At 39.6% G+C, this 50,985-nt stretch carries 38 protein-coding genes; 21 read left to right on the top strand and 17 right to left on the bottom strand.

What is annotated here, in order from left to right; translation table 11 throughout:
- Positions 1–182 precede the first annotated feature (182 nt).
- Both SGI74_00300 and SGI74_00295 read left to right on the top strand, forming a co-directional pair.
- A complete protein-coding gene (locus SGI74_00300; protein ID MDZ4675924.1) occupies positions 183–809 on the top strand; it encodes a hypothetical protein in 627 nt (208 codons plus the stop codon).
- 235 nt (positions 810–1,044) lie between these two features.
- Complete coding sequence (locus tag SGI74_00295; GenBank protein MDZ4675923.1) at positions 1,045–1,515, top strand: DUF4442 domain-containing protein; 471 nt, start codon at positions 1,045–1,047, stop codon at positions 1,513–1,515.
- An 88-nt stretch (positions 1,516–1,603) separates the two neighbouring features.
- Here SGI74_00295 and SGI74_00290 read toward each other — a convergent pair whose 3' ends face one another.
- On the bottom strand, positions 1,604–3,085 hold the full coding sequence (locus tag SGI74_00290; protein MDZ4675922.1) for a metallophosphoesterase: 1,482 nt from the start codon (positions 3,083–3,085) through the stop codon (positions 1,604–1,606).
- A gap of 128 nt (positions 3,086–3,213) precedes the next feature.
- On the opposite strand from SGI74_00290, the gene SGI74_00285 reads away from it, so the two are divergent.
- On the top strand, positions 3,214–3,693 hold the full coding sequence (locus SGI74_00285; GenBank protein ID MDZ4675921.1) for a peptidylprolyl isomerase: 480 nt from the start codon (positions 3,214–3,216) through the stop codon (positions 3,691–3,693).
- Positions 3,694–3,703: 10 nt separating this feature from the next.
- Here the strand turns inward: SGI74_00285 and SGI74_00280 are convergent, their stop codons facing one another.
- The gene (locus SGI74_00280; protein MDZ4675920.1) at positions 3,704–5,026 is read right to left on the bottom strand and encodes a trypsin-like peptidase domain-containing protein; all 1,323 of its coding nucleotides are present in this window, start codon (positions 5,024–5,026) and stop codon (positions 3,704–3,706) included.
- A 181-nt stretch (positions 5,027–5,207) separates the two neighbouring features.
- Here SGI74_00280 and SGI74_00275 point away from each other — a divergent pair, with 181 nt between their 5' ends.
- From SGI74_00275 to SGI74_00250, 6 genes are all read left to right on the top strand, one after another.
- The gene (locus SGI74_00275; GenBank protein ID MDZ4675919.1) at positions 5,208–6,392 is read left to right on the top strand and encodes a glycosyltransferase family 9 protein; all 1,185 of its coding nucleotides are present in this window, start codon (positions 5,208–5,210) and stop codon (positions 6,390–6,392) included.
- A 16-nt stretch (positions 6,393–6,408) separates the two neighbouring features.
- On the top strand, positions 6,409–7,161 hold the full coding sequence (locus SGI74_00270; GenBank protein MDZ4675918.1) for a hypothetical protein: 753 nt from the start codon (positions 6,409–6,411) through the stop codon (positions 7,159–7,161).
- A gap of 116 nt (positions 7,162–7,277) precedes the next feature.
- Positions 7,278–8,540 (top strand): hypothetical protein, encoded by a 1,263-nt coding sequence (locus SGI74_00265; protein ID MDZ4675917.1) that lies wholly within the window; start codon positions 7,278–7,280, stop codon positions 8,538–8,540.
- Positions 8,541–8,621: 81 nt separating this feature from the next.
- A complete protein-coding gene (locus SGI74_00260) occupies positions 8,622–9,182 on the top strand; it encodes a hypothetical protein (GenBank protein MDZ4675916.1) in 561 nt (186 codons plus the stop codon).
- A 100-nt stretch (positions 9,183–9,282) separates the two neighbouring features.
- On the top strand, positions 9,283–10,620 hold the full coding sequence (locus tag SGI74_00255; protein ID MDZ4675915.1) for an MBOAT family protein: 1,338 nt from the start codon (positions 9,283–9,285) through the stop codon (positions 10,618–10,620).
- Between the two features lie 125 nt (positions 10,621–10,745).
- A complete protein-coding gene (locus SGI74_00250) occupies positions 10,746–11,579 on the top strand; it encodes a hypothetical protein (protein MDZ4675914.1) in 834 nt (277 codons plus the stop codon).
- 17 nt (positions 11,580–11,596) lie between these two features.
- On the opposite strand, the gene SGI74_00245 is transcribed toward SGI74_00250, so the two are convergent.
- Positions 11,597–12,376, bottom strand: coding sequence for a glycosyltransferase family 2 protein (locus SGI74_00245; GenBank protein ID MDZ4675913.1), 780 nt, complete (start codon positions 12,374–12,376; stop codon positions 11,597–11,599).
- Positions 12,377–12,593: 217 nt separating this feature from the next.
- Between SGI74_00245 and speA the strand changes: the two genes are divergently transcribed.
- Complete coding sequence (speA, locus tag SGI74_00240; protein MDZ4675912.1) at positions 12,594–14,567, top strand: biosynthetic arginine decarboxylase; 1,974 nt, start codon at positions 12,594–12,596, stop codon at positions 14,565–14,567.
- Positions 14,568–14,629: 62 nt separating this feature from the next.
- Positions 14,630–15,820: a chromate efflux transporter gene (chrA, locus tag SGI74_00235; GenBank protein MDZ4675911.1), complete on the top strand. Its 1,191-nt coding sequence runs from the start codon at positions 14,630–14,632 to the stop codon at positions 15,818–15,820.
- Here chrA and SGI74_00230 read toward each other — a convergent pair.
- Positions 15,817–16,848, bottom strand: a complete 1,032-nt coding sequence (locus SGI74_00230) for an agmatinase family protein (protein MDZ4675910.1) — start codon at positions 16,846–16,848, stop codon at positions 15,817–15,819. The genes chrA and SGI74_00230 overlap by 4 nt on opposite strands.
- Before the next feature lie 88 nt (positions 16,849–16,936).
- Here SGI74_00230 and SGI74_00225 point away from each other — a divergent pair, with 88 nt between their 5' ends.
- Complete coding sequence (locus SGI74_00225) at positions 16,937–19,027, top strand: M3 family metallopeptidase (protein MDZ4675909.1); 2,091 nt, start codon at positions 16,937–16,939, stop codon at positions 19,025–19,027.
- A gap of 13 nt (positions 19,028–19,040) precedes the next feature.
- On the opposite strand, the gene SGI74_00220 is transcribed toward SGI74_00225, so the two are convergent.
- Both SGI74_00220 and SGI74_00215 read right to left on the bottom strand, forming a co-directional pair.
- A complete protein-coding gene (locus SGI74_00220; GenBank protein MDZ4675908.1) occupies positions 19,041–19,670 on the bottom strand; it encodes a methyltransferase domain-containing protein in 630 nt (209 codons plus the stop codon).
- A gap of 2 nt (positions 19,671–19,672) precedes the next feature.
- Positions 19,673–20,608, bottom strand: a complete 936-nt coding sequence (locus tag SGI74_00215; protein ID MDZ4675907.1) for a diguanylate cyclase — start codon at positions 20,606–20,608, stop codon at positions 19,673–19,675.
- A 50-nt stretch (positions 20,609–20,658) separates the two neighbouring features.
- Between SGI74_00215 and metH the strand changes: the two genes are divergently transcribed.
- On the top strand, positions 20,659–24,222 hold the full coding sequence (gene metH / locus SGI74_00210) for a methionine synthase (protein MDZ4675906.1): 3,564 nt from the start codon (positions 20,659–20,661) through the stop codon (positions 24,220–24,222).
- A gap of 32 nt (positions 24,223–24,254) precedes the next feature.
- Here metH and SGI74_00205 read toward each other — a convergent pair whose 3' ends face one another.
- Both SGI74_00205 and SGI74_00200 read right to left on the bottom strand, forming a co-directional pair.
- Complete coding sequence (locus tag SGI74_00205; protein ID MDZ4675905.1) at positions 24,255–24,698, bottom strand: hypothetical protein; 444 nt, start codon at positions 24,696–24,698, stop codon at positions 24,255–24,257.
- A 57-nt stretch (positions 24,699–24,755) separates the two neighbouring features.
- A complete protein-coding gene (locus SGI74_00200) occupies positions 24,756–25,436 on the bottom strand; it encodes a hypothetical protein (protein ID MDZ4675904.1) in 681 nt (226 codons plus the stop codon).
- A 214-nt stretch (positions 25,437–25,650) separates the two neighbouring features.
- Between SGI74_00200 and SGI74_00195 the strand changes: the two genes are divergently transcribed.
- Positions 25,651–27,867 carry an aconitate hydratase gene (locus SGI74_00195; protein ID MDZ4675903.1) on the top strand — a complete coding sequence of 739 codons (2,217 nt, stop codon included), beginning with the start codon at positions 25,651–25,653 and terminating at the stop codon, positions 27,865–27,867.
- Here SGI74_00195 and SGI74_00190 read toward each other — a convergent pair.
- Entirely contained in the window at positions 27,864–30,197 is a 2,334-nt protein-coding gene (locus tag SGI74_00190; GenBank protein MDZ4675902.1) for a hypothetical protein, read from the bottom strand. The two genes, SGI74_00195 and SGI74_00190, sit on opposite strands and share 4 nt — an antisense overlap.
- Positions 30,194–31,969, bottom strand: a complete 1,776-nt coding sequence (locus tag SGI74_00185) for a FecR domain-containing protein (protein ID MDZ4675901.1) — start codon at positions 31,967–31,969, stop codon at positions 30,194–30,196. The genes SGI74_00190 and SGI74_00185 overlap by 4 nt, the downstream gene beginning before the upstream one ends.
- Positions 31,970–32,081: 112 nt before the next feature.
- Between SGI74_00185 and SGI74_00180 the strand changes: the two genes are divergently transcribed.
- Positions 32,082–33,908, top strand: coding sequence for an adenylate/guanylate cyclase domain-containing protein (locus SGI74_00180; GenBank protein ID MDZ4675900.1), 1,827 nt, complete (start codon positions 32,082–32,084; stop codon positions 33,906–33,908).
- A gap of 3 nt (positions 33,909–33,911) precedes the next feature.
- Here SGI74_00180 and SGI74_00175 read toward each other — a convergent pair whose 3' ends face one another.
- Both SGI74_00175 and SGI74_00170 read right to left on the bottom strand, forming a co-directional pair.
- Positions 33,912–35,045: a hypothetical protein gene (locus SGI74_00175; protein ID MDZ4675899.1), complete on the bottom strand. Its 1,134-nt coding sequence runs from the start codon at positions 35,043–35,045 to the stop codon at positions 33,912–33,914.
- 5 nt (positions 35,046–35,050) lie between these two features.
- Positions 35,051–35,614, bottom strand: a complete 564-nt coding sequence (locus SGI74_00170) for a NifU family protein (protein ID MDZ4675898.1) — start codon at positions 35,612–35,614, stop codon at positions 35,051–35,053.
- A gap of 208 nt (positions 35,615–35,822) precedes the next feature.
- Here SGI74_00170 and SGI74_00165 point away from each other — a divergent pair, with 208 nt between their 5' ends.
- From SGI74_00165 to SGI74_00150, 4 genes are read left to right on the top strand one after another with little or no spacing between them, the layout of a single operon-like run.
- Positions 35,823–37,928, top strand: coding sequence for an ATP-binding protein (locus SGI74_00165; protein MDZ4675897.1), 2,106 nt, complete (start codon positions 35,823–35,825; stop codon positions 37,926–37,928).
- The gene (locus tag SGI74_00160; GenBank protein MDZ4675896.1) at positions 37,925–39,199 is read left to right on the top strand and encodes a hybrid sensor histidine kinase/response regulator; all 1,275 of its coding nucleotides are present in this window, start codon (positions 37,925–37,927) and stop codon (positions 39,197–39,199) included. Before SGI74_00165 ends, SGI74_00160 begins: the two co-directional genes overlap by 4 nt.
- Positions 39,196–40,032: a response regulator gene (locus SGI74_00155; protein ID MDZ4675895.1), complete on the top strand. Its 837-nt coding sequence runs from the start codon at positions 39,196–39,198 to the stop codon at positions 40,030–40,032. Before SGI74_00160 ends, SGI74_00155 begins: the two co-directional genes overlap by 4 nt.
- Positions 40,029–41,630, top strand: coding sequence for a hypothetical protein (locus SGI74_00150; protein MDZ4675894.1), 1,602 nt, complete (start codon positions 40,029–40,031; stop codon positions 41,628–41,630). The genes SGI74_00155 and SGI74_00150 overlap by 4 nt, the downstream gene beginning before the upstream one ends.
- Here the strand turns inward: SGI74_00150 and SGI74_00145 are convergent.
- The 4 genes from SGI74_00145 to SGI74_00130 form a co-directional block, all read right to left on the bottom strand.
- On the bottom strand, positions 41,566–43,803 hold the full coding sequence (locus tag SGI74_00145; protein ID MDZ4675893.1) for a hypothetical protein: 2,238 nt from the start codon (positions 43,801–43,803) through the stop codon (positions 41,566–41,568). The genes SGI74_00150 and SGI74_00145 overlap by 65 nt on opposite strands.
- A gap of 141 nt (positions 43,804–43,944) precedes the next feature.
- Positions 43,945–46,848: a hypothetical protein gene (locus SGI74_00140; protein MDZ4675892.1), complete on the bottom strand. Its 2,904-nt coding sequence runs from the start codon at positions 46,846–46,848 to the stop codon at positions 43,945–43,947.
- A 212-nt stretch (positions 46,849–47,060) separates the two neighbouring features.
- Positions 47,061–47,375: a Grx4 family monothiol glutaredoxin gene (gene grxD, locus SGI74_00135; protein MDZ4675891.1), complete on the bottom strand. Its 315-nt coding sequence runs from the start codon at positions 47,373–47,375 to the stop codon at positions 47,061–47,063.
- 3 nt (positions 47,376–47,378) lie between these two features.
- Positions 47,379–47,627, bottom strand: coding sequence for a BolA/IbaG family iron-sulfur metabolism protein (locus SGI74_00130; GenBank protein MDZ4675890.1), 249 nt, complete (start codon positions 47,625–47,627; stop codon positions 47,379–47,381).
- A gap of 102 nt (positions 47,628–47,729) precedes the next feature.
- On the opposite strand from SGI74_00130, the gene SGI74_00125 reads away from it, so the two are divergent.
- Together SGI74_00125 and SGI74_00120 are read left to right on the top strand one after the other, a co-directional pair.
- Positions 47,730–48,641, top strand: coding sequence for a metallophosphoesterase (locus tag SGI74_00125; GenBank protein MDZ4675889.1), 912 nt, complete (start codon positions 47,730–47,732; stop codon positions 48,639–48,641).
- On the top strand, positions 48,641–48,931 hold the full coding sequence (locus SGI74_00120; GenBank protein ID MDZ4675888.1) for a hypothetical protein: 291 nt from the start codon (positions 48,641–48,643) through the stop codon (positions 48,929–48,931). Before SGI74_00125 ends, SGI74_00120 begins: the two co-directional genes overlap by 1 nt.
- A gap of 2 nt (positions 48,932–48,933) precedes the next feature.
- Here the strand turns inward: SGI74_00120 and SGI74_00115 are convergent, their stop codons facing one another.
- Positions 48,934–50,217 carry a hypothetical protein gene (locus SGI74_00115; protein ID MDZ4675887.1) on the bottom strand — a complete coding sequence of 428 codons (1,284 nt, stop codon included), beginning with the start codon at positions 50,215–50,217 and terminating at the stop codon, positions 48,934–48,936.
- Positions 50,218–50,985: the final 768 nt, after the last annotated feature.

Here is a 50,985-nt window from a genome sequence, read left to right as displayed (position 1 = left end):
TTCAAATCACAATAAACTCAAAGCACTTCACACATTTGGTAAATCGACAATGGATCGCTATTTGGAGAGTTGACGGTCAATTGGGGGAATCATAGCATTTCATTGACAGCCACGGCATACTGTTTGCTCATTGGATTGTATTCACCACTCAATAATAAATAATTAATCTGAAGGTATTTTTTATGAAATTTTTACAATTTTTAACACCATTTATCGTCCTTTCTATGGGTTGCGGGCCAAAGTACTTAAGCGATCCCGTGCCTCCAAAAGATTCCAGTCAGGATTTTTGGAGTGTTGTTAATGGAAAGTATCAAAATGTCTCGGGAACACGCATCGAATTTGACCGAAACGCCAAGACTTTTAGTTACTACGCGCCTAGCACAAGTTTTGAACCGTACTTACTTAATCCTAAAAAGATGAAAACATTGGCAAATAAAAATGATCCAACTTGCGCTCATGTGGTCACAGGGAGTGTTCTAAAATACTCTCAAAGACCAAGCTGGTTTGGTAGTGGGACAAAAGAAACTTATTTAGAATTTGAGATAGACACTAAAGTAAGCAAAACTATTTATTACTCCAATGAACTTAAGAAAACAGATGAGCTTGCCCATACTTCATTGGGGCTCGCTAAGTTTGCTTGCGAGAGTATTTCTTATTCTATCTTACCAATAGGTTTTCATTCATTGACCCTGGCTTCATATAATTCAGATGTTATCGTTTTTAACGATGCAAAGATATATTATCGAGCTCCAAAGGATCAGACTCGCCAGGTTATTCAAGAAAATCTTATTTTCCACCGCGTTGAATGACTGTCAGATTGAACATCTAACACTAGTCTTTAGCTCCTTACCTGTTATGAATGGCAAGGGGAAATTGATTGATAAGGCCTGTGATTATTTTGAAGTCACTTCTGCTTCTTTCTCTTTTTTGAGTCTTTCTTGAAAACTTGATCTAATCGTGTAAGTGAACCATGTGATTAAATATTATCTTTTTTCGATAGCATAATTCAGTTAGTGTACTTAGGCCGTGGGAGGCTTGCAAATCATGAAACTTTTAAAAGAAACATTTATTTTAAGAACATTCGGTCTTTTAAAAATACCGATGATATTTTTCTTAAGACCTTCAGTTGTTGATGTTAGTGAGAAACGCATTGAAATCAAAATCCCACTTTCAAGGCGATCAAAAAATCACCTTAATGGAATGTATTTCGGAGCCCTGAGTGTGGGTGCTGATTGTGCTGGTGGAATTTTAGCTTTGCGTTTGATTCACAAAAGAAAAGAAAAAATTTCTTTGATTTTTAAAGACTTTAAAGCTGATTTTCTTAAGCGAGCCGAGGCGGATGTTCATTTTAGCTGCGAAGATGGTGATGCCATTACTGAATTGGTTGAAAGAGCCATTAAATCTGGTGAGCGTGAAAACCTAGCGGTAAATGTAACTGCAACTACACCAAAGAAAACGGGTAAAGAACCCATAGCTCGCTTTGTTTTGACTTTATCACTTAAGAAAAAAGCTTAAGAAGTGCGTACTGAATTCAAAATACGGCACTCAGCCATTTCCGCCTCTTTTAATACATTTTACTGCATTTGAACCTCGGTGAGACCGATTATATTATTGCAGACTTGAAAGTTTTTACTTCTTCATCTTTTGTGACTGTGTCGATGACTTTTATTAATACTGCGGCGTCGTCTTTCCATTCATGTAATTCAGAAATGCGTTGTCCTGATGTTCCTGGTTTGATCCATGCGAAACATTTTCTACCCATCGCCTTTGTACACTCTACATCTTCGTAAGCAGGTGACCAAGTTCCTGTGTTGATATACTCAATGCCTTCTGTCCATGTGTGACCTTCGTGATGAGTGTGACCATGAATGATTCGTTTTACCTTTGCAATGCGCGCACTGATGGGTGCCTTGATGAAAGTCATTTTTTGAACTTTAGCGACATCTGATTTGATCGCGCGAGAATAAAATATCAAGGCAGGCATAAATAACATCGCAGGAACAAAAAACCACCAAAGTGATGCGCGTGTAAAAACATTCATAAAAGTGAAAACTTGAAAACTACCAAAGAGAATTAAGACTAGAACAATGGCGCGATCAAGCCAAAGCTCACGCAAAATTCTCATGGGGTTGAAAATCGCCGGGTGAGCATGAAGCTCTCGAAGCCCTAAGAGTGTATGAACTTTTGAGTTTGAGCGATCAGCGATATCATTAATGCGCGATTCAATTGTGAGTGGGTCTGTCATGGCAGGAAGTAAACCTTCGCCGACTGAATACATCAATGTAACGATTGCGCCCCATAGCCAGGTAAAAACTAAAAATGGTTGAGTGCGAACCACATACTTATAAAAAAATACGAGATATTCTTTAAGTGAGTTTTTAATAAAACTACTATCGACGTGCGGGTTCATAAGCCCCATGCCATTGAGCATGTATTTGCCAGCGAGATTTCCAAATGGCAATCTTACAACAACAAACGGGCCTTTGCGAATCAGCGGGTTAATGGGATTAGAGCATAAGCAGTATGCGTCGTATTGATTTCCGTGTTCAATCAGCGTGTCTTGATTGCTGATATAGAACCATTCGCAAAAGCGGACATTGTTTTTTAAATTTTCAGGAAGATCTAATGCACTTCTGATTTCTTGTTGAACTGATGGCCAGTGAAGTTCCATATCGTGATTGCCTATGACAAAAACAGCGCGATGGCCTTTGAGCAAAAAATCGCGAAGTGCTTGAACCCAAATATGATGATCGCTTAAGATCACTTGAATTTTAAATTTAGATTTTGGTTCTTCCGCAGATAAACCCCTGAGCCGCTCTAGCCAATTCACTTTGGTTTCATATTTGGCTGGAATCTTCATGACAGAATCGAAATCAAAAATGTCGCCATTGAAAACCAACTCAATGGGTGAGGCGGCTTTTGCATCGATGTACTCTAAAAAGCGTTTAAAAGTTCGATCAACGAAGTATTTGGGCCGCTTAAAACGCTTCCAATAGGGGTTATAAGCATGAGGCGGTTCTGCATCAGCAAGGTGGATATCACTTAAAACAATTGTGTTTGATGCTTTTTTAAAGTCGACGCTCACATGTAAATTCTAGCATACGTTTCTGGGTTTTCTAACGGATATTGAATGATGCGTAGGGGTAACTGATTTTATTGTTGCTTGCTGCGATAAGGAGAAGTATTTTTTCTCTTTTAAATGAAAGGGACCATATGAAAACTCAAGTTGTTTCATTCCATTACACGCTTAAAGACAAAACTGGCCAGACCATCGAGGAGTCACAAAAAAGTGCACCAGTGATGTATCTTGAGGGGAGTGGGCAAATTATTCCTGGTCTAGAAGCAGCGATGAAACAACTTAAAGTCGGTGATAAGAAAGAAATTTTTGTCGTATCAGATCAAGCGTATGGTCCTCGTGATCCAAACCTCATTGTCACACTTCCTCATTCTCAATTGCCAAAGGGCGATAAGATTGAAGTGGGTCAACAATTTCGCGGCGAATCCGGCGATGGACATAATCAAATTTTTACAGTTGTTGAAGTAACTGGCACCGATGTGAAAATGGATGGCAATCACCCACTTTCCGGCCAAGATCTTACGTTTAATGTGGAGGTTCTTGAAAAGCGTGAAGCTACCGAAGAAGAATTGCAGCACGGTCACGCCCATGGAGCCGACGGTCACCATCATCACTAAATTTCAAAGCCTAACCTTGGCGCGATTGAAACATCACGCTCCAAGAATTTAGTGTTCCGACGTCATAGGCTTCGGTGTCAGACACGCTTAATTTCCATGGGCCATTTACTTTAATTTCAGAAAATTCTTTGGGTAGTTCATAGGTCTTTACAATGTTATCGATTGATCCACCCGCGCGATCACTTAGTTTGATAGTTTTGCCATCTGCGGCTTTCAAGGTAACGATGAGATCACCAATCCACGTGTGTGAAATATTAACTGATACAAAAACTTTTCTGCCATTGGGTGCACTTAAAACGTTAATAAGTGATGAAACTCCAGTAAGGTTTTTATCAGGAATATTCAAATTTGGTTTTGCTTCGTACTTATCTTGTTGACCAGGAGAAGGTGAGGGCTGGGGTTGTGGTGTTGGCGAAGGATTGGTTTGTTGCACAGGAAGATACGGTAAAACTTTTGAAATTTGTGTTACGTCTTCTCCGCGGCAACTACTATCGGTACATACTTTAGAAACTTGGCATGACCCTTGTGAAGCGAAATCTTGTTCTCCGCGTACAAGCACACCTTCGATGAGTCCGGTGTGAGCATTAAAAACTCCAGAGCCGGAATTTCCTCCGTATGTGTCTAGGTTAGCAACAAAGTATTCAGATGATACACTTCTAACTTTTGCACCAGCTGCTACTTTTGTGGGGAGGCCCACAGGATATCCGATGACTAAAATATCATCCCCTGAACCCACACCACCTTGAGCACGAACGGGTAAGGGTGGGTGATTGGCGACGGGGCGATCTAATTTTATGACCGCAAAATCAGCACCGCGGTCATTTCTTTCGGTATGAATAATCTGACCACAGCCATAAACTTCAGAAGTTGGAACTTGCGATGGATTCACCCCTTTTTGATAAACACCAAAACCAAATACAAATTTTGTATTTGTACAATCAGCGCTTGAAGAAATGCAGTGCCCAGCAGTGAGTACCAAGTCAGATCCTACAAGTGTGCCTGAACAAAATGCCGCTGTTGGTTGATCGCGGTATTTTTCACTCGGGCAAAGATTCATTGCTGAACCAAAATTTGAAGTCGATATAACTGTTGTGCCGTTATTATTTCGAAGTTTGCTTGATTGAATTAAAGCGACGGTTGAATTGGCTAAAGCTAACACCTCTTGATTTGTAACTTCATAGAGATCAAGGCGATCATCATTTCCGTAGATGACATCTTCTTTTACCGCGCCTGGATCTTTGGCGAGTTTTACTTCAAGATTTGGATTTTTATTTTGGCATCCTGCTAAAAACAAAAACGACGTTATTGCGATTACATAAATCCTTTTATGCATCATTCCCCCTTAGATCCCCCTTAGATTGTTCCCTAGGTTTGCATTGCACAAACCCATCCCCTGGTAATTAAGACCCATGTCTAGATGCTTTGGGTTAATGGTCTTGGCAAATTACTTTCAGTTCTAAGTTCCAGACTTTCGCTCTATGGGAGTTATTGATTCCTATTGCTACAATAAAGATATGGTCCAGACTGATTGTCGTCATTTTTCAGGTTATAAACCGTGCTCAAAAAACACAATATGTTCTGAGCATTGCAAATTAAAAGAAGTAGCAACACCTCGCATTCTTATTATTCACCTTGAAGCTTTGGGTGCTGTTTTAAGGGCTACAGTAATTCTGCGAGCAATTCATTCGCAGTGGCCAAAAGCGCACGTAACTTGGATCACTAATCCCTTGGCCTCAGCGTTATTAGAAAATAATCCGTATATCAATCGTCTCTTGAAAAATAATCATGAGGGAACTCTAGCGCTTTCAACATTGGCTTTTGATTACACATTTTGCGTAGATAAATCATTAGTGGCCGCAGGTTTAATGGAAATCCCGATTGATAGTGGTGAGAGAAGAGGTTTTGGTGTTGATCAGAAAACTGGTGCGATCATACCACTGAATTTGGACGCGCAAAAACTGTATGAAATCGGTTTGTCGAATTATGAAAAATTTTACGTAAATAAAAAATCAGAAGCTCAATTGATTATTGAATCGCTAGGCTTTAAATCTCATAGAGAAAAATATGTTTTTGAATTCACGCGCGATGAGAAGTTACTTAAAACCAAGGAGCGAGAAAGACTGGGCCTTATTCGCTCTAAAAAACCTATCATTGGTTTTAATACGGGATGTAGCCCCACGATTTCGTATAAAAAGTTAACTGTTGCAGGTTGGTGTAAACTTATAGAAATGATTTCGTTAAAATACCCGGGTTCACCACTTTTACTTTTAGGTGGTCCAGAAGATACTCAGCGCAATATTCAAATCGCGACCATACTAACTCAAGCTACTGTTATTGCGACACCCACGTTGTTGGGGCTTCGCCAGGGAATGATATATATAGATATGTGTGACGCTGTGATCACAGGTGATTCTTTGGGCATGCACATGGCCATTGCATTAAATAAATGGACCGTCGCTTGGTTTGGCCCCACTTGTGCCCATGAAATAGACTTTTATGATCGTGGGGCAGCGGTCGTAACTGAGGCCCCCTGTTCGCCATGTTGGAAGCGTAGTTGTGATAAAGAAGTCATGTGTTATGACCAAGTGAATTACGATAAAATCATAAGTGCACTCAGTGTAGGCCTTCGTAAATTAATAGACCAAGGTCTTGTTAAGTTTTCTCATGTTTCGTCGATAAATCAAATGTCATCACTATGAAATAGGAGAAAATACTATGTGGGAACAATTTAAAATTTTATTGCCATCAATCGTTGGTCACTGGGTCGTACTGGTTGTTTTAGCAACAGGTGGCTGGTTCTTGTTTACTAAGTTTTACAAGCACTTTGCATTCAAATGGGAATTGCCTGTATTGGTTGCAACGGTTGTACATTTGTTTATGACTGCAAACCTTTTTGTGAATCTCTACCAAAATGGTGTGATGTTCGCATATCAGCAAGCGGTTCAACAAGCTCAAGCACAAGCGCGCAATCAACAACAACCACAACAACAACAAAATGTTGATCCTGCAACTCAGATGAAAGCTAATTTCTTAACATCTGTTGAGAGCTTAGTTCAAGATCCTGCGCAAATTAATGATGAGAACAAAGCAAAACTTTTTGGTGCATTTAAAGAACTTTTCGCAGACAAAAAAGCTCGCGCTGAATATGCAAAAAGCATCTCAGATGTTTATCAATGTCAGCTCCATTTTTGGGAAGATGCTTTAGCTTCATTTAATGCTAAGCAACCCACCAAGAGTGATGCGCGTAAAGGTTGTGAGAAAAAATCAGGCGCATTCTTTGGTCGTGAGAAACTCATCACCCTTGAGTCATCTAAGAATAACGATCAAACAATTGCTGAACTTGCTGCACGCACAAAACGCGTTCCCGCTTCAGATGGCAAGCAAGTAGAAGTCACTGAAGGAATGGTTCGTGAAGCTCTTGATGCTCAAATCAAAGCTACCTATAATTTGAAGAAGATTTTCGAATAAGAATTACTGAATAATTTACATGAATGTTTAAAAAGAGGGTGGATGTCTAGACAAACACCCTCTTTCCTTTTATAAATCTATCTCTTACTTTTGTTTGTCGTAAGGGAGGGTTTATCATGTTTAATTTCGCAATTCTCATAGTGGTATTTGTTTTCATTTCAGGTTGTTCAGTCACCAAAAATATGGATGAAATGAATGACAAAATGAGCAAAATGCTCGATGAAATCAAAGAGACAAATAAGCAAACAAAAGAAATGAAGGTCGAAATGAACGGCCTTTCTGAAACCTCTGATTATCTTGCCAACAAAACAAATAGCCTCTTAGACGAATCTCGAAATCTTCGAAATCTCACTTCCGAAATGAATGTTACAACGGCAAGCCTACTTCAGATCACTGAAGAATTAGTGCCTAAAGTTCGACCTGCTATTTTATCACCAATTCGTGACGACGCATTTGCAAATCTTCATAAAGAAACAAGTGATCTCGTAGATACAAAGTTTATCTATGCATCAAAGTATTTTTTAGCACTTGAATTTCAACATTGGGACCATCGCTATGAGGGCACTGCAGCTCGTGAAAAATTCATTGACCAAGCGGTGAGTGAGTTTTTTGGTTATGTGAAAAGATTTGTTGTACATAGTCGACCCTTATTGCCGCTGTTTCCAAATAATAAGCATAATAACCTCTATGCGCTTGTAGCAACTCTTCATACAGTTCATGAAGATCAAGAGATTAATAAGGGGCCCAATAATCAAGCCCTTTTGAGTATGAAATCTATTATAGCTATGGGTCTTAGTGAGGTTGTAAAAACCCGTTCGAATGTGCCCAATATTTCTGAGAAATGTTATAAATTATTACGGGCAAAAAACTCTGAGCAGGTAAAGCAAGTTCAAGTAGAGTTTGAAAAAGCAAAAGTTATTGTACCTAAATTTGTCTGTCTCATTGGTGAAAATGAAGGTTTAGCTACATATTTACTTCAACTGCGATTTAATTTTCTTGTGGGTGTAGCTCTTGCCAATGCCACAAAGCTAAACCTTGAAGGTACAAATAATATTTTTGATACCCTTTGGACTGAAGCTGGCAATCTTATTAAAAAAGGCAATATGTGGCGGGCTGCTTGGAAACCCCATTTGCTTTCTCAAAAGTCTGTTTATGTACTCGCTTATTTATGTGAGGTTTTAGAAGAAGCCCTAAACACTCGCGATATACTCAGACAATTAGGAGTAGAGGTTACGTTTGGAGAGAATTTATTAGGTTCAAATATGCCTCTAGGTGTTCTTCAGAATATGGAATATCCTGATATTCCAGCTACTTACCAGATGGAGCACAGAGTACTCCTAGATCGTTATTACAAGCTCCTAAAAGCAGCTGGAAATTAATATAAATCAAATAAAAACAGTCACTTACATTCCTTAAGGTTTTCTCTCAACTAGCCGAAAGGTTAGTTGATGGAAAGGTATATGAAGAGCTTTTTACTCTTAATGGTGGTGTTAACTGTCGCTTGTTTTAAGAATCCAGGCGAAGAGAAGACCCCTGTTTTAGCGGAATCAGTTCCAATCGCTCCCTATTACAATTTGTTTTCTAAGTCAGCGCTCACCAATGAATCATGGCTTTGGGCTGAGGGTAAATGTTTTGGAAATAAGACCATCATTTTTACTTATGAAAGTCCGCTAACACCAAAAAACTCGATCGATGCCATATGCGCAAAAAACGGAATGGTTGCACTTAAATTACCAGTTGTTGAGGGTCATAAACCTCAAATGTTCAAAGTAGAAATGTATGCTCGGCTTGGTGCTAAAAAATCAAAGACACTCATGGTTAATGTTAATTATTTCCCGACACCTCCTGCAGTGCCTGGTTATGCGGTTTTAACTGGAGGCGGTCGTGTGAGTCATGCAACTGCTAATGTATCAATGACAACTCAAATTGGAGAATCCTGGACATACACAACAGTACCTACAGCAGCGGGGGTCAAACTTGCGCCGGGCCTAGATGGTGTTGTTGGCAGTTTTCCGTACTAGCTAGCTGAATTTTCTTCTGTTAAAAACAAAGTAGAGGAGCACTTCTTTGTTATTTAACAGCGTCATATTCATATTCGCTTTCTTGCCAGTGACCTACTTTGTGTACTGGCGACTTAAAACTAAAACCAGTCGTTATATTTGGCTCACAGCCACAGGTTATGTGTTCTACGGATGGTGGAATGCGAAGTTCTGTCTGCTTATGCTTTTTTCAACACTTGTAAGTTATATCGCCGGTCGAGCAATATTGTCTGCGAATACACAAATTCAAAAAAAACGAGCCATGCTCATTGCCGTTGTTATTGATTTAACACTCTTAGGGTTTTTCAAATATTATAATTTCTTTATCGATTCTGTAGCAGCGGTTTTTTCAGCTGCTGGTGCTCCGATTCCCATCACACATCTTAATATTATTTTACCAGTTGGAATTTCATTCTACACGTTTCACACCATGAGTTATGTGATTGATGCGTATCGTGGTGTTATTAAACCAACGAAAAACTTTTTTGAATTCTCATGTTACGTATCGCTTTTTTCTCAATTAGTGGCCGGGCCCATAGTGCGTTTTAGACAAATTGAAGATGATTTAGAAAATATTGATAAATCAAATCAGTTTGCAAAAATCGAAGAGGGTATTTCAATTTTTCTTATAGGTTTAAGTAAGAAAGTACTCATTGCTGATAGTATCGCCACAATTATAGATCCAGCATTTAAAAACGCTGGCCTTATGGGTACAGAGGGAAGTTGGTTACTGGCCCTTGGCTACACCTATCAACTGTATTTTGATTTTTCAGGTTATAGCGATATGGCCGTGGGCTTGGGTCTTATGTTTGGAATTAGAATTCCACAGAATTTTAATTCACCTTACAAGGCCGTGAGCATTAGTGATTTTTGGCGTCGTTGGCATATCAGCCTTTCAACGTGGCTTAGAGATTACTTGTACATTCCACTTGGTGGAAATCGTCGTGGAGAAGTGCGAACCCATGTGAATTTATTAATCACAATGCTCTTGGGCGGTCTGTGGCACGGAGCTAACTGGACATTTATTGTGTGGGGCGCGTTTCATGGAGTTTTACTGACGATTAATAATTTATTTAAGAACCATGTGAGTATTCAACTGCCAAAGTTCATCGGTCAATTTATTACATTTTTGTGTGTGGTGATCGGGTGGGTGTATTTTAGATCTGAAATATTAGGGCATGCCAACGCTGTTATAGATAAAATGTTTTCAATGCAAAGTGGTTTGTTGCCTCAGCCTGTTGGTTCGCTAGTTGGATTTATTTTTATTGCTGGTTTGATTGCTCACATTGCTCCAAATACTATGGAGCTAAAACACCGCTGGCGCCCAGCTATGGCCTATGTGTTTGCGGGCTTGTTTTTACTCTGCATGTTTAGAATTATAGCCAATGAAAATTCGCCATTTTTGTATTTTCAGTTTTAATTAAAAAGTTGAACTGGCACAGACGTTGAATCCTTGATTTCGGTATGTCAGTAGAGGTGTATTTAAACCATTTTAGGAGCCTAAAAAGGCTAATCTTTATATAGGCGCTGAGCCTTTTTTGCGCCTTGACTGCTGCCGCCTCCACATTCACTTCTCAACAGCTTGTTGAGCAAGCAGAGTTATACATTAAAAATAATCAGTTCCAGCAGGCTATTTGGTCATATCAAGAAGCTGGCAATCATACACTGGCTGAAAAATTTAAAAAAGAACTCGAGCTAAGAATGAAGGCATCCTCACCTGCAAGTGGGTTTATCGATATATTAATCGATAAAAAGTTAAGCTTTCACAAAGGCTACTTAAGCACCGGAGAGCATGTAATCGCGAAATTCTATCATATTGAAAATGAAGTTCTAGCCTACCAAGTTTCAGAGGCTTTAGGCCTTTACCTTATTCCTGCGACTGTAGATAGAATCTATAAATTCAACGGCAGGGAATACCGTATTTCAGTTCAGATTATGGTTGATGATACTATAGCTGGATTTGAAGGGCCACTGCGGGGTGCTGCTGATTTTACTATTAGGCCTTACCCGCCTGAATACAAAAATCTTTATCTTTTAGATTATCTTTTAAGTAATGGAGATCGTCACGAAGGTAATTGGCTTTTATTATGGCGTGATCGCGTGGTGGCCATTGACCATGGATTTATATTTCGTGAACCGATACTCTTAGATATTCCAGATGAGTATCTTCCTGGCGACGAGGTGGCTCAAAAACTTTTGCATTTTAAGCTTAAGAATACGGTGGGAGTTTCGCCTGCTAATATCAGAGCATTCAATCAGCGAAGAGATATCGTTATTGAAAGACTTAAAGTTTTAAAGCGACTGCCGCGAGTATCACCTTATGAAAAAGCCCTAGAAACCTGTATAAATTCATTAGCAAGTATCAACGCGTTACTCTAAATTTTCTTTTACCGGTATTAAAAATACCCAAACTTATTTTTAAATCTGATCCATTTGCGGCGGTATTTTTGAAACTTTGTATTCTCAAGTGGTCTTGGATCAAAACCCCATTTAGATATAAATTTTTGAAGGCTGTCTTGTTCATATCCTGATGGAAGATTTGCAGAATCACGTGTGCCTTTTGAGTGATGCCAGATAAAACACGAACCGGTTTTGTAATACTTTAAACCGGCGCGATCCATGCGTTCTTGTAGATCGCGGTCTTCGTATCCTACGAAATAGCGCTCATCAAAAACCCCTACTTTTTCAAAAGTGTCCCGCCTAAAAAACATTAAGATCGCAGCCCAATCGTGAGAATGTTTTGCATAATTGCGTTGAATAAACTGTTGAGCCTTAAGGGGGATTTGTTTTTCGTCAAAAGGTGTTTCATCGTAATAAGGGGCAATCATTGCGCCACCAAGGGTTTCAGTGGCTAGCAGCAAGCTTGAGTCCCAATTTGGCATCAGCCAGGTATCGTTATTCAAAAGTGCGATGAAATCACCAGTGGAGTTTTTAATACCTTGGTTAAATGCAGCGCCGACTCCCAGGTTTTTTTCGTTGGTCACGATAATGACGGACCATCCTTTGAGTTCTGCTTTTTTCTTAAATTCCCTGAGATATTCTGGGGTGTTATCGGTTGAGTGATTGTCAATAATCACCAGCTGATGTGCTTGATGAGCTCCTTCAACGAGTGAGGGAAGGCATCGCTGGGTCAGATGCACATGATTAAATACGGGAACCACAACAGAGATTTTCATTTTCAGGAGTAAATAGACCTCAGCGAAGTATTGAAAGTCAACAGCCGGCATTTCATGACTTAACGAAAAAATAATTTTGTGCTCAGTTGACTTTAGTGTATAAAAAAACACAGAAGATCATTAGCTTTTCAAGTTACTCATTTAAAGAGGAAACCAAGTGGCAACAACGCATCCAACCATTACTGCTGTAAACCCACTTTCCACAAATCAACCAGATATAAAAAATGCGACTAACGGTAACGGCAATAGCTGGACAGTTGAGCAAGCTCTTGAGCACTACAATATTGAAAACTGGGGCGCAGGTTTTTTTGGTGTGAATGATAAGGGCAATATGTGCGTTCATCCCAATGGCAAGCCCGGGCCAAGTATCGACATCATGGATATCGTCGAAGACGTTCGTGAAAAGGGTCTAAAATTTCCGTGTGTTATTCGATTTCAAGACATTTTGCGCACAAGAGTAAAGGTTCTCAATGAGGCTTTTAGTAAAGCCATTCAAGATAACTCATACACGGGCAGGTACTTTGGTGTTTATCCGATTAAAGTAAATCAAATGGCTGAAGTGGTTGAGGAGATTGTTGATGCTGGAGCCCCTTATCACTACGGTTTAGAAGCGGGCAGTAAAGGTGAGTTATTAGTAGTTCTGGGTCTAAACACAGACCCTGATGCGATTACTGTCTGCAATGGCTACAAAGATGAAGAGTTTATGCGGTTAGCCCTTTTGGGTCGCAAACTAGGTCGCAAAGTTGTTGTTGTAATTGAAAAGTTATCTGAACTTCCTTTGTTATTAAAAGTTGCTCAAGAAATGCAAGTTGAACCTATGATTGGTCTCAGGGCCAAGCTCACAACCAAAGGTATTGGTAAGTGGGAGGGTTCCAGTGGTGACTACGCAAAGTTTGGTCTTACAATTCCTGAATTGATCAAGGCTGTAGAAATCGTAAAAGCAGCGGGCCAAGAAAAAGCAGTTCAGTTGTTTCATTTTCATGTGGGCAGTCAGCTCACAAATATTCGAACTATTAAAGATGCTGTGGGTGAAGGTGCGCGCATTTATGCTCAACTTAAAAAAATGGGCTTAGGAATCACTTATTTTGACGTTGGTGGTGGTCTTGGCGTTGATTATGTTGGAATGCGCTCTTCAGTCTTAAATTCAATGAACTACACCATTGAAGAATATGCCTCAGACATTACTTATAATCTAAAACAAATCTGTGCGAACGAAGGTGTTTCAGAACCACATATCGTCAGTGAATCAGGTCGTGCAGTTACTGCTCATCATGCTTGTATTATCATGAACGTGTTTGGTCGTATCGAAGTTGGGGGGCCAACAGTGATGCCTCCAGTTTCAGCTTCAGAATCTCAAATCGTTAAAGAATTACGTGAAATCGTAGCGGGTCTTAACGGTAAAAACGCGCGAGAGAGTTATCACGATGCTGTTGCGAAAAAAGAAGAAGCGCTCTCTATGTTTAAGTTTGGAATTTTAAGTCTCGAAGAACGCGCGAAGGTTGAAACACTTTATTGGCAACTTTGTCGTGATTTGATTCAACTCAATAAGCGATTAAAAAAACCATCAAAAGATACCATGGGTTTAGGTGATAAGTTGGCCGATCAGTACATGGCTAATTTTAGTTTATTTCAATCGGCTCCTGATCACTGGGCTTTTGATCAATTATTCCCTATTGCTCCAGTACATCGCCTCAATGAAGTGCCCACTCGTAATTGCACACTCGTTGATATCACCTGTGATAGTGATGGAAAAGTTGATCGGTTTGTTGAAAAGCTTGAAGTGGGCGATACGATCGCCCTTCATAATCTTAAAGAAGGTGAGCCCTACTACGTAGGTATGTTTATGACGGGCGCTTACCAAGATATTATGGGTGATAAGCACAATCTTTTTGGCCGTGTAAATGAAGTTCACATATTTGTTGATGATGAAGATCCAGAAGATTTCTACATTGAAGAAGTAATTCCTGGAGACACCATTGGCGAAGTACTTTCACAAGTTCAATACGAACCCAAAGAATTAGCTCGCAAGGTTAAAAATGCCATCGACCAAAAAATTCGCGAAGGTGTTTTAAAACCCAAAGAAGGTGTAAACCTCACTGATTTTTACGAGTCCGTGATGAAAGATTATACTTACCTAACCCACGATGGTGCACAGGAAGAATCAAATGTCATGGTGGGCCCTACAGTTTAAAATTTATCTCTATCACTTTTCAAGATTGTAAGATCACATTTTTTAGATAAAGCTTTAGGCTGATGAAAGAGACTTTGCTGTTTTTTTTAAAGCTTGGTTGCGTCGGTTTTGGCGGGCCAATCGCCACTATTGCCATGATGGAAGAAGAAGCCGTCATGCGCAGAAAATGGCTCACCCCTGAGCATTTCAATCGTACATTTGCGCTTTTAAAAGTGATGCCAGGCCCTACGGCTACACAACTTGCGATTTATCTAGGCCGCATGCGTGGTGGGCCGCTCGTTGGTTTTTTAGCGGGATTTTTATTTTTATTCCCTGCATTTATTTTAGTTTTAATCATCAGTTACTTTTACATGCGCTACCAGACAGTTCCAAATGTTGGGGCTTTATTTGCGGGAATGCAAATGGCAGCCCTTGTAATTATTAGTGATAGCGTTTGGCGTATGGCAAAACCTTATTACTATAACGGGCGAGCTGTACTGATTGCATTGGTATCAGCTTGCATTATTGCCGTCAGACCAAATTATGAACCATTTATGATTTTAGGATTTGGTTTATTTGGTGCCTTTATTGTTCATGGATTTAAAAACAATATGCGCTCGATATTTTTATTACCCACAATGCAATCACCACTTGTTCCACAACCATTTCCTGAGCAAGCACAAACTTTAGATTCAAAACCTGAAATGGCGCTTATCGGAAGCTGGGGTTTTCTTTCGCTCACAAATCCGGTTTTAAGCCCACTAGCGTGGACATGTTTTAAAGCAGGGGCTTTTGTTTTTGGAACTGGATTGGCCATTGTTCCAATTTTAGAAGCAGACGTTGTAACGAAATATCAATGGCTAACTCACGCTGAATTTCTTGATGGCCTAGCTATTGGTCAAATAACTCCCGGGCCTGTAATCATCACTGCTACATTTATTGGTTACAAAGTCGCGGGGTTCATTGGGGCTCTTGTTGCTACATGCGCAATTGCGCTTCCTGCATTTGTTAACATTCTTTTCATATTACCCCTCATTGAAAATCGTATTGAAAATTCACCAAGATTAAAATTCTTCACTGACTGGGCTTTTCCCGCAGTCATTGGTAGTTTACTTGGAATTGTTTTTCGCCTGATGCTTGAAACTGTGACAACGCCAGTTCTTTGGCTGCTTTTGGTTTTGGCTTCTTTTGTTTTGGTTAAATGGCGATGGCCTGCGTGGTCGTTGATCCCGACATTTGGAGTTTTACACTTTATTATAAATCATTTTTCTTAACTTGAAGACGTGAGTGTTCTACCACAAAGTTTGTAGAGTAAACGTGCCCCTACGTTAGCATTCCACTCATCGCCTTTGGGGCCGGGTGCAACTTCATTGAGATCAAAGCCGACGATTTTTTTGCCTGCCGTTAGAATTTTTTTAAAAATGAAGAGCGCTTCTTGAAAACTTAATCCACCGGGGACGGGTGTTCCGGTGTTGGGGCATAAAACTGGATCAAATCCATCAATATCAAACGAGATGTAAACTTCATCAGGCAAGTTGGCTATGATATCATCGCAGATTTCTGACCACGTTTCGCCTTCAAGCTTAAGTTCTGCAATATCTTGATCAAAAAATGTTTGAACCCGATCACCATGTTTTCGAATGACATTAATTTCTTCTTCGCAGAAATCACGAATACCAACTTGTATTAATTTTTTAACTTCGGTTTCTTCAAGCAGGTTGTACATAATGCTAGCATGTGAATATTTAAATCCTTCATAGGCAACGCGCATGTCGATATGAGCATCAAAGTGTAAAACACCCATATCAGGATATTTTTCTAAGTAAGCTTTGATAGCACCCAGTGGGCTTGCGTGATCCCCGCCGATGAGCCCTACGATTTTACCTTTATCTAAATATTTTTTTGTCTCTTCATAGACGTAATCATTAACCTTAACGCTTAACGCATTCACTTTTTGAAGTGCGCTTTTAAGTTTTGTATTATTACCGATATCACCACCGGCTTTTATAATAGGTTTTGCGGCAGCCTTTGCCTCTTGATTCCATTTTAAAATCTGTTTTGAAATGGGGAGCATGGCAATGCCGGCTTCATAGAAGTTTCCCATTTCGCCATCATAAAGATCGACTTGTTTGCTTGCATGAAAAATAGCCTCGGGCCCTTTTGAGGTACCACCCCCATAAGAGGTCGTGGCCTCCCAGGGTACGGGCAATAAGACTAATTTGGCGTCATTAATAGAAAAGGGAAGGCCAAAGATACCTGAATCTTTTGTAGCAGCAGAATTTGGGTCGAATTTCTTTTTCATGACGCAAAGCTAAAATCTGACTCCTCACTTGTCAATCACCAATCTTACTGTCACAGTTATTAAGCAAAAGAAACCGGGAGACACTTCAATGAAGCGAAATTTAATATTAATTACTGGATTAGTAGTACTGGCCACGGGCTGTAATAAGGGGCAAAAGTCTCAAGAACAACCGAAGGTGTCGCCACCAGCCGTAACCACAAAAACAACGGAGCCCACTGTGATTCGCTATGAATATGCATCCGATGAAATTACAAAGATTTGCAAAGACCAAATGAAACTCACCGATGAGCGTTTAGCCGCGATGTTAAAAGTTCCAAGTGCTGAGAAGAATTTTTCAAATACAATAGAAACATTTGAGACTATCTTAGCTGATCTCAGTGAGATGGTAAGCCCGGTAACTTTTATGTACTCCGTACATCAAGATAAAAATATTAGAGCTGAAGCTGAAAAATGTGATTCTGAACTTGGTCAGTACATCGTTGGCCTCTTCACGCGACGAGATCTCTACGATGCATTAGTTGAAGCTGATAATTCAAAAAAATCTGTGAAAACAAAACAAACGCCAGAACAAAAAAGATTGGCTGAACAGATAATAAAAGAATTTAAGCATAATGGATTGTCACTTTCAGATGAAAAATTAAATCAAGTAAAAGAGCTAAAACAAAAACTTACAAAACTTGAGACTCAATTTGCTTCAAATCTCAATGAAAATACAGATTTTATTGAATTTACAGCGGCAGATCTTGAAGGGGTTCCGGATACTGTTTTAGGAAGATTTAAAAAATCTGGTGCCAAATTTAAAGTGTCTGCAAAATCCACTGATTATAGTGCTGTAATGGAAAACGCTAAGCTTTCAGAAACACGTCGGCGTATGCAAGTGCTCTATGAAAATCGTGCAGCCGATAAAAACACAAAACTACTTCAAGAGGCGATGGGTCTAAGGGCGCAAGTTGCCGAACTTTTGGGTTATAAAACTTGGGTGGATTATCGCACAGAAGATCGCATGGCTAAATCCTCAAAAACAGTTGAAGAGTTTTTGTCTTCACTTCGTGGAAAACTTGCTGAAAGAAATAAAAAAGATCTAGCAAAGCTTATGAAATTCAAAAAAGAAATGGAGCCCGCTTCAAAAGAGTTTAACCCGTGGGATAGTGGCTACTATGCATATCAATTAATGAAGCGTGATTACTCTATTGATAGCGAAGTAATTAGAGAATATTTTCCGTCAGACTACGTTGTTGAGAAAATGTTTGATGTGTATTCTAAAATTCTTGGCGTTAAATATGTAGAAGTAAAAGATGCAAAAGTTTGGGCGCCTCACGTAAAACTTTACGAAGTGCGAAATACTGCAGACTCAAAATTCATTGCACATTTCTTTGCTGACTTTGTACCTCGCGACGGAAAATACGGTCACGCAGCTGCATTTACGTTAAGATCAGGCCGCATGATTAATGGTGAATATCGAACACCGGTTTCATCTATCGTAGCAAATTTTACGCCTCCAGCTGATGGCAAGCCTTCATTACTTGACCATGATGAAGTTGAAACTCTCTTTCATGAGTTTGGGCACATTATGCATCAAACTTTAACCAAGGCACCCTTTGCCACACTTTCTGGTAGTAGTGTAGCTCGTGATTTCGTGGAAGCTCCTTCACAGATGTTAGAGAATTGGGTGTGGGATCCCGCGATTTTGCAAACACTCTCGGGGCATTACAAAGATACTACAAAAAAATTGCCCAAAGATCTCATTACAAAATTAATTAAGGCTCGAGATTTTAACCAGGGTGTTTTTTACACCCGACAACTTTTGTTTGGGTTTTTTGATTATACGATACACTCTTCATCAAAAATTACTGATCCAACAGAAGTTTATAAAAAATTGTATAAAGAACTTACAACCATTGAGCCGAATCCTGAGACGCATTTTCCTGCGACGTTTGGTCATATGATGGGTGGCTATGATGCTGGCTATTACGGATATTTGTGGTCGGAGGTATATGCCGATGACATGTTCACTAAGTTTGAGGATGCAGGCTTACTTAATTCTAAAGTTGGAGCGAGCTATCGTAAGAACATTCTTGAGCAAGGTGACGTAAAGACGGCTGATAAATTATTGGTGTCATTCTTGGGTCGAAAGCCAAATAATAAAGCATTCTTTAAAAGATTGGGTATACGCGAGTAAAATTTAGTCGCTTTTAGAATTTTTTGAGAATATAAAGGCGGCTGAAATTCTTCCATACAGGAAAAATACTATCTTTCATCACCACTTCAACTCGTGTGTTTTTCTCTACGAGTTCAAGTGGTGTTGTCATTCTAAAGCCCAAAAATTTCTGTGTGAGAGAATCGCTGAGAAGATCAACCAGCTTGTCGTGTACTTTTTTCCCTGCAAAATGAGATACAATGCATATATGACCACCGTGTTTACAAACACGAATCATTTCTTCAATGACTTTTCCGGGTTGAGCAACAGCACTGATTACTGATGGTGCAAATACGCGATCAAATGAATTGTCATCGTATTCCAATTTTTCAGCACTCATGGTTTTGACTTTTGCATTTGTTAGTTTGAGATCTTTGATTTTTTCGCGCGCAATTTCAAGCATCGCATCTGAGATATCTATGCCTGTGATATCAGCATGTTTGGGGTAGTGGGAGAGTGTGAGGCCGGTTCCTATTCCTACTTCTAAAATTTTATGTGGACCATTGAGAGCCATGGCTTTGATAGCTAATTTGTGTCCTCGGCTTAATATGCGACCATAGACAAGGTCATAACGGTCGGCAAGACGATCATATATTTTTTGATAACCACTTTTGTTTTCAGCCATGCTCATGTCAATGTTTTGGTTTTGAGGCAATTTCGGCCTGCTTTTTTTGCTTCAAAAAGCAATTGGTCGGCAGCACGTACAAACTCTTTAGATGGAATTTCTTTTTTTGTACAATCAAAACTTGCTATACCAAAACTAGCTGTAAGCTCGGCTCGTTGTTTTTCTTGTGAAAAGACGGTGGCTTCGATGGTCTTTCGAATTCTTTCTGCAAGGCGCTCTGCACCTGGAAGATCTGTCTCGGGTAATATGAGTAAATACTCATCGCCCCCATAGCGCGCAGCAATATCAATAGCTCTTGTGTTAGAGCGAATAATTTTTGCAATTTCCGTTAAAACCCAACTTCCAAAGAGATGATCATTATCATCGTTTACGTTTTTGAAGTTATCCACATCCATCATGATGCAAGAAATTTGCTTGCGATAACGCTTCGCTCGTAAAAGCTCCACATCTAATTTTTGATAGAGCGAGCGCATATTAAAAAGCCCTGTTAGGTCGTCAGTGTCGACCATTCCCTCTAAACGCTTCATTGCTCGATGTAGCTGGTCATGAAGATTTTTAATTCTGATTTTTGATCTTACCCGCGCAAGTAATTCGGCAATGCGAAACGGTTTAACAAGGTAATCATCTGCACCTTGATCCAGGCCAACCACAATGTCTTCAGTTGTGAGATTTGCAGAAACGAAAATGACCGCAATGTAATCGTGGTCAGGCATTTTTCGGATTTGCTCTAAAGTTTTAAGGCCACTCATGCCAGGCATATTGATGTCTAGTAGAACAAGTTGGGGTGACCAAGCCTTGAGTTTGTGTAACCCATCTTCGCCTGTATTAGCCGAGGCAACATGATAACCCTCTCGTTCGAGAGCCTCAGTCATGAGTTCCACATTACTTGTTTCGTCATCAACCACTAAAATTCGTGTTTTCTTTTCGATGGCGCGCATCCTTTTTTAGTGGGCAATAATAGCGAATTCAGCTATCAGTATAAGGGTTTATGACACGTAATCAAAGAGTTAAAGAGCTCAAAGATGCTCTGGCGCATCGGATTTTAGTACTCGATGGCGCTATGGGTACAGCTATACAAGATAAAAACCTAACTGACGCAGATTTTGGTGGTCCAGAATTAGAGGGCTGCAATGAGAATCTCGTCATCACGCGCCCTGATGTAATTCAATCTATTCATGAAAATTATTTAAAAGCAGGTGCTGACATTATCGAAACCAATACTTTTGGCGGCACACCTTTTGTTTTGGGGGAATATAATCTTACACCTCAGGCCCACTTGATTAATTTTACAGCTGCAACATTGGCCAGAAAAGCTTGTGATAAATTCTCAACACCAGAAAAACCACGATTTGTTGCTGGATCAATTGGCCCCACGACTAAAGCCATATCCGTTACGGGTGGAATTTCCTTCGAAGATCTTTCAGATAATTTCTACGCTCAAGCAAAATCTCTCTATGAAGGTGGCGTTGATTATTTCTTACTCGAGACATGTCAAGATACGCGCAACGTAAAGGCAGCACTCATTGCAATCGATAAGCTTATGAATGAAGTGCCTGAGAGTGAGAGATTGCCAATCGCTGTTTCAGTAACCATTGAACCAATGGGTACCATGCTTGCGGGGCAATCAATTGAAGCGCTTCAAGCATCACTGGCGCATTTAGATCTTTTATATATTGGTTTGAATTGTGCGACGGGCCCAGAATTTATGACAGATCATATTCGATCTCTCTCAGCTCTGACGCATTCACGTGTTGCCTGTGTGCCAAACGCTGGTTTACCCGATGAAGACGGAAAATATATTGAAACGCCCGAGATGATTGGTCGTATCTTGCAGCGATTTGGTGAATCTGGATGGATAAATCTTTTGGGTGGATGTTGTGGAACTCACACCGGGCATATTACTGTTTTAAGTGAAATTGCTAAAAAACTTAAACCTCGTGTACCTCCTCAAAACCGTGTTTCTAGTTTATCTGGAATTGACTATCTCGACATCACAGAAGATCAAAGGCCCATCATCGTTGGCGAACGTACCAATATGATCGGAAGTCGAAAATTTAAACGATTAATTGAAGAAAATAAATTTGAAGAAGCTGCGGAAATTGCACGTGCACAAGTTCGTCAGGGAGCACAGATCATAGATATATGTTTTGCAAATCCTGACCGTGATGAAATTACGGATATAGAAAAGTTTTTATTACTAGTTACAAAAATGGTGCGTGTGCCCCTCATGATCGACAGCACTGATGAAAAGGTTATTGCTCGAGCACTGACATATTCTCAGGGTAAAGCGATTATTAACTCAATTAATTTAGAAGATGGCGAAGAGCGCTTTGAGTTGGTTGTTCCGATGGCCAAAAAATTTGGTGCAGCCCTTGTTGTGGGCACAATTGATGATGACCCTCAACAAGGTATGGGTGTCACACGAGAGCGAAAACTTGAAATTGCGAAAAAATCATACGATCTGTTGGTGAATAAGTATGGTGTTAAGCCAGAAGATATTTACTGGGATGTGCTTGTGTTTCCCTGTGCAACGGGTGACAAACAATACGTTGGTTCAGCCATTGAAACAATTGAAGCTATAAAGCTTGTGAAAAAAGAATTTCCCGGGACAAAAACTGTACTGGGGGTTTCAAACGTTTCATTTGGTTTACCACCAGCTGGTAGAGAAGTTCTTAACTCTGTATTTTTGTATCACTGTGTGCAGTCAGGTCTTGATTTAGCGATCGTTAATTCTGAAAAGCTTGAACGTTATGCGAGTATTCCTGATGAAGAAAAAGAATTGGCAAATAATCTCATTTATAAATGTGATGATGATCAAATTGCAAAATTCGCACTACACTTTAGAGACGCAAAACCAAAAAGCAATGTAGATACTGATAACTCTAAACTTACTGTGGAGGAGCGATTAGCAAAATATATTATTGAAGGTACAAAAGAGGGGCTTGTTCGTGACCTTGACCTTTGCTTAAAAAACATGAAGCCCCTTGCAATCATTAATGGCCCGTTGATGAAGGGCATGGATGAAGTTGGCAGATTGTTTAACAACAATGAACTCATCGTGGCTGAGGTTCTTCAAAGTGCAGAGGCGATGAAAGCGGCTGTGAATCATCTTGAACAATTCATGGACAAACTTGACACAGCTGTGCGAGGCAAAGTTGTGCTAGCCACTGTAAAAGGTGATGTGCATGACATTGGTAAAAACCTAGTTGATATTATTTTTTCTAATAATGGTTTTAAGGTCATAAATCTCGGAATTAAAATTCCACCAGAACAACTTATTGCTGCTGTTAGAGAACATAAACCCGACATCATTGGGCTTTCGGGGCTGCTCGTAAAATCGGCGCAGCAAATGGTTTTAACCGCCAATGATTTTACTCAGGCAAAAATAAATACTCCAATTCTTGTTGGAGGTGCGGCATTGACTGAGAACTTTACAAATAATAAAATTGCACCAGCTTATGATCTTGGCACTGTCATTTACTCAAAAGACGCAATGTCGGGTTTAGAGTATGCAAAGCAAATTGTTGAGCCTGAGCGTTTTGAAAAACTTAAAGCTGATATAAAAAACAGACGCCTTAAAATTTCTGGTGAAGTTAAAAAAGTTGAACGACAAGAAATGCCTCGTGTGCGTTCGGGCGCTATAAATACTGTCGATGATATTCCACAACCTCCAGATTTTAATCGTCATGTTTTGCGAGATGCACCACTAAATCGCATTTGGAGTTTTGTGAATCCGCGAATGCTCTATGGTCGGCATTTAGGTGTTAAAGGCTCTTTATGTAAACTTATTGAACAAGATGATAAAGCAGCATTGAGTGCTGATGCTGAAGGTAAAAAAGTTCTGCAACTTATGGAAGTTATCGAGAGCATCAAAGAAGGATGTCGCTCAGGTGTGTTTAAGCCCAAGGCTGTTTTTCAGTTTTTTGAAGCGGCAAGTGAAGGCAATAATCTCCATATTTATTCTTATGAAGAAGCGGCTCGATTGCGTACGGCCCCGGCTGAACCAAAACAATCGCCCAAGCCACTGGTGACATTTGATTTTCCAAGGCAAGCAAAAATCAACGGACTTTGTCTTTCAGATTATGTAAATCCTCTTGGCTCACCAAAGCCTGATAACATTTGTATGTTTGTAGTGACAGCTGGTGAGGGAGTGCGTGAGTGGGCAGAAGAGCTTAAACAAAAAGGCGAGTATTTAAAGAGTCATGCGCTTCAAGCACTGGCACTTGAAACTGCCGAGGCCTATGCAGAATTTTTGCATTCTCAAATTCGAAATATGTGGGGTTTTGATGATGCGTTTAACATGACCATGATGGAGCGTTTTCAGGCGAAATATCGAGGAAAGCGCTATTCTTTTGGATACCCGGCTTGCCCCGTTTTAGATGATCAAACACATTTATTTAAACTGATTCGTCCAGAAGATATTGGTGTGAATTTGACCGAAGGGTTCATGATGGATCCAGAGGCTAGTGTTTCAGCTATTGTGTTTCATCATTCCGCTGCGACATATTATGGCGTCGGTGAAGCAAGTCAAACAGATCAAAAACCAGGTTGATTATTCTCCAGCATCGTTGATTCAGTGGTCAATCAGTACCCCTCAGGCCTTTTAGTCCCAGGCAAATGAAAATTACCAGAAATTCCCGTCGCACAGGGGTTAGAAGTTGCATCAACTGGTTGTGTTGCGCTGGTACTAAGAGATCTCTGGCCTAAAACTAAATCAGCTGACACACCCGTTTGAGTGGGCAATGAACTCCAACCCAGTGTGCGTTGATTTAAGCAATCATTAATAAAAAGTCTGCCTGCACCGTAATAAATTCCTATGGGAGAAGAAAAACTTAAACCGCTTAAGCCTGGGCCATTAGCTGTTCCTGTGGTCATGTTTAGCTGACCTATAACATAGTCTGCGGCTTGTTGAGTTTGTGTGGGAATTGTGTTCCATACCAAGACTCTGTTATTGCCTGTATCTGATACAAAAAGACGTTCTCCAATAATTGAAAGACTTTCAGGAGCACTGAGACTTTGTGCGCTCACGGTGCCTGCAGCGCCAGGTGTATTATTAACAACAGCCGTTGTAAAATCAGGTTGTCCCTACACAATATCTGCAGCTTGACCGGATACTGTAGGAAATGTATTCCAAATCATAACTCGATTTTGATTTTTGTCAGTTATAAGCATTTTTTTGCCAGTACTTGCGACGCTCGAGACGAATGCGCATCTTACAAGATCTGCGGCTTGTTGATCAACTGTGGGCAAAGAATTCCAAATCAAAAGTCGTCGATTGACCTGATCTGCAACCATCAGATGAGTTCCATCATAGGCAAGTTGTATGACATTACTCAGTGTGCGAGCAGAACGGCCTCCAATATTGGCATTACCAGTGGTCATCGTTGGTTGACCTAAAACAATGTCAGCGGGCTGGTGATTTCGCGTGGGAAATGTATTCCAAATGGTAATCCTATTATTAAGTTGATCGGCGATAATAAGTTTATCTCCTGTGTCTGAAATTCCTTGAGGGTGTCGTATGCTATATGCGCTTATTGTCCCGGGTGCATCGGGAGTATTGTTGATAACATTAGCTGTAAAATCGGGTTGACCAAGTACTAAATCAGCAGCTTGATTAGTTGAATTGGGGATTTTATTCCAGATAAGAACTCGATGATTTACGACATCGGCGGTAATAAGCCTTGAACCTACGATTCCATTTACTGAATAATTTATAACACCACATCCAATGCAAACCAACAGCGTGGCTAAAAGCAGTTTGGCCATAACGAAATTCTTTCGATCTTCCCTACATTTGTCAATTTAGTAAGATATCTTGCGGTAATCTTTGGAATTCAAAATTCATGTTGCGAAACACTTGAGCACATCAGCCTGCAGTGCTACTCTTCTAGTGTAACAAAGATATTTTATAAAGGAGCAGCGCGTCGTGAAAGTCAATATTGAAACCACACCCGAACATGTTGAGAAACTCTACTCTTCAATGGAAGAAAAACTTTCCGCGGCGAAAAAAAAGTTAGGTAAAAGTGCTCTCACTTATGCTGAAAAAATTCTCTTTAGTCATTTAGATAATTTTGATCAAGAAATGGTTCGTGGAAAAAGCTTTGTACTTCTGAGACCTGATCGTGTTGCGATGCAAGATGCCACAGCACAAATGGCGCTTTTGCAATTCATGCAATCAGGGCGAAAGCAAACTGCGGTTCCTGCAACCGTTCACTGCGATCATTTAATTCAAGCACGGCGCGGTTCAAGTGATGATACAAAAACAGCACTTCAAACGAATTCTGAAGTTTATGATTTCTTACAATCAGTTTGTACCAAATATGGTTTGGGTTTTTGGAAACCAGGTGCCGGAATTATTCATCAAGTTGTTTTAGAAAACTATGCATTTCCTGGTGGATTAATGATCGGAACAGACTCACACACACCCAATGCTGGTGGTTTAGGTATGATCGCTATTGGTGTCGGCGGATCTGATGCTGCAGATGTTATGGCGGGCCTAGCTTGGGAAGTTAAAATGCCAAAACTTATCGGTATTCATCTTAAAGGCAAACTCAATGGCTGGACTTCACCAAAAGATGTAATTTTATATCTCTGTGGCCTTCTCACCACCAAGGGTGGAACAGATCAAATCGTAGAATATTTTGGCGAAGGTGTTTCCGCCATTAGTTGCACAGGTAAAGGCACTATAACAAATATGGGTGCAGAACTTGGTGCGACAACTTCGCTCTTCCCATTTGATAAACGCATGGTTGATTATCTGAAAATCACAAACAGAGATAAGATTGCTGATCTTGCAAATAAATACTCACAGCACTTAAGAGCTGATAGTGAAGTCGAAAAAAGTCCTGAGAAATATTACGACAAAGTTGTTGAGATTGATCTTTCTAAACTTGAGCCTTATGTTGTGGGCCCTCACTCACCTGATGTGGCAAGACCTATTTCAAAATTTAAACAAGAGATTAAAGAAAAAGAATATCCAGATAAACTTTCTGCAGCACTTATTGGCAGCTGCACAAACTCTTCATATGAAGATATCGGGCGCGTGGCCCATATTGCCAAACAAGCTTTCGAGCATGGCGTGAAAATGCCACAACCATTTTTGGTATCACCTGGTTCTGAACAAATTCATTTAACAATTAAGCGTGATGGTCAAATGAAGGTGCTCAATGATGTTGGTGCAACAGTGTTAGCCAATGCATGTGGCCCTTGTATTGGTCAGTGGAAACGCGATGATGTAAAAGAAGGGACTAAAAATTCAATTATTAGTTCTTTTAATAGAAATTTTCGAGGTCGTAACGACAGTAATCCTGAAACACTATCATTTCTGGCAAGCCCAGATATCGTTATGGCTTTGGGTTTAGCGGGTTCACTTTCGTTTAATCCGTTAACCGATGAACTCACAACACCACACGGAAATATCAAATTTACACCTCCCTATGCTGATGATCTCCCAGCTCAAGGTTATGCAACGGGTGATTTGGGTTATCTTGCTCCAGCAGAGAATCCAGATCTTGTGCAGGTGAAAGTTGATTCAAAAAGTGATCGTCTTCAACTTTTGGAGCCCTTCAAGCCTTGGGATGGAAAAGATTTTGTCAAACTTCCAATTTTACTTAAAGCAAAGGGTAAATGCACTACCGATCATATTTCTGCAGCCGGGCCATGGCTTAAATTTCGAGGCCACCTTAACAACATCAGCGATAATATGTTTTTAGGTGCAACAAATGCTTTCACAGATGAAATCGGTAAAGCCACTGATTCTCAAACGGGGGCAAAGAGTTTACCTATTCCAAAAGTGGCTCGAAATTACAAAGCCAATGGATTACGTTGGGTAGTTATCGGGGATGAGAATTATGGTGAAGGCAGTAGCCGTGAACATGCTGCAATGTCACCTCGATTTTTATCAGCCGCTGCAGTCATTGTAAAAAGTTTTGCAAGAATTCATGAAACAAATTTGAAAAAACAAGGTCTACTTGCTCTAACGTTTGTAAATCCAATTGATTACGATAAGGTTCTCGATGGCGACAAAGTGAGTATTGTAGGTCTTGATAAATTCGCTCCAGGTAAAAATCTAGATATGGTTCTTAGTCATGCAAATGGTAGCGAAGAAAAAATCTCACTTAAACATTCATTTAGTAATGAGCAAATCGAATGGTTTAAAGCGGGCTCAGCACTTAACTTGATGAATAAGCGCGGTTAAAAAGTATAGACCCCAAATACAGAATAAGCGGGTGTGGTAAGCACTGCGCGAGAAGATCTTTCAGCACTTGGTGTTCCGGACTGACTCGTTGTTGGAATGTATTGAATCTGGTCTTCTTTATAACCAAACCCACCACCAACTGAGAAATCTTCAGAAAACTCTCGAATAAAAGCTACATCAAGCTTGTGACTCATGGCCCCTGGTAAAATTCGATCAATGTCTGCTTGTTTATTAGCTGCAACAATTGGAGCTGAAAGTTCTGCGCCCAAGCGCATTGTCCATACTTGGCTAAATTTTTGAAATACTTGGAATGTATTTGCCGGGCCCAATAATTGTGGGGCTCTAGAGTAAAACTGAGTCGTTGCTTGATCATATGCCAAGACGGGGACTTGCCACGAACGAAGACCAAAAAAATTCTTAATGTAAATTGATCCTTTTGGAGTTTTAATTTGCGGGCGATATCCCCATTGCAACATGAACTCAGGATAACTCACCGTTGAATTTTTATAAGTGAAACCACCCCAACCTGCAATTGCACGTAGGGCATGATTTGATCCGTGAAACCATCCAGTCGCATCGATATCGGCTAGGCCGCTTGTTTCACCGCTAAAGCTTGTTGATTGACTGTTATTTTCTTGAAGTTTACTTGAATAAGAGGCGGGTGTTAGGCTGTAGCGAAATGTGAGATCAAAGTTAGAAAATTTATCTTCTCGCACAGTATTTTCTGAACTTCTAAACATTCCGCCGTCATCTGTGGCTTCAATGCCTATAGAAAATGTAGGTGAGCTCATATTAACTTCGGATTTCTGAGTTCGTGAACCCGCATTTGGAGTCCATCGGATGACATCTTGTTGAAATCCAGCCATGGCAAGGAGTCGCATGTTTCCTTTAAATCCATATTTCGCACCAAATTCTGTTTTAGAACTTACTTCGGGATCTACTTTGATAAATCCAGCAGAGCCGCCACCGCCTATAGCAGAATTGCCAAGTGGTACAGAAACTTGCATCCGTCCAGTAAGTGCCCACGTGTCGTTAAGTGGCTTTGTAATATCGACTCCACCCACCGGGCCGTATAAAGTTGGAGTGTAGACTTGCATTGGTGCTGTGATGAGTGCGCGAGAAATAATAGGGATAGTCCATAAACGACCACCTACATACGGTCTTATTGTTGTCATAAGACCTTTGTTGCTTCCTGAAAATTTATAAGAAGCTGCTAAATTTAAATCATTATAAGTTATGTTTGTATTATTGATTGAAAATCCACCCCAGACTCCACCAGCTTTGACACCCCAGCGCGAATCGGGAAACCACAAGTGTCCTTCGAGGAGCATATTCCCACCAATAGTCGATGACTTATTGTTGGCTGAAGAAATCTCACGCATGGTGCTTGAATAATCAATCGGAGTCACGGTGTATCTGGCCGTAAAATCAAAGCGGTCAAAATCAATGGGTTTCATATTTTTTACATCAAATTGATATTCAGTTGTTGGAGCAACGGTTTCATCACTTTCGCGCGCTTCAATCACAGCGATGTATTTGCCAGGCGGAAGTTTTCCTGTTGAGTACTCGGGTGAATCGATGTGAGGTGCATCAATAATGGGTTGCGAGGTGCTCGCAAGTGAACGCACATCGGTTTGCCCATTTTCAACTTTATAAATTTTAAGTCGGTAATATTGTGCCGCTTCTACCGGAGCCCATTTAAATGGGATACTTTTTCTGCTACTCCATTTTTCAGATTGCCCCATTTGTAACTGAGGAGCTGTGATTTCTTTTTTTTCTATGTTAAGTTCTTGTATAGTAGTTGGAGCGCCAAATGAACCTTCCATTCCCGTGCGTACTGTAATTTTATAATTACCGGGCTCAGTGGGTTTAAAATCAGATTTAGGATCTTTAGTTTCAAAAGACTTATATTCTTTACCATCTTTTAAAATAACAACCTTATAGTTAGTCGCATTTTCTGCTGGCCTCCAGCTTGTCTCAACATTTGGGCTTTTCTTTGAAAATGTTATTTTTTGAGGCTCTGCAATTTCGACTAGAGGCTGAACAGGTGCGGTAATAGCAAGGCGAAAAGGTTTACTCCAAATACCAGGGCGCTCAAGGGCATCTACAGCTTGAACCCGTAGATAATAAACACCGGGCTTTAAGTTAGATGGTAAATTATTAAGCTTCACACTTTTTTCAATTACTTTTTTATTAAAACTGTCATCTGTTGCTACTTCGAGATTGTAGAGCTTTGCTCCTTCGATAGCCCTCCACTTTAAATTAACTTCTTTTGCGTATGTGGGCAAAGTTACTAGACCCGATAATAACACTAAAAAGAGTTTTATCATTGAACCTCCGACATATCAAAATCTGGAGCTTCAAGAGTTTTTCCGTGATAAACAGTGAATTGATGAGCTGTTGGTTCAGATTCGCGGCCATAGCGGTCTATAGAAGATACAACCCATTTGTATTTGCCGTCTGGGAGATCTGTTTTTTCTTTTTCAACGCCATTAAGTGTATCTTCAAGAACCACTTCTTCTTTAGAGCCCATTTTTAGGAGTTTAAATTTATAAGAGGCGGCGCCTTCGACTTTTTTCCAGCGCCATTTGATAAGTGGATTTTTTAAGAGATCAAGCTCTGTAGTGTCTGACCAACCTAAAATGACTGGTGGTGAAAGTAGAGGAACAAGAGGGCCTAGTTCAAGTTTACGAATTTCATGATGCTTCCATTCGCCATCAAGGTTTTTGAGACCTACGGACCAATAATAGATACCTTCTGGATAATTTTCTTTAAGGAGGGTTTCATTTTGTGTTGTTTCAAATGAAACAAGTTCATCTTTTAATTTTTCGTTTCGTGAAAGTACAAATTTAAATTTTTCAACAGTCTCGGTAACTTGTGATTTCCAACGAAATTGAATGCCATTAGCTTTTTGAAAAATATCAAAAGTTAATTTAAAATTATTATCCGGCGACATTAATTCTGGTGGTAGAGCTTCTTTTAATTTGTTGACCTGTACAAAGCTTGGGTTACTTACTTTTACATGTTCATTGTAAATAGCAGAAACGCGCCAGAAATTCTTTCCTTCAGAAATTTTTGATGTTCTAACATATAAGTTGTTAGTCTCTTCTTTGAATCGAATATTAGAAAAATCTTCTTTGTCTGATGTTTCAAAGAGATACTTCGTAGAATTTGTATCACCCTTCCAGCTAAATTCAACAACAGGCATATCGTTTCTAAATGCCATAGATTGATTTTTATCTGGAGTTGTGAGTACTGGGGTGTTCATTTGAATAATTTCGAATGAACGTGTTTCGCTCACATTAATCTCTTTTTCACCCTCGGTCTTAACGCGCCAATAAAAACTACCGGCTTTTAAGTTTGTTAAATACTTTTTTGTTGTAAGTTTCTTTTGAATGACCATTTGTTTAAAATTTTTATCTTTTGCTAATTCTAGAATTCTGGGACTATTATTTTTCGCCTGCCAAGTAAAAGTTATAGCAGTTTGTGCGGCGTCTATATATTCTCGAGATAAAGGTGCTGGCGATTCTAGGATCGTAGGAATTTCTTTTTCAGACATCGTACCATCTTTATCAATGGTGATTTGTTTTCCTGTACCATCTACCCCCATAGTGGTGGCAGTTAATTGTCCTTTTTCAGCATCTACTTGCAATGACATTGTGCCTTTGCCTGCAGCTGCGAGATCCATACCGTTAATTTTAATTTGTGAATCTGCAGACGCTTGAGAATCAACGACCAATTGTCCACTTTTGAGACTTAATGATAATTTGTTGTTATTTCTTTCAAGTACAACAAGACTTGATTCGCCGAGTGATATTTTACTCCCGTCATCAAGTCTAATGTGCGCTTGTGATTTTTCAGAAGTTTGAATTGAATCATTCCAATAAAGTTTTTCATTGGCATTAACGAGGTCCCAAAGCATATTGTCGCCAAATTTGCGTTTAACAGATTGTTGTATTTCTGTTAGCACACCAGCAATTTCAAGGCCTTCAGATGTTGAGCGATTTAGATAAATATCAGCATACAGATAGTATCCGCAAGCACTAGCACCACCTAGCGAGACGAGTATAACTATGAAATTGTATATAAGGACTCTCTTCACTCTTGTTACATCGTCAAAATTAATTAGAAATTCAAATAATCCAGACCATTTTTAATATTTAATCTCTCTTGCCAATTGCCGATAGGGTACCTGGACAAGGAGAATCATTTACATGAGTAAAGAACCCCAGGCCGAAGTTAAAGAATTTAAAGTAAAACTACCAATTGGTTTTAAGCTGGTATCAATGATGGCTCTTATGTTGGTAACATCCACACTTCTTGTGGTATTTTTAGCTACAAAACTCTTTAGTGACGATAATACAGCATTTATTCAAAAGGCGACTAGTGATGTCGCGGGGCAGCTTGCCAATCAGACATACGAATATCTAGGGACACTAGTAAATGTTGTTACAACGATTACTGAGATTCAAACGCAAAACCTAGACGCAGCACGAAAGTCTACTGCTCAACATTTACAATTTAAGCGTAATAGTGAATTGATTGCGGTTATGACCTGGAGAAAAGGTGGTCTTTCTGCAGAAAGACAAAGTTTCGCTAGCGATAAATCAAAAAATGAAAAGATCATTAATAGTATAAAACCATCTAATAAATCTTGGTCAGGCGATATTGATATTCAAAGAGTGACTGTCGCTGGGCAAAGTTATCTTACACTTAGCTTTCCATTAGCTGTTGATGATAAAAAAAATGTCGTTACAGCAGCTGTAGGAATTGTTGATCAAACAAAGTTTTTACAAATTTATGGGAAAAAAGGTGTTGTAACATCTTACCTTGTTGATCGCGAAGGTAATGTATTGGCGCATCCAAAAGAAACCTTAGTGAGTTCAGGTGCAAATTTAAAAGATGTTGAGATTGTAAAAGCAATGCTTGAAAGCCCTGTTAATAATAACCAATTGCGATTTCTTGATCAAGATAGTAAATACTATTTAGGTGCATTCAGACAAGTGGGTGTTGCAGGTGTTGGGGTTATTTCACAAGTTTTAGAAGAGAAGGCATTTGAAACTGCAAATCGTGTAAAATACCGATCATTACTTGTTGCCGGGGTCATACTCTGTTTAGCATTTGCTGCCGTGTACTTCTTCTCAACAACTTTGACAAAACCAATTAAGTTGCTCGTTGAACTCACCCGGCAAATTGCAGCAGGGGATTTTAATATTAAGGTAAAACCAAAAGGCCATGACGAGATCACGGCCCTTACTCATTCATTCGGTAAGATGGCAACAGGTTTGGCAGAGCGTGATAAACTTAAAGAGACATTTAATAAATTTCACTCAAAAGAAATTGCCGAAGCTATTTTATCTGGTGAAATAAAACTTGGTGGTACCCGTCAAAAAGCCACAGTATTTTTTAGTGATATTCGAGGATTTACTTCTATTAGTGAAGGTCTTGAAGCTGAACAAGTAGTAGAAATGCTCAATGAATATATGACTTCAATGGTTTCTGTGATTACACAGCATAAAGGTGTGGTTGATAAATATGTGGGCGATGCCATCATGGCTGTGTGGGGTGCTCCAGTACCTAAACCCAATGATACGTGGAACGCTGTTAGTGCCTGCATTGCGATGCGAGTTCAACTTGTAGTGTTTAATGATGCGCGCATGGCAAAAGGAAAAAAACCAATCAAAATCGGTATGGGTCTACATTATGGTGAATTAATTGCCGGTAATATTGGTTCGACAGAAAAAATGGAATACACGGTAATCGGCGATACTGTCAACACGGCTTCACGGGTTGAATCTTTGACCAAAGAATATGGAACAGACCTTTTAATATCAGATGCAGTTTATCAACAAGTAAAAAATAAACTCATCGTTGAGCCAATCACATCAAAAGTGAAAGGTAAAGCTGATGCCCTCAAGGCATTTAAAGTCAGAGGATACATCGATGAAAGTGGCAAAGAAATAATTGTGGAAACAGCTTATTCAACGTACCAATCAGAACAATCCGATAAAGTCGTGCACGATAAAAAAGAAGCGGCGTAAATTTTAAAAAAATCCAATACGCGTCGGAGCGCTTAAATCCGCTGCAACACTAAAACTTGAATTTGTACAAGACGTAATGTCTTTCCAAGTCATAGTAGCCGCATCAATTTTATAAATAACGCTATTCGTAGAATCGGAAACGAAGATAGTGCTAGATGCGCTATCATAAACCGCTGCTGATAGTGTCGCCGTGGCAACATTGCATGGAGCAGTATTTGTATCAAATGTTACAAAACCTGAACCATCAGCGGCATTCATAGAAATCGCTTTTGTTCCGCCAACAACAATAATTTTACCATTTGTTGTATTGTAAGTTAAATCAGTCGCTGTTGTGATTGTGGGAACATTAACGGTGGCTAAAACCGCTTGGGTTGTGGTGCTAATTAAAACTACTCTTGCATTGGTACCTTTGCAAATTACATAGGAAATATGCAGAGAATCTGAAGTAATAGCATGGCCAAGGGTCGTGTAACCGGCGCAAGCTCCATTGATGAGTGTTGATCCCAGATCTGCACCAGTGACACCATCCATAAAGTACACACGACCACCTGTTGGATCAGTTGCAACTAAAAGATCGTTTAAAGAATCAACAGTTAAATATTGTAAGCTTAATGGTGGCCCTGCAAAACTAAAACCCGAAGTTCCACCAGCTCCATAGCCCCCTGTTTGAGAATTAAAAAAAGTAATTCCCTTATTTGTTGTATCAGTCGCATATAAAATATTTTGTCGATTATTGAGTGCAATGCCTTGGGATTTATTTCCTGTGAAAACAGTAAATTTTGAAACTGCTTCTGCTGAAAATTTATACCCCCCAGCATATCCATTAAAATATGTAACGGTTGCACAAGATGCGCAGGATGCGCCAATATAAAATGTGCCTCCACCTAAAACTGTATGCTGAACCATTTGTGCAGCATTTCCGTAAGCAGCACTAAATACTGACTTTGCTAAAGTTCCAAAACCATATGCGCCTGTGGATGTGTAAAACCCAAGACTTGTTCCGTTATAGACATGCAAGAGTTTTGGGGGTGTAAGAACGGTGTTGACTGCACCGCGCGGGAACTGAGTGCTTTGCATGCATGCAAAACTACTTGCAATTATAATTAAACCAGCAAGAAAAAAAAGTGTGCGCAACATGTAAGTTATATTGCCACTACTTCGCGAATTTCGGGAATCATTTCTTTAAGGCGAGATTCAATTCCCATTTTCAGTGTCATTGTTGAACTTGGACACCCTGAACAAGAACCTTGGAGAAAAAGATAAACCGTGCCGTCTTCGTATTTATCAAAAGTGATATCGCCGCCATCCATTGCCACTGCGGGCCTGATTTCAGCATCAAGTATTTCCTTAATTTTTGTTTCGATTTCTCCTGTTGCACTTGAGTGATTGGCGGGAGCATTGGAATGTGTTTTTTCTAAAACAGTTTCATTATTTTCAAGATGCGCCTTAATTAAATCAGAACTAGCCTGATGAATTTTATCCCAATCACTAGCATCACTTTTTGTTATGGTGATAAAATTGCGACCCAACATAACACCCACAAGACCGGGTAGATTTAATAATTTTACTGCTAGTGGTGACGGTGTTGCTGATTCAATGCTTGAAAAACTCGCAGCTCCTGATTCAAGTAAAACACGATTTACTACGTACTTAAGTGAGTTAGGATTTGGTGTAAATTCGAGAGAAATTTCTACAGTTTCTGACATGAATAACCTTTCTAAATATTGTGATGACGAGTCTTTTAATAACAAATTTATCGTCGGTGCACCTTAATATTAATACTTTTTAACGCATTGCGGTAAAAAAATCGACATTTTAAGTCAAAAATAAGCACATAAATGTTCGTAATTACTTATGAAAATTCCCTTTTGTTTTTTTGCGCATGTGCCGAAAAGCTTTATAAGGGAGTGTTTCGTGAAATTAAGATTCTCCATTCGTTACAAGATCTTATCAGTTGTGACTGTTCTCTTGGTGGGAGCACTTGGTCTCTATTTATTATTAGCAACACGCATTTTTGAGAGTGATAAAAAGGCTCTCGTATTTGATCTAAATAAGAGTGTGGTTACAACACTTGCTGCAGAAGTTGAAACATCTCTTTTAGGTGCAGCAGATAAATTAAAACTCTATGCCTTAATTTTTGCTGGAAATTTAGAACGCCGAACCCAAACAGCTTTTCAAGAAATTGTAGAAAAAGATCCACTCTTGGTTCGACTTGAATTGTATGAACTTGGCTTTTCAAAAAATATGAAAAGAATTTCTCAGATTACAGATAAAAGTTTTGCTGAATTATACAAGGTTGATGAGAAATACTATGATGAAATATTACCTGCAATACGTGAAATTCCTTTTGATCTGATTCAATCAAAATCATTAGCGGTATGGAATGCAACTATTCCACAAGGCCCGGCACTGATCGGTATGGGTATTTCTGTAATTCGTGAAGGCTCAAGCGGAACACCTGAAAAACTAATGGCTGTTGTAGGTTATGTAAAAGCTGATCAATTTTTGAAAAACCTAAAAACATCAACACTGACTCAAGCTTTTATTATTGGGGCTGATGGACGTGTGCTCATTCATGCAAAACCAACTTATATGTCAGAGGCCCGCGATTTTTCTAAATCACCAATTGTAAATGAATTTAGACGTGGCAGTTTTTCTACAGGTGTCATGGAGTATTCTGATCAGGGTAAAGAGCAATTAGGTGCTTACTCGCGTGTAAGTGTAGGTGGTCTTGGCATTATCTCACAAGTTGAAAGTGCTCGAGCTTTTATGGCAGTAAAACAACTTATTACAAGATCACTTTTATTTGCACTGATCATCACGACTGTAACTTTTATCGCAACGATTTTCTTTTCACGCACATTAACGCAGCCTCTTCAAAAACTCATGGAGGCCATGGAGAAAGTGTCAGCGGGAAATCTCGATGCAGCACTTCAAATAAAATCACATGATGAAATTGCCGTATTATCGAATTCATTTAATCGCATGACACTTGATTTAAAAAGTTCACGTGTGCAGTTAGAAGAAATAAATAGAGAGCTAGAAAATAAAGTTATTGATCGCACTAAAAAATTAGAAGAACAAAACCACGCAGTAAAAGAAGCTCAAGAGGCACTTTTGAGAACAACACGTCTTGCCTCAGTGGGTGAGATTGCGGGTCGTACAGCTCATGAAGTTTTAAATCCACTTACAAGTCTTATGACGCGTATACAAAAAGTTCAAAAACGTCTTAACGATGAAGTTCTAACACACAAAGATCTTTTGGGGCAGATTGTAAAAGCATGGCAAGAAGAAATTCAAGAAAAAGGATTTGAGGGATTTTTAAGATCTCTTCAGGAGCCCTCATCGATTGATCCTAAAATGACACTCATGCAAGAAGATCTTCACAATATCACTCAGATATTTAAACACTGGGATGATGATATGGGCACCCTTGAGAAAGATACAAATTTTTTAATGCAACAAGCTGGCCGTATAGAAAAAATTCTAAAACAAATGAGATCTCTCAGTGCTGTATCAAGTTCTCGGGCAAAAATGAAAATTCACCCTATACTCCATGACGCCGTGAATATTGTGGCTGATCTCTTTGCTAAAAATAAAATTCAAGTAATCGAAAAATATAATGCGAGTATTGATTCTTCAAATATCGATCGCGATGAACTTATACAGGTTCTCACTAATTTAATGAGAAATGCACTGTACGCAGTAGCTGAATTAAAAGATCCGACAAAAAAAGGTTTTGTAAGAATTGAAACTTTTAATGACGGAAACAAACTCTGCATTGATATTAGCGATAATGGAATTGGAATTTCAAAAGAAAATCAAATCAAACTTTTTGAGAGTCAGTTTTCAACAAAATCTCCTGAGTTGGGCACGGGGCTTGGATTAAGTATTAGTCGAAGATTTGTTCGCGCATTTCATGGAGATCTTTATTTAGTACATAGTGATTCAAATGCTGAAACTAAATTTCGAATTGAATTGCCATTAAGTCAAAATACGCAACGTGAGGTAGCTGCATGAAAAGCAATCAAAATGCCGTAAAAGTTGAAAAAATTCCAGTACAACCTGAACTGATTGTAAGTCGTCGAATTCTTGTGGTGGAAGATGAAATTGAGATTGCACAAGCCTATCGCGATATCTTAAGCCCGGTGGCAAAAGTAATTTCAATTAAAAGCAGCCGTTCAAAAAAAGAAGAACTTACTACGGATGATAATTTTATTGATAATTTTGAAGTAACAACCGTTCACAATGGTGAACAAGCAGTGCAAGAGGTTAAAAAAGCCTTAGCCGAGAATAAACCATATGCCATGGGATTTTTTGACGTGCTCTTGGGTGATGGCATAGATGGTATTGAAACAGTAAAGCAGATTCATGCTTTGGATCCTCATATGTACGCAGTGCTTGTAACCGCGTATCAAGATAGAAATATAAATTCAATTCAAAAAATATTTGGCAAAGAATTCTCAGACCGTTGGGACTATCTTAATAAACCTTTTTCCGAGGGCGAAATACTACAAAAAGCACGCAATATGGTTTCGATGTGGAATATCAGGCAACGAGATATTGCTCTGCGTGAACATCTAGACGAACTCAAGAAGCGCATATTTGATAATGAAAAAACATTGATGGTTGCAGCGGTTGCAAGAAACGTTGGTCATGAATTTGGAAATATTTTACTGCAAATCATGGGGCGTGCTGATTTATCAAAAGATGGCGCTGAACCGGAAATGAAAAAAGCACTCGAAACAATATTAATTGCAACTGAACACGCGAGTAAAGTTTTAGAGCGTTTTAAAAATCTTGTGAAGCCGTCTGATACGGGTGGAAGTTTTAATAAAATTAATATCGCAACTCCCATTGATGAAACCATACTTCTGATGAAACATGAACTCATGCGTTCGCGCATTAATGTTGTTGTTAGTCTTGAGGGGCTTCCTCTGGTTTACATAAATCATACGGCAATGGTCCAGGTATTTATGAATCTTATCATCAATGCAACACACGCTATTGGAGATAAGGGAAAAATAGAAATTACTGGCCAAGTTGTCGATGATCAAATTGAAATTAAAATTCATGATTCTGGCCCTGGGATACCTGAAGAAAATTTCGCTACAATATTTGATGCGTTTTTTACGACCAAAGGGGCCAAGGGGACGGGTCTTGGTTTATCAATTTGCAAAGAAGTTATTGAAATCACACACGGTGGAAATCTGAGTGTATCTAATCACCCTCAAGGTGGTGCTGAGTTTCGCATCCTTATACCAATTGATGGTGAAGGAGAGGGTTTATGAGTAGCAATGTGATTGATCCGAAAGAGGCAACTTTTTTGATCGTCGATGATGATGGTCAAGTAAGAGATATTTTAGCTCAGTACCTTAATAGTTTTGGATTCAATAAAGTAATTCAAGCTAAAGATGGTAAGGCAGCAATTAAAATTATTCAAAATCACAGCCAGCGTATTGATTTTATCATTTCAGATTGGGAGATGCCACACATCGATGGTCTAACTTTACTGCGCGCCGTGCGTAAAGACCCAGCGCGCGCTAGCATAAAGTTCTTAATGGTAAGTTCGCAAAGTTCTCATGAGCGCATGAAAATTTCAAAAGCGGCAAAGTCGCGTGTTGATGCGTATCTTGTAAAGCCATTTCGCGCAAATATTCTCAAAGATAAAATTAATATTCTTATGAATGGTGAAATTGACGAAAGTGCTGCTGAGTTCGAAGCCGCACTTAATCGTGAAGTGCCATCAAATAATTATATTTTAGCTAAAGTAGCCAAGACCTCTGCTAAGATAAATCCCAAAACGGGCACTGTGAGAATTAATAGTGAACTCCCTCCTGAAAAATATGATCTCAAGCAAATGAACATTCAACTTATTATAAATTTAGCTAAATCATATACGAAGGTGAAGTGGTTTGATAAAGCGGTTAAGCTGAGTAGCGATGCCATCGTATACTTTCCTGATAATGCGGATTTACACTTTTACGTCGGGCAAGCGTATTTTTTTAAACAAGAATTTGATCAGGCTATAAAATTTCTTAAAACAGCTGTCAAACTACAACCCTATCATGTTGGTGCTCATAGCCTTTTAAATGAGATCAATAATTTACAAAAGACGGGATGATATACTTTTCGGTTTTGTTATTCGCTTTACTCCTTCCGCAGTCAGTTAGTGCAGCACAAATAGCTGAACGATTTAATGATACTCGTTATCACGATGCAAATACCACCACAGCTGTTTGGAATTACGTCCTACATTTTATTCACCCTCAGATTTATGTCGATCGTTCATCTGGTAGTGGTGCTGACAATGCCAATGATCTTGTAAACATTGGTGATGGGAGACATGGGCCGTTTAACATAACAACATTTTCAAAGTTCAGCGAAAATGGATCAACTTCAGGAAATATTATAACGATCAATACTGATATTTACACTTCATTACAATTCACAACTTTTGATTTACCAACTGGCTGGACACTTAAAGGCAAGGGCTCACTTCCACTCATAATGCGAATCATGGGTGATGTAGTTATTGCGGGCATCATTGATTGTCGTGGTGATATTGGTACGGCGGGTGGCGGATCAATTTCTGTAGTACCAAGAGGTGGCACTGGTCGTTGTGGCGGTGGTTCGGGTGGTAACGGAAGTATTGGCGCAACTTCAGCAGTTGGAACTTCAAGTACAGCGGGTGGTGCGGGCGGTGGAGCCGGTGTTGATCATGCGGCAGATCCGCGAGGTGGTGGTGGTGGTGGTGGAAACAGTAGTTCAGGCGGAAGTAATGGTGCAGGAACTCCTGCTGGTGGTGTTGCCGGAGTATCTGCTTTAGATTCTTATCTCGATACATTTACATACGGTGCCGGAAGTGGCGGCGGTGGCGGCGGTGGTGGGGGTTACAACACCGGCGGTTTTATTGCGGGTGGTGGTGGTGGAGCCGGTGGCGGCATCATTCGTTTATTTGTTGGTGGAAATGTCACACTTACAGGATCAATTCTTGCCACTGGTGGAAATGGTGGAGTCACTGCCGGAAATGGTGGCGGTGGCGGAGGAGCTGGGGGAATTGTTTCACTCTTTACTCCAAATTCAATTACCGGTGGCGGAACAATTGATGCGCAAGGTGGAGTTGGTGGAAGTGGTGGTGGTAATGGCGATGGCGCCCCCGGAAATACATGGATCGCATTTGGAGTTACAGGAACTTTTTCAAACACACCAAATTTTGACGGCCCAGATGCGGGTGAAGTAATCTATCGCTCAGGTTTTAGCCATGTGGCCCAATCGTTGCCTATTGATACAGCGAATTCGAGTCCGACATATACTGCATTTGTTAAAGAAGATGTTATCCCAGGAACAAGTACTATAAATTTTAAAGTTGCGGGGAGTAACGATGGTTTTAATTCAGATAATACGGGTTGGATAAGTGCTACAGCAATATCAATATTAAAGGGGAAGCGGTGGTACCGCTACCGACTGACATTTAATTATCTACCTACAGTACCGCAAACAGCTCCTATACCTACGCCATTAAAAATTAATGTAGTTGCTGCAAAGTACGAGGGGCATCAAACAACAAATTTTGATTTTACTCCAGCATGCGGAAAACTTAGTGGTCCTGGTGAGTTTTTTCTTCTGCTTTTGATGTGTAATTTGGGTGGGCTTATTACCACCGGACGCCTAAGAAGAGGTTTCCAGTCGCATCGCCCCAAAAAGATTTCTCTGTCGTAGCACCTGTTGAAAGTTTTCCTTCGAGTGTCATTGTATAAATAAATCCTGGCCACATTTCAAAAAGCCATGTTTGATTAGCGCGTCCTTCAAATGAAATCACTTTGCCGGTAAATGGATCGCCAATAAAAACTCCCAAACGATAATTTATTTCTGTGTCATTATCATAATGACGCCAATCAATGATGGGGCCAACAAAAACGGGTGCATAGATGTTTAGGATCTCTAAGTCTGATCGTCGATAAATCAATGTTTGGGTGTGAATGGCGAGACCATAGCTTGCATAATCTTTATACGGATTTTCATCAATAAAAGTAACTCGCCCCATGTATCTCGTGATCGGCGCTTGAAGTGGGGCTGATGTAAGATCTTTCATTCTTAAAGTATGTCGTTCTAGCTCAGCTTCAAGGCGCCAAGTACTAAAAGTATAATCTGGAGTTACTGCCATGCGGGCTTGACCGTATACGGGGCCGATTTCACGGGCGATAAAATCATTTCCTCGGAAGTGGTTGTATTTTCCTCCAGCACCGACTTGTACTTCATAGCCCCACTGTAATGGTTTTTGTTTTAAAGGTGGAGTCGGTGTTGGTTTTGCAATTAATGGTGGCGTCGGCATTGGCGTAGGTCGTGGTGCAACCACGGGCTGTGAAATTTGTGTGGCAATCTGTTTTTGAATTTTTAATTTTGCATCTACTGTTTCTTTTGACATCGGAGTTATGGGGCCTTGTGGAATAGTAGTCAAATCCGCATAGGCGACTTCGCTAAAAAGACCCACTTCATTGTTTGCTTGCCCTGCGACGCGCCAATAATATTTTCCCAACGGAAAGTTGCGCCATTTATAGCTAGGGTTATTAATAACTTGATTGCCTACTGTGTTTTGAAAATCAGGTGTTTCGCTAATTTCAATGACATAGCGGTCTGCACCTTCCACAGATTCCCATTGAAATTCTGCTGAGTATTTTTTTGGTAATCGTAAAGTGTGAGTCGATTTTTCTGAAGCTTGAGCTTGTGGTATAAGCCAGTTCCAGAAATTAAATCCCGTTTCCATTTTTATTTGTGGCGTTTTTAATTTTGGTGCAGCTAGTGGTTTTTCTAAAATATAAAAAGTGTTGTTATATATTTCGGGTATCTCAAAACCTTGATCATCATGGGCGCGTATTCGCCAGTAGTATTGCCCCAAGGGTAGATCCTTGGCACTTATTGAATTATCAATAGTCTGTTTATTTCGTATGATGTTTTTAAATTCAGAGTCAGTTGATATCTCCCATAAGTAATTTTTCGCATCTCGATGTTGAGTCCAGAGAAAATCTACATCAGTTTTAAATTTGATTCGCTCACGAGTTAGGGGTGAAATTAAATGGATTTTTGGCGCCGGCCAAACAGAAATAATTCGTGCGAATGTACTGGTTGCTTCATTGTGTAGTCGTAAGACGTAGTTACCTTTGGTTAGCGAAAGTTTTTCTTCACCAATAGTACTATGAGCAAATTTCACATCACGTGCTCGAATACTTTCATGGTTAAAAATTTTAATCCCGGTTGCAACACCTTTCCATTCGAAGGGCACTGCAATACTATCTTGATGTGTATAATACCGTTGACCATCTTTGGGACTAAACCATTCTAGTTCTAAAACTTTTCTGACTTCAGAAAGTTTTTCAGGCTCCATTTTAATGCTTTGCCCAGCTTTAATTGTTTCAGAAGTTGCAAGAGTTTTTGCGTTGATAATTTTTGCTTCGCCCTCATAAGTTTCAAGTTCAAATTGATTTTCTCCGTCAGAGCGAATAGAAATTTTTGTATTGCTAGTTGCCTCAACAATCCAATCACCGGCTTTTACACTTTGTGGCTCGCGCCCAAAGGCAGCGCGCATAGACCCTTGGCGAAATCGTAATCGAATGGGGCCTTGATCGGTGGCATTTTCTTGAAGTGGCTCAATTGCCACTAACGTGTTCTCATGCAAAGTAATTTGTGTATCACCGAGTAAACTTACTTCTGCAGTAGATTGCTCAAGTGTCAAAATGGTATCGTAGGCAAAAAGATTTTGTGAAATATTTGTTTCTTCCCAGACAAGGCTACTACTAGGGCGTCTGCGTACTTCTTTTTTTGTACGGACTATTTTTCCCATAGGATCACCGGCTTCAATTTCAGATTTGCCATTGAGAAATAATGGTAGATCCACAATCTTAAGATCTTGGAAGAGCCATCCGCACTCAAAGCAAAGAAGTATAAAAGCTAATGATACAAGATATTTATCCACACTTACTTATCGGAAATAACTATGTGAATAATGACGATTGTGATTAAGACCTAGTTGAAAGTCTTAGCGAAGTGTTCTGAAATTTAAAACGCTACCAGTAGACTCTTGGCCAGAAGAATTCTTTGAATGCACATACACATAGTAAAAAGTATTAGCCGTAAGTCCCGTGATGGTCATGCTGTGTGCAGTTACTAGAGTATTGTCGAGGTTTGTAAAAGTAAATGGTCCCGAAGCAGATGTGGAGAATGAAACTTGTGTGGTGCTTTGGATATCAGTATCCCAGCGAATAATTGCTGATGTTTGTGTCACATTAGTAGCGCGACGATTACTGATTACGGGCGGTGGTTGTTGATTACTTGTGATATCCCAAGTGCGAGTAACACCTGTTGCATCGAGATTTCCAGCTTGATCACGAGCACGCGCTTGAAAAGTATGTGAAGTTGCGGCTAATCCGTTATAGGTCACAGGGCTTATGCAAGGGCTGAATCCTGAGCCATCAAGTTGGCATTCAAAAGTTCCAGCTTCGTTTGATGAAAGTGTAAATGTAATCGTATCAGAAGTTGTTGAATCTTCGGTGGGTGTGACTGCTGTGATTTGTGTAACTGGAGCAACTGTATCAATTGTCCATGAGTAGTTTGCGGGGTTTGCACTTATATTTCCAGCTGTGTCAACAGCACGCACATTAAAGTTATGATTGCCATCGCTCAGCGCTAAATAGGAGTGTGGTGATGAGCAATTGGCATAACTTCCGTTATCAAGCTGACATTGAAATTGAGCTGATGTGTCGAGTGATGAAAAGCTAATTGTAACTGCTGATTGATTGGTTAATAACTCAGATGGGTTCACCATGGTGATCTGTACAACTGGTACAGTTGTATCGACTATAAAAGCATAATTCATAGGTGCAGATGCATTGCCCGCAGAATCAAGTGCTGTAATCTGAATTGCATGATTGCCGTCACTCAAACCTAAATAGTTGGTTGAACCACTTGTACAATCTTGAGCAAAGTTACCATCGAGGCTACAAAGTGCAGAACCTGATTCACTTAAGCTAAAATTCAATGAGATTTCTGTTTGATTAAATACTGCAGCTGATGGATTTACAGATGTAATTGTAATTAACGGATTTGTGTAGTCGGTTGTCCATCGATAAATTGCAGCAGACAAACCTTGATTTCCCGCAGTGTCAGTGGCCATTACTCTAAATTCATGGGCCCCCTCTGAAAGATTTGTAAAACTAATGGGGCTTACACAAACACTACTGATGGCTCCATCGAGTGAACATGAAAAGATCGAACTTTCATTTGATGCAAAATTAATTTCCATCACATTTTGATTCGTAATTTGTTGGCTCGGCACAGTTGAAGTAATATTCATAGCTGGAGCCATTGTATCAACCGTGAATGAGCTCATTGCTGGAGCACTTTTGTTGGATGCAATATCATAACCATATATTTTAATTTGATGGGCGTCATCGCTCAAGCTGTTGACTTGATAAGGTGATGTGCAAAGCGTTTCAGCTTCTCCATCAAGTGAACAGGTGAATCGCTTCGTATCGGCAGTGCCTGTGAAATCAAATGTTCTTGACGTTAAATTAGTTGGATTAGTGTTGGGCGTCACTTGGGTAATGGTCACTGTTGGAGGTAAAGTCTTTACGTTCCAGCTATATGACAACGCGGCGCTGATGTTTCCTGCAATATCATTACCGCGTACAGAGAATAAATGCGCACCATCACCTAAGCTATTATATGACTTAGGTGAATTACACGGATCCCATGAAGTGTTATCGAGATTACATTCAAAAGCTGTAGGCTCAGAAGATGCGAATTCAAAACCAATTTGAGTTTCAGAAGTATCAGCTTGCGCAGGTGTAATGCTTGTAAAATTTAAAACAGGTGCAGTCGTATCAACTGTCCAATCAAATTGAGCTGGGCTACTTGTTCCGTTGGCATTGATGGCTTGTACAGTAAAGTGATGTTGGCCATCGCTTAAAGCTGAAGCATTATAAGGTGATGTGCAACCAGTGAAACCGCTTGAATCTATGCTACAGCGAAAATTTGATGGTTGATCAGCGCTAAACTCAATAATGATGTTATTTGAATTGGTCAAAGTGCCTACAGAAATTCTATCAATGCTCACAACTGGCGCAGGTTTTGGCGACGGTGAAGGTTCAGGAGTTCCCGACGGTGTTGGCGTTGGTGTTGGACTTGCTTCAGGTGTCGGACTTGGGCAGTAACCAGGGAATTTCCCTTCAAGATGCAACTTTGAATCAAATACTTTAAAGAATCCACCATGATGTTTAAATTTAAAACTTAATGTACCGTTATTCATTGCGGTACTTCGAATAAGTTCAGCGGCAGATTTATTTACACCAAAGATAAATTTTTCTAAATGAAATGTGATTTCGACAAGTTTAACGTGCTTAATAATGTGCTTTTCATTTTTATCTTTTTTGTCTTTCTTATCTTTTTTATGTTCGTCACTGACATCACCGGAATCTACTTCAAAGTGTTTTTTAAACGGATATATATTGATAGTTTTTACTTCAATAGCATCATGACTTAGCGCAAGACCTTTTAAGCCGTTCATTGATAGATTTATTGTTTTATAATTAATGTCTTCGATATTAAATACGATGGCTTTACCAACAAGAGTTTCATGTTCAAGTTGAACATTAGATAGTGCTTCTTTATCTAAATTATCAAAATACACTGAAGGGCTAAGAAAGCCATGAAGACGGTTTTTAATATACCAGAGCCAAAATTTACCGTTTTTCTCATGATCTTGATTATGAAATGGCCATTCAAAATGGTTACGAGATTTTAGTGTGACATCGTATTGTGTGTTGCAAGTATTTGAAGGTAAAGGGAGTGAAGAAGTCTCTTTTTCTGAGCCTTTTAAGCAGCTGGTACTGAGTGCTGCGATCGCTACAAGCGAGATTATACGTAAACTTCTTACGTACAACATTGAATTCCCCCATACGTCCATTCAATCCAGAATGGGTTTCATTAATATAATTGTACTCCTATATTACGCAAAGCAGCATAATTATTAATACAATGATTTTAACTAGTTATGAAGTAATTTAACTTGAGGTAGGTTCGGGGTTAAATTCGATCTAAAAACAAAACTAATGGGGCCAAAGGCCCCATTTATATTCGATATGGCTCTAACTCAATTTAGTGTTTTTTCTCAGCGATTTTTGGCAATTCACCGCGCTCATGAAGCTCGGTAACTATGTCACAGCCGCCAATAAACTCACCGTTTATAAAGATCTGAGGAACTGTAGGCCATTGTGTGAATTCTTCTAGTGCTGTCCAAAGTGGATCATCAGAAAGCACATCAACTGATAGTATGGGCTCATTTAAAGTTTTCAAAACTTGAACAGCCTGATTTGAGAAACCACATTGAGGGAAATCTTGAGTGCCCTTCATGTAGATTACGATTCTATTACTCTTAACTTGCTCTTCAATTTTCTTTTTTAGATCGTCCATAAATTACCGCCTTTTTTCCCATTCATCTGGGGTGAATGTTTTTAATGACAATGCATGTACTTCGCCTGAAGCAATATCTGCTTCAAAGACGCCTTTAACCATGCGGTGTTGCTCTATCATAGATTTACCTACAAAAGAAGCTGAGACCACAAGTACCTGCCAGTGATCTGAGGTGCCCGTGAGGTCGTTTACCTGAACTGTAGAGCCAGGAAATTTCACTTCAATTTTCTTTTGGAGTTCTGATTGAGTCATGTGTTTTTATCTACACTGCTTTTTCTTAAATGTCGACTTATGAAAAAAATACTCTTGAACTCATCGGGCCAGGGCCTATAGTCACTATCTATGAAGCTATTTATGCTTTTTGTCCTCTTATTAGCGAGTCTTTTAACTTTCAACGCCATTGCGGCTAATACGGGTGTCATTGAGATTACTCAGCCGCAAAATTACACCCGTGTTGTGGCTGTGAGCGATATTCATGGATCCATCCGACGTTTGCGCGAATTACTTATAAATTCCAATTTAATAAATGATGCCGACAAATGGACGGGTGGCCGCACTCTTTTTATCGTTACAGGTGATTCAATTGATAAGGGGCATAACAGCATTGGTGTTCTTGATCTATGGATGAAGTTAGAACCACAAATTGCTCAGGCTGGCGGAAAATTTATTCATGTTCTCGGAAACCACGAAGCTGAATTCTTAGCTGACCCTATGAATTACAAAGCCGACGAACTTAGAGCAGAATTAAAAGAAAAAGGAATTAAACTAAAAGAACTCACCGATGAAAATTTTCCCCGCGGAAAATTTATTCGCTCGATGCCCCTAGCTGCACGTGTGGGTAAATGGTTGTTTTGTCACTCTGGGCATTATCCAAAAATGACATGGGCGGCATTTAAAACTAAAGCGCAGCAAGTACTTTCTAGTGGTGATTATTCAAATGAGTTTTTAATTGGAGAAAATTCCATTTTAACTGACAAAGAGTGGTGGAAATATAATTCACAACTCAAGGAGGTTAAGGCGGTACTTAATAAAAATGGAATATTTGGAGTTGTGTTTGGGCATGACCCCAATGCTTTTCGAACGCCGAGTGAAATTCAAGCTGTAGAGGGTTACACGTTTATTAAAATTGATGTGGGAATTAATCGAGTGGCGGGCGGAAACCCAGGTAGGCTTTTGATATTTCCTGAGCCAAGTCAGCTTAATGAAATGGTTGCCCCTACAGTTCTCTCAATGGACGAATTGGGGAAAGCCTACAAGGTAAAATAATGATTAAAGAAAGTTCTCCGCAGTATCGCATCTTTGTTTGCATCAACGAAAAGCCGTCACCAAAAGCTTATTGTTTAACTGGCGAAGGTGAAAAAGCTGTTCTTTGGATGAAAGACGAAGTTAAAAAACGTGGTCTTGATAAAAAACTTTGGATAACACGCACCAAATGTCTTGGGTATTGTAAGCCTGAGGGTACGGTCATACTTTTTGAGCCAAGTCATGAGCAGTACAGTGCTGTTAAATTTGCAGATATTCAAAAACTCTTTGAAGACTTTGTGAGTAAGATCTAAATCTAATTAATATAATTAATCATAAGTTGTCGAGCCGCCTCTTTCACGATGGCGTCGGGGTCACGTTGAGCTTCATAAGCTAAATCTAAAAGTGCTGATTTAAGTTGTGAACGATAAGTCGTGTGTACAATTTTAGTGAGCATGAAAATCGCACTACGTCTTTTTGAAACATTTGCGTCATGAAGCCATTTATCAAGTTGATTGATAATTTCTTGTGGAGAATCAGAGGTCATGAGCTGGTCTTTACCAAGACGGCTAAAGTCAATAAGTCGCCAAATATCTGTCACAAGTTGCATGCGTGAGTCTTGATCTAATTGTGCGATCCATGGGGCTTTTGTATGATCGTTTTTTAATAGTGACATAAGAATATTACTTAAAATTTCATCACTGTTTTTATTGCGGTCAGCGGGCAACTCCAAAACAAGTTTTTGAACCTTATCATTCTCAGGAACATGCGCTGCAGCTGCAGTCTGCGTAAGTTTTCTACCTTGTGAAGACCACCACTTCGCTGGTTCTGTGAACGAGTATGAAGTTGTTGTGATGAGTTGATCAAACGCCGTTGAAAAACTTTGAGTGGCGAGTTGAGTTTTCACATGTGCTGAAAATTCTGAGATGAGTTGTTGAATATTTGGTTTTGATTTTTTACCAGGGCCGCGTTTATCAAATCCAAATAGAGCTGCGTTTGGGAAATACGGCGCCCATGGGTTGGGCATTCCACCATTAGCAATTTGTTGTATGGCTGAAACCATTAAATCACCTTCAGGAACTTCTTGATGACTCATGACTCGATTTAAATATGTCAGTGGATTTGTTTCAATATGTGAAAATTTACTTTGTGTTGTAAAGCACCCACCAAGATAAACAAATTTCGGTTTTAAAAAAAAATCATGTGTCAAGCGACCTTGTTTTTGTGGGAATGCATAATTGTAAAAATCAAGAGGTCTTAGTTCACCGTAGATTCCAAAAAAACCTGCTACATGGTGACCGGTGATAAAAATTCCGTCTGGCAAAATATTAGAATCCCTAAGCCATGAAATGATATCTTCGTGTGCTCTTAAATTTTGAATGGGTCGATAGGCATTGAATTCAGAATTACAATAATCAATATTTGCTCCACAACCTTGTGAAGAAAGACCCAATACACTTATCCACATATCCACTTCATAGGGATCATTAAGATCCAAAAAAAGAAGTGTCTTTTTATTTAAAGGTGAGGCTTGCGATACAATGGAACAAAATCCAATACATACGAATAAAAATGCAAACATCAAGTTTTTGAAAATCATTGAATACTCCAGAGTTTCGCTATCTGTTTTTATTCCAATATCCGTGCCGCGCTGAGATAGAAAATAAACCCACTTGGCTTTACTAACTTGTGGAAATTACACGTATAAGGCTCACAAACGTCAACATACTAGGCTGCGAACTTCATCTCCTTAAGTCGGAAATCATCACACTATAGAGTTAGGCGCCTAATAGATGCCTAACTCCATAGGTGCAATTTTGTGATGCTCATTTCACTTTGTATTACGAAACAAACATCGGTGAGAAACAATTTTAGTCAGATGTAACGCAGTTTAGGTTTGACCCAGCAGATTGATATTTAGGCTGATTTTCTTGGAAAGCTACAGGTGAATTCTAAAGGTAGTTAAGGGAGAGTATTGGGAATAGAGCTGCTGATCCGTACAGTGTGAAATGATTTGAGGTTCGCGCAGTTTGTAGTTGCGCAAATTTATCGAGGAAACTTAAAAAATGATGGGCGCGAATATGTTGATGCGAATATGTAAGTCCGAATATGTTGGCGCGAATATTTGCGCATGAATATTTAAGTACGAAAATGATGAGAGCTAACATTCTTGAATTTTATTATTGACGTCTTTTTCTACGGCATAATCTTGTCGGCACGAGTTTTTTTCATGTGAAATTTCAAAAAACTTAAACCTATCCATTCTTGTTTCGTGCAGCCCGGCTATGTCGTTTTAATAATTATTTTAATTTCTCCCTGCGTTCACAAATTTCTTTGCTCTAAAAAAGCCATGCTAAGGTGATTTTGT

Source organism: Oligoflexia bacterium, assembly GCA_034439615.1.
In the GTDB taxonomy this organism is placed as follows: Bacteria; Bdellovibrionota; Bdellovibrionia; order JABDDW01; family JABDDW01; genus JAWXAT01.
The sequence above is the reverse complement of the archived record's forward strand: the minus strand, read 5'-3'. Positions and strand labels throughout refer to the sequence as shown.

What these genes read in the sequence shown, in the direction of transcription:
- SGI74_00300 (MDZ4675924.1), top strand. Translation starts at nt 183, where the DNA reads ATGAAATTTTTACAATTTTTAACACCATTTATCGTCCTTTCTATGGGT.
- SGI74_00295 (MDZ4675923.1), top strand. Translation starts at nt 1,045, where the DNA reads ATGAAACTTTTAAAAGAAACATTTATTTTAAGAACATTCGGTCTTTTA.
- SGI74_00285 (MDZ4675921.1), top strand. Translation starts at nt 3,214, where the DNA reads ATGAAAACTCAAGTTGTTTCATTCCATTACACGCTTAAAGACAAAACT.
- SGI74_00280 (MDZ4675920.1), bottom strand. Translation starts at nt 5,026, where the DNA reads ATGCATAAAAGGATTTATGTAATCGCAATAACGTCGTTTTTGTTTTTA.
- SGI74_00275 (MDZ4675919.1), top strand. Translation starts at nt 5,208, where the DNA reads ATGGTCCAGACTGATTGTCGTCATTTTTCAGGTTATAAACCGTGCTCA.
- SGI74_00270 (MDZ4675918.1), top strand. Translation starts at nt 6,409, where the DNA reads ATGTGGGAACAATTTAAAATTTTATTGCCATCAATCGTTGGTCACTGG.
- SGI74_00265 (MDZ4675917.1), top strand. Translation starts at nt 7,278, where the DNA reads ATGTTTAATTTCGCAATTCTCATAGTGGTATTTGTTTTCATTTCAGGT.
- SGI74_00260 (MDZ4675916.1), top strand. Translation starts at nt 8,622, where the DNA reads ATGAAGAGCTTTTTACTCTTAATGGTGGTGTTAACTGTCGCTTGTTTT.
- SGI74_00245 (MDZ4675913.1), bottom strand. Translation starts at nt 12,376, where the DNA reads ATGAAAATCTCTGTTGTGGTTCCCGTATTTAATCATGTGCATCTGACC.
- chrA (MDZ4675911.1), top strand. Translation starts at nt 14,630, where the DNA reads ATGAAAGAGACTTTGCTGTTTTTTTTAAAGCTTGGTTGCGTCGGTTTT.
- SGI74_00230 (MDZ4675910.1), bottom strand. Translation starts at nt 16,848, where the DNA reads ATGAAAAAGAAATTCGACCCAAATTCTGCTGCTACAAAAGATTCAGGT.
- SGI74_00225 (MDZ4675909.1), top strand. Translation starts at nt 16,937, where the DNA reads ATGAAGCGAAATTTAATATTAATTACTGGATTAGTAGTACTGGCCACG.
- SGI74_00220 (MDZ4675908.1), bottom strand. Translation starts at nt 19,670, where the DNA reads ATGGCTGAAAACAAAAGTGGTTATCAAAAAATATATGATCGTCTTGCC.
- SGI74_00215 (MDZ4675907.1), bottom strand. Translation starts at nt 20,608, where the DNA reads ATGCGCGCCATCGAAAAGAAAACACGAATTTTAGTGGTTGATGACGAA.
- metH (MDZ4675906.1), top strand. Translation starts at nt 20,659, where the DNA reads ATGACACGTAATCAAAGAGTTAAAGAGCTCAAAGATGCTCTGGCGCAT.
- SGI74_00200 (MDZ4675904.1), bottom strand. Translation starts at nt 25,436, where the DNA reads ATGGCCAAACTGCTTTTAGCCACGCTGTTGGTTTGCATTGGATGTGGT.
- SGI74_00195 (MDZ4675903.1), top strand. Translation starts at nt 25,651, where the DNA reads ATGGAAGAAAAACTTTCCGCGGCGAAAAAAAAGTTAGGTAAAAGTGCT.
- SGI74_00190 (MDZ4675902.1), bottom strand. Translation starts at nt 30,197, where the DNA reads ATGATAAAACTCTTTTTAGTGTTATTATCGGGTCTAGTAACTTTGCCC.
- SGI74_00180 (MDZ4675900.1), top strand. Translation starts at nt 32,082, where the DNA reads ATGAGTAAAGAACCCCAGGCCGAAGTTAAAGAATTTAAAGTAAAACTA.
- SGI74_00175 (MDZ4675899.1), bottom strand. Translation starts at nt 35,045, where the DNA reads ATGTTGCGCACACTTTTTTTTCTTGCTGGTTTAATTATAATTGCAAGT.
- SGI74_00170 (MDZ4675898.1), bottom strand. Translation starts at nt 35,614, where the DNA reads ATGTCAGAAACTGTAGAAATTTCTCTCGAATTTACACCAAATCCTAAC.
- SGI74_00160 (MDZ4675896.1), top strand. Translation starts at nt 37,925, where the DNA reads ATGAAAAGCAATCAAAATGCCGTAAAAGTTGAAAAAATTCCAGTACAA.
- SGI74_00155 (MDZ4675895.1), top strand. Translation starts at nt 39,196, where the DNA reads ATGAGTAGCAATGTGATTGATCCGAAAGAGGCAACTTTTTTGATCGTC.
- SGI74_00150 (MDZ4675894.1), top strand. Translation starts at nt 40,029, where the DNA reads ATGATATACTTTTCGGTTTTGTTATTCGCTTTACTCCTTCCGCAGTCA.
- SGI74_00140 (MDZ4675892.1), bottom strand. Translation starts at nt 46,848, where the DNA reads ATGTTGTACGTAAGAAGTTTACGTATAATCTCGCTTGTAGCGATCGCA.
- grxD (MDZ4675891.1), bottom strand. Translation starts at nt 47,375, where the DNA reads ATGGACGATCTAAAAAAGAAAATTGAAGAGCAAGTTAAGAGTAATAGA.
- SGI74_00130 (MDZ4675890.1), bottom strand. Translation starts at nt 47,627, where the DNA reads ATGACTCAATCAGAACTCCAAAAGAAAATTGAAGTGAAATTTCCTGGC.
- SGI74_00125 (MDZ4675889.1), top strand. Translation starts at nt 47,730, where the DNA reads ATGCTTTTTGTCCTCTTATTAGCGAGTCTTTTAACTTTCAACGCCATT.
- SGI74_00120 (MDZ4675888.1), top strand. Translation starts at nt 48,641, where the DNA reads ATGATTAAAGAAAGTTCTCCGCAGTATCGCATCTTTGTTTGCATCAAC.
- SGI74_00115 (MDZ4675887.1), bottom strand. Translation starts at nt 50,217, where the DNA reads ATGATTTTCAAAAACTTGATGTTTGCATTTTTATTCGTATGTATTGGA.